Consider the following 57,671-nt stretch of genomic DNA (forward strand, 5'->3'; position numbering starts at 1 on the left):
CATATGGTGAATCTCATGGAATCGCTTTAGGATGTATTATAGATGGTTTTCCTCCAGGTATTCCATTAAGAGAAAATGACTTACAAAAAGATTTAGATAAAAGAAGACCAGGATATTCAAAATATACTTCTCAAAGAAGAGAATTAGATAAGATTAAAATTATGTCTGGAATATTTAATGGTTTAACTACAGGAACAAGTATTGGTCTTATGATAAAAAATATGGATCATAGATCACAAGATTATAATAATATTAAAAATCTTTTTCGTCCTGGACATGCTGATTATACATATGAAAAAAAATATGGTATACGAGATTATAGAGGTGGAGGACGTTCTTCTGCAAGAGAAACAACTATGCGTGTTGCTGCAGGCGCTATTGCAAAAAAATATTTATTTATAAAGTTTAATATTAAAATTAGAGGTTATTTATCACAAATGGGCAATATTATTTGTAATTTTGAAAGTTGGTCAGAAGTAAATAAAAATCCTTTTTTTTGCCCTAATATACATCAAGTACAAAATTTAAAAGATATGATAAATAATTTAAAAAAAATGGGGAATTCTATAGGAGCTAAAATTACTATTATTGTAGAAAATGTACCAATAGGATTAGGTGAACCAGTTTTTGATAAATTAGATGCAGATTTAGCTCATTCTTTAATGAGTATAAATGCTGTTAAAGGAGTAGAAATAGGTGATGGATTTAAGTCTGTAACTACACTTGGTAGTGATTATCGAGATGAAATTAGATCGAATGGTTTTCAAAGTAATCATTCTGGTGGAATTTTAGGAGGAATTAGTACAGGACAAAATATTATTATTAATTTTGCTATGAAACCTACCTCTAGTATTTCTATTTCAGGAAAAACAATAGATATAAATAATAATGAAGTACAATGTACAACACAAGGAAGACATGATCCCTGTGTTGGAATAAGAGCAGTACCTATAGGAGAAGCAATGGTAGCAATAACATTATTAGATCATTTATTACAATATCGTGCACAATGTGCAGATGTTTTATTACAAAATTAATATAGTTGATTTAAATTATTAGTTAAATAATCAGCAATACCAGTTGATGTAGGTATTATACTTTTTTTACCTTTTTCCCATTGAGCAGGACATACTTCACCATATTTTTCATAATGTTTTAAAGCATCAATCATTCTTATCATTTCGTTAATATTTCTACCAAATGGTAAATCATTTACTAATTGATGTCTTATAATACCATTTTTATCTATTAAAAATGAAGCTCTTAATGCAATTCCTAACTTAGGATGTTCAATACCATATTTTTGTTGAATTTCTTTTTTAAGATCAGATACTATTGTAAATTTAATTTTTCCAATTCCTCCTTTTTGAATTGGAGTATTACGCCATGCATTATGAGTAAATTGTGAATCACATGAAATACCTAATATTTTCACATTTCTTTCATTAAAATCATTATAATGATTATTAAATGATATTATTTCAGAAGGACAAACAAATGTAAAATCTAAAGGCCAAAAAAATATAACAGTAATTTTATTTTTAGAATATTCTGAAAAATTAAAATTATCAATTATTGAACCATTATTTAAAACAGCTGAAGCATTAAAATCAGGAGCTTTTTTTGTAACTAAAATCATAATAATTTCCTAAAATTTTATTTGATCAAATATAATTTTTTATGTTATTTTATACAATATTTAGTTATCATTCAATTAATTATTTTTAAATGTAAAAATAATTATAATTTTAATTATTAAGGAATAAAATAGATGAATTTTTTCATTTCTAATATAGAAGCAGCTACACGTAATGAAATACATTCTAAAGATAATATTATTTCTTTATTTATCATGATTTTAATTTTCAGTATAATATGTTATTTATTAATAATTAAACCTCAAAATAAACAAAATAAAGAAAAAAAAAAATTAATAGATTCTCTTTCTAATGGAGATGAAATATTAACAACTGGTGGAATTATTGGTAAAATAATTAAAATTTCAGATTATGGATATATTACTATTTTAATAAATAATAATAATCAAATTATTGTTAAAAAAGATTTTGTTGTTTCAATTATCCCTAAAGGTACTGTAAAAAAATTTTTTTCATAATTTATAATTATCAATAGGAATTTTATTATGTTAAATAAATATTATTGGTGGCAATATGTTCTAATAGTTTTATTTATTATAATTGGGATTATATATTCATTACCAAATATATATAGAGATATTCCTATTATACAAATTAATATTTCTAATAATAATTTTTTAAAAGTAAAAATTTTAGAAAATATTAAAAATCAATTAAATTTTAATAAAATTAATTATAAAAAATATTCGATAAAAAATAATAATATTATTATTGTTTTTAATGATATAGAAAATCAATTACAAGCATATAAAATAATTAAAGAAAATTCTAATAATAAATATATTGTAATAATAAAATTAATTTCCACCATACCAAAATGGTTGTCTTTTTTAAAAGCTAAACCAGTTAAATTAGGATTAGATTTAAAAGGTGGTATATATTTTTTATTGAGAACTAATAATGATTATATTTTTCAAAAATTAAGAGAACAAAATATTACAGATTTAAAATTAATATTAAATAATAAAAATATTCCATTCCAAGTAAAGAGATTAAATAATTTTAATTATAATATTATTTTTAAAAATAATATTATAAGAAATAAAATATTTAATTATTTAAAAAATAAAAATAATAATTTTATTAATTATACTATAATTAATAATGGTTTATTAATTTCTATGAAAAAAAAATGGTTTTTAGAATTAAAAAAATCTATTATAGAAAATAATATAGATGTATTACGTAAACGGGTTAATCAAATAGGTATTTCTGATTCAATAGTACAAAAAAAAGGAATAAATAATATTATTATAGAACTTCCTGGAATGCAAAACCTTTCAGAAGCAAAAGAAATGTTAGGTAGTACAGCAACATTAGAATTTCATTTAGTTAATAATAATATGAATAATATTCAAAGTAAAAATTTTTCTTATTATTTATGGAATAATAAAATTCCTCTTTTTTTAAATAAAAAAATAATAATAGATGGATCAAATATTATTCATTCAAATATTAGTAGAGATGAATATAATCAACCTCAAGTAAATATTTTTTTAGATAAAAAAGGTGGTAATATTCTATCAAAATTTTCTGAAAAACATATTGGAGATGCTCTTGCTACAGTATTAGTAAATTACATAAATAGTGATAAAAAAGATATAAAAGGTAATATTTTACAAAATAAAAAAGAAGAAATAATAAATATAGCTACTATAAAATCAAAATTAAATGATAGTTTTACTATAACTGGATTAAAAAATATAAAAGAAGCAAAAAAATTATCAATTTTATTAAGATCTGGTTCATTAAGTGCACCTATACAAATAATAGAAGAACAAAATATTGGTCCTTCAGTAGGAAAAGAAAATATCAAACAAGGAATAAAAGCTTGTATTATAGGTATTTTAATATGTATTATATTTATGATATGTTATTATAACATATTTGGTATAATTGCGATTATTGCTTTATTTATTAATTTAATTTTTACTATAAGTTTTCTTTCTCTTTTGCCTAGTGCTACTCTAACAATGTCAGGTATTGCAGGAATAGTTTTAACATTAGCTATTGCTATTGATGCAAATGTTTTAATTAATGAAAGAATAAAAGAAGAATTAAATAATAAAATATCTATTCAAAAAGCTATAGATTATGGTTATAAAAAAGCTTTTTCTAGTATTTTTGATGCTAATATAACTACATTAATTACTTCTAGTTTTTTATATAGTTTAGGTTCTAGAGAAATACAAGGATTTGCTATTACTACTTTTATTGGTATTTTAACATCCATGTTTACTTCTATTATTATTACTAGAGCTATAGTAAATATTATTTATGGTGGTAAAAAAATAAAAAAATTGCCTATTTAATAAATTAATAATTTCATTATATATGGAGAATATTAAATAATATGTATTTTTTTTTTTAATAAAATAAAAAAAATTAAACAAAATAAATTTTTATATTATGATTTTATGAAATGGAATAACTATGCTTTAGTTATTTCAACAATTTTAATTGTATCTTCTATAATTATTATATTATATAGAGGTTTAAATTGGGGAATAGATTTTACTGGTGGAACAATAATAGAATTACATTTTAAAAAAGAAATTAATAAATTAAATAATGCTAGATTATTAATTCAAAAATTATATTCTTCAAAAATTGAAATTAATTTAATAAATAACAATCATAATTTAACTATAAAATTACCAAAAAATAAATATATTATAAAAAATAATCAAATAGTTGACCCAAATCTAATACATTTAATTCAAAAATTATATAATCAAAAATGTATAATTAAAAAAACAGAATATATAGGTCCTAACGTAGGTAAAAATTTAATTTTTTCTGGTATTGCTACTATAATGGTTACATTAATAGGTATTTGGATTTATGTAGGTTTTCGTTTTGAATGGTATTTAGCATTTAGTACAGTAATATCTTTATTACATGATTTAATTATTACTATCGGTATAATTTCACTATTTTATATTGAGATAGATCTTTCTATTATTTCTTCGCTTATGTCAATAATTTGTTATTCACTTAATGATAGTATTGTAATTTCAGATAGAATACGTGAAAATTGCTATAAACTAAGGAACAACAAAAATATATATTATATTGTGAATATATCAATTAATCAAACTTTCAAAAGAAGTATTATTACTTCATTGACAATACTAACTATGATATTTATTTTATATATTTTTGGAGGTATTATATTAAGTAATTTTTCTTTAATTATGTTTATAGGTGTAATTTTTGGAACTATATCTTCTATATATATAGTATCATCTATAGCATTAAAAATGGGTATGAATATCAATTCAATGATTGATTATAATAAATAATAATTGTAATTATTATTTATTTAAAAAAATAAATTAACTTTTTTATTAATTATTTTAAAATTAGATAATAATTTAAAATTATTAATTTTTATAGTTTACTATTATTATAATAGCTTAATAATTGATTAAATATTCTTAATACTGTATACTGTAAAATTTTTATTTTTACATAAAATATGAATTTGTTTTTTTTTTTTAAATAATTTAAAATATGGTAAAAAATTATTTGCAACAAAACGAAGTTCTCCACCATATTTTAAATATTTTTTTACATTATAAATAATTTTATAAATTATATCTAAAGAATAATTTAATCCTACATGAAAAGGTGGATTAGATATAATTAAATCAAATTTTTCATTAATATTAGAATATACATCACTAGGAAATACATATGTATTTTTAATATTATTTACAAGTATTGTTTTTTTACTTGAAGTAATAGCATTAGAATTAATATCTATTGAAAATAATAAATATTTTTTATTTGTAGTACCTCCTATTATTGTAGAAATAATACCAGAACCACAACCAATTTCTAATATTTTACCTTTTATATTATTAGGTTTAATAGTAGAAATTAATAATTCACTACCATAATCTAATTTATTTGAACTAAATACACCAGGTAAACTATTAATAATATAATTTTTATAATAATAATTTATCCAATAAAAATTTTTATTAAAAAATATTTTTTTATTTAATAAACCATAATAAATACTACATTTTCTTGCGCTAATAATTTTATTAAAATTTATGTTATTAAATTTTTCTATATTTTTTATTTGATTAATTCCGCTATTATTTTCTCCTATTATATAAATATCGCTATTTATTGATAAAATAGATAATATATTTTCTAATAAAAAAATTGATTCACTTTTATTTTTTAACCAAAAAAATAAAAGTGTATTAAATTTATTTATTAGTAAATTATCAACTAAATCATAATGTACTTTATTTTTTAAAAATTTTTTTAACCATATATAATAATCATATTGATGAGTATTAACAAAACTAATATAAGTCTTTAAATAAATTGGTATCGAATCTCTAATATTACCAGAAAAAATTACATTACGATTTATAAATTTATTTTTAAATTTATATAAAATATACTTACTAATAGGTAATAATTTAAACATAAATTTATATTAAATTTTACACTTTTTTGTATAAAATTTTTTATCTTCCCAAGATAACATTGTTAATTTATTACCCCAACAACAACCAGTATCTAATCCCATTATATAAGATGGTGTATATCTACCATTTAAAGACGACCAATGTCCAAATAATATTGTATATTTTTTATATATGTCATTTGATATTAAAAACCATGGTTTTAATAATTTAGATACATTTTTAGGTTCTTCTTTTATCGTCATTTCTAGTGTTCCATCTGGATAACAATATCTCATTTTTGTTAATGAATTTATAATAAAATTAAAACGTTTAAATCCTGTAAGTTTATTATTATTCCAATCATTGGATTGATATTTTTTATTAGACATGTAAGAAAAGAAAATTTTATTATTTTTACTTATTAAAATATTTTCTACTTCACTTGAAACAGATTTTATTATATCAATATTATTCCATTGTGGAGTAATACCTGCATGTGTCATTATAATTTTTTTTTCTTCATCTATTTGAACTAAAGGTTGATATTTTAACCAATTGTCAATAATAATAGAAATTTTTTTATTTGATAATAATTCTAATATTTTTTTATCATATATAGTACCCGTATGTATTATACCTGAATATAAAGCTAATAAATATAAATCATGATTACCTAAAACTAACCTTATAGATTCTTGAAAATTATATAAATAAAATAACATTTTTTCAGAATCAGGACCACGAGCAATAATATCTCCAGTCAACCATAATTTATCTTTTTTATGATTAAAATTAACTTTGTTTAATAAAGATAAGAATTCATTATAATAACCATGAATATCTCCAATAATATAAGTAGTCATATAAGTTCTGTTGTATTTAAATTAATGAATATAAGTTTTAATTGCTAAACGAAATACAGGAATATCTACATAAAAAATATTACTATTTTCATCTATCATAATATAATGTCCTTGCATTGTACCAATAGGTGTTTCTAAAATAGTCCCACTAGTATATTTAAAATTATTTCCAGGTTTTATATAAGGTTTTTTACCTATAACTCCTTCACCATGTATTTGAATTTCTTTACCATTACCATTTGTTATTATCCAATAACGACTTATTAATTGTAATAATTTTTTTCCTAAATTATTAATAGTAATAGTATATGCAAAAACATAACGATTAGATTTAGGAATAGATTGTGATTCTATATAAATACTATTTACTTTTATATAAACTTGAGATAATGATTTCATAGTTTATATCCTTTATAAAGAATAGTTATTTAATTCTAAATATTGAGCTAATTGACAATATTCTGATATTGAAACATTTTCAGCCCGAATTTTATAGTCTATACCAAATAGATTTAATTCGTCTACAGAAAATAAATCTTTTAAACTATTACGTAATATTTTTCTTCTCATACTAAAAGCTTTTTGTACTACTTTTTTTAATAAATAAATATTATTTAATTGATAAGGTTTTTTTGTATAAGGTTTCATATATACCATATTAGAAAATACTTTAGGAATAGGATAAAAAGATTTTGGATGTATTTCGATTAGAGGTTTTATTTTACAATAAAATTGTGCCATAATACTTAAACATCCATAATCTTTTTCACTAGTATTAGCAGTTAAAGTATTTACAACTTCTTTTTGCATTATAAAATTCATATCTTTTATATTATTTATATAATTATTAAATAAATAAAAGATTAATTTAGTAGAAATATTATAAGGTAAACTACCAAAGATACGTAATTTTTCTTTATATTTTTTAATTAAAAGATTAAAATTAAATTTTAAAGCATTATCTAAATAAATTTTAACTTTAGATTCTATAATTTGTTTATTATACATTAAATAATGTACAAAATTTTTATCTATTTCAATAACAGAAATAAAATTATTATATTTTATCATAGGAATAGTTAATGCACCTAATCCTGGTCCTATTTCTACCATTAAATTAGAAAATTTAGGATTAATAATAGAAATAATTTTATTAATAATATCTTTATCCTTTAATAAATGCTGTCCATATTTTTTTTTAAGAAAAAATTTCATTTTATATTTTCTAATATATTTATATAAAATAAAATTTTAATAAATAATTTAGTTTTTATCAATTAACATTATTCAAATATATTTTTATTATTTAACATATTATTTATATATACTCCACTTAAATATGTAAAAAACCAATGATTTAATTCTAGAAAAAAATTTTTTTCCATAATTATCTCTTTTGCTTTTTGTTCAAAAAAAGATTCTTTTTTTGAACAATCTTTTATATTTATTAGTTTTAATAAATAAAAACCATCAGATTGTTCAATAACAGAACTAATTTCATTTATTTTTAAATTATTAATAATATTTTGTATATCAAAAGAAAAATTTTCTAAAGGAATCCATTTATTATTTATTTTAGATTGTATTAATTTATTTTCTGAAGAAAATAAATTAATTGCTTTCTCAAATTTTATTTTTTTTAAAATAATAAGATTACGAATATTATTGATTTTTTTTATTAATAATTTTTTAGTTAAATTATTTTTTTTTATAAAAATAAATTTTATTAAAACTTTTTTTTGTAAATTATTTTGAATTTTTAAATTATTAATTTTTAGTAAATAAAATCCTGAATCTAAATATATAGGACCTATTATATCTTTTATATTTACTGAATCTAAATAATTAATAAATTTATCTGGTAAAAGATCTTTTGATTTCCAACCTAACTCTTGTTTCTGAATATTGTTTCTATTGTAAAAATTTATATCTTTTTTATATAAAGTAAAATTAATATTTTTTAATTTATTAATGAGTACTTTAGCTAAAAATAATTTTTCATTAAAATTTTTTTTTATTGGTATATAAAAAATAGTAATATTATACTGTATTTTTTTTTTATTCTGAATATATAATAAATTTTTTAAATAATTTACTTCTTCATCAAAAATAATTGTTTTATTTTTTATTTCTTCAAATTTAATTAAATTAATAATTAATTCTTTTTTTATAAAATTATAATATTCTTCATAATTTATTTTATTATTTATAAGTTCTTTATTAAAAATATCTACATTAATATTAAAATTTTTTATTGTATTAATAATAATATTATCAATATTATTATCTGGTATATAAATATTATAATTATTACTTATTTGTAAAAAAATATTATTAAGAAATAAATTTTTAATACATTCTGTATTTATGATATTAAAATCAGTAAGTAGATATTTATTGTTTTGATTATTAAATAAATTCATTAAATTATAAATATCTTTTTTTGTAATCATGTCATCGTTAATAACAATTCCTATTTGATCAATATTTTTAAATGATGCATAAACATTATTATAATATACAAAAAAATATAAAATCATAATTAATATTAATTTTTTAATTCTCATTTTTTTTCCATTTTTAATAAAATTTTAATTAAAAAATTTTATTTTATATTATAATAAAATATTTAATTAAATAATATTATTTTAAATATTTATTATATAATATAATATAAAATATATTATAAATAGTAATATTTATCTATAATATATTTTTATTAAATAAAATTGTAATTTTTTCATATATTTATTGAGGAGTATATGTTTTATTGGGGTAGATTAATTGGTTTTTTTATTAGTATAATATTTGGACATAGTCTTTCTAACATATTACTTGCTATTTTTATTGGTTCTATAATAGATAGAATAAATGAAATGTATAGTAATAATCAATATTTTAATAATGAAAAAATAATAAAAAATTTATACTTCCAAACTACTTTTGAAGTTATGGGTTATGTAAGTAAATCTAAAGGTTTTATTAGTATAAAAGATATTAAAATGACTTTAAGTTTGATGAAAGAAATGAATTTAAATAAAAAAGATATTTTATTTGCACAAAATTCATTTAAAAAAGGAAAACAAAATGATTATCCTTTAATAAATAAATTAAATAATTTATATGAAATATCATTTGATAAAAATAATAATTTATTAGATAAATTTATAGAAGCTCAAATAAAAATAGCATTTATAAATGATTATCTAAATAATAAAACAAAAAAAATATTATTTACAATATTTAATGAATTAAATATACCTGAAGAAAAAATTAAATATTTTATAAATAAATTAATTATAAATCATTCAGTAAAAAAATTTTTTTTCAAAGATTTTTTTAAATATTATAAATATAATTATAATAACTATTATTATAATTATTTTGATAATTTTAATTTTTATAATAATGATGATTATTATCAAGATTATAATTATTTTAATCAAGATTATAATAATAATTATAAACAAGACGATAATAATCAATTAAATATTGATAAAGCATATATAATATTAGGAGTTAATAAAAATGATAGTATGTTAAAAATTAAAAGATCTTATAGAAAATTAATGAGTAAATATCATCCAGACAAATTAATATCAAAAGGATATTCTTCAGAAATTTTAGAAAAAGCTAAAGTAAAAACACAGAATATACAAGCAGCATATAATATTATAAAAAATAAAAAATTTCATTAAGTAAAAAGTTTAATATAATTAACCTTCAATTATAACAATTGCACAAACATATTTTTTTTCATCAGATAATGAAACATGAATGTTTTTATATTGCATTTTTTTTGCAATATTTAATGCTTGATGAAAGAATTTTAATTCTGGTTTACCATATTTATTATTATATAATTCAACTTGATTAAAAAATATACCATTAGTAAATCCAGTATGTAAAGCCTTTACAGCAGATTCTTTAATTGCAAATCTTTTTGCTAAATAATAAATATTATCTTTATCATTATTTTTAATATAAAAATTCCATTCATTAATAGAAAGAATTTTATGTGCAAAACGATTTTTAAATTTATAAAAAATCTTTTTAATTCTTTTAATTTCTACAATATCAATTCCTATTCCAATAATTTTCATATTAAATAAAATTTTTTATTAATTAATAAATTAAAATAAATATTTTAAATTATTTTAATTTAATTTTTATTTTTATAGAAATTTGTTTATTTAAAAAAATTTCTATATCATTTTTAGACTTACTTATAATAAATTTTAAAATTCTAGCATTTTTACCTATTAATATTTTTTTTTGACTTATTTTTTTAACATATAATAATATGTTTATATTATTTGTAAAAGTTTTTGAACTTATAATAAATGGCTCTACTTTTATTTTTATTATATAAGGAATTTCATTATGAATATATTTTAAAATATATTTTCTTATTATTTCAGAAATAATTAATTCTTTAGTTTGATTTGTAATATAATTTTTTGGAAAAAAATGATATTTATTAGGTAATATTTTAAATATAATTTTATGAATATTACTAATATATAATTTATTTTTTGCTGAAATCATAATTAAATCAATAAAAGATATTTTATTTTTAATAAAATTAATATGTGGTAATAATATTGTTTTATTAGAAATTTTATCTATTTTATTAATTATAATTATGATTGGAATAGAAAAATTATTAATAATTTTTATTATTTTTTCTTCTATATCATTCCATTTATTTCTATCTAAAACAAATAAAATTATATCAAAATTTTTATTTATGAATAAATTATGGGTAATATTATTTTTATTTATAAAACCAGGAGTATCAATATATTCAATTTGATAATTATTATAATTATATATTCCAGTAATATTAAAATAAGTAGTATTTATTTTATGAGATGTAATAGCAATTTTTTTTTCTACTAATTGATTTAATAAAGTAGATTTTCCTACATTAGTTCTACCTAATATTAGAACTCTACCAAAATAAAAAGATATTATTTTATCCAATTAAATTACCACCTATTTTATAAATTAAATTCCTAATTTTATTAATGCTTGTTCTGCTGCTGATTGTTCTGCTTTACGACGACTAGAACCTATTCCTGTTATTATTTCTGATATACCATTAATTTTACATTGAATAGTAAATTTTTGATTATGAACTTCACCATTAATTTGTAATATAAAGTAATATGGTAATGGAAGATGTGATCTTTGTAAATATTCTTGTAATTTTGTTTTAGGATCTTTTTGATTATTTCCTGGAATTATTTTTTTTAATCTTAATTTATACCATTTTAATATAATTTTTTCTACAATATTAATATTACTATCTATACAAATACTACCAATTAAAGCTTCCATAGTATCTGCTAAAATAGATTCTCTATTATATCCTCCATTTTTTAATTCTCCTGGTCCTAATAATAAATATTCACCTAATGTAAATTCTCTAGCAATACTAGCTAATGTATTACCTCTAACTAAAGTAGCTCTCATACGACTCATATTACCTTCATTTACATTAGGAAATTTATTATATAATTCTTTAGCAATAATATAACTAAGTATAGAATCACCTAAAAATTCTAATCTTTCATTATGTTTACTACTTGCACTACGATGAGTTAAAGCTTGATATAATAAATTTTGATGGTTAAAAATATAACCTAACTTTTGTTGTAATTTATTCATCATAATAAAATTCACATAATCATATTCTTAATTTTATATAAAAAATAATATTATTTAATTTTTTTAATTCTATAAAGACGCATTTTAGTTGGCAATTTATTTTCTTTTTTATCTAAACTCATCCAAATAAAAACAGCTTTACCTAATAAATATTTTTTATTTACAAATCCCCAATAACGACTATCATAACTATTATCACGATTATCTCCCATTACAAAATAACTATCTAAAGGTACTATCCATGTATAATTATTTTGATTTTTTTGATGATATATTTTTAAGGATTCTTCAATTATTTCAGGAGAAAATAAAACTTGATGAGATAGATTATTAATCTTTTCTGTATATTCAAATAATTTTAAACTTCCATAAATATATTGATTTAATTTTTTTTTCTTTAAATGTTTATTATTTTTAATAAAAATTTGAAAATAATTACTTCTTTTTAAATGATTATATTCAATAATAAAATTATTTTTTATATTATTGTTATTTGCAGGATATAAAATAATTTGTTTATTTTTTGTATTATATATAATTTTATCTCCTGGTAATCCTATAACTCTTTTAATATAATTTACTTTAGGATTTTTAGGAAATTTAAAAACAATAATATCTCCTCTTTGAGGGTTTTCATTATTTATAATGAAATTATTATTAAATGGATTTTTTATCCCATAAACAAATTTATTTACTAAAACAAAATCTCCTATAAGTAAAGTAGGCATCATTGATGATGAAGGTATATAAAATGGTTCATATAAAAAAGAACGAATTACAAATACTAATAATATAATAGGAAAAAAAGATCCTATTTCTTTTTTCCAAAATTCTTTTCGTGTATCAAGATTATAAAAACATAAATTTTTAGTATATTTTTTCATATAAAAATTATATAAGATTTTAATCTTATAGAAAAACCACATAAAACCTGTTATTAACATACTAAAGATTAGTATTGATTGAAATATATTATTGTTCATATTGTCCATAGTAATAATAGTAATAAATAATTTATTTTGTTATTTTTAATACAGCTAAAAAGACAGTAGCAGGTAATAAAACATTACCAATAATTTTCATCTTTTTTTTACCTTCTTTTTGTTTTTGAATTAATTTTTTTTTACGACTAATATCTCCTCCATAACATTTTGCTATAACATTTTTTCTAAGTTGCTTAATAATAGAACTAGCAATAATATTTTTTCCTATAGCTGCTTGTATTTTAATATCAAATTGTTGTCTAGGAATAAGCTTTTTTATTTTTTCTACTAATAAATTACAATAATAATAAATTTTATTTTTATAAGTAATAGTAGTTAAATCATCAACTCGTTTTTGATTAATTAATATATCAACTGATACTAAATTAGATTTTTTAAATTTAATAAAATGATAATTTAATGATGCATAACCACTAGATATTGACTTTAAATAATCAAAAAAATTAATTATAACTTCTAACATAGGTATTTCATATATTAATAATACTTGATTAGCATGATAAATCATATCAATTTGTATTCCATTTTTTTCTGAACACAATTTCATAATATTACCAATATATTTTATAGGAGATAAAATATTACATTTAGCTATTGGTTCTCTTAATTCTTTAATTTTATTTATATGAGGAAATTTAGATGGATTATCTGCATAAATAATATTATTATCTACAGTTTCTATTTGATATTTTACTGTAGGTATAGTAGTAATAATATTAATATTATATTCACGTTCTAATCTTTGTTGTATAATTTCCATATGTAATAAACCTAAAAAACCACATCGATATCCAAAACCTAATATATTAGAATTTTCTGGTTCAAAAAATAATGAAGCATCATTTAAACTTAATTTTTTTAATGCAGTACTAAATAAATTATAATTACTTGAAGTAGTAGGAAATAAACCGGCATATACTTGTGGTTTAATTTTTTTAAATCCTGATAATATACTTTGAGATGGATTAGAATCTAATGTTATTGTACTTCCTATTGGAAGTTCATTTATATTTTTTACACCACAAATTATCCAACCAACTTCTCCACAATTTAATTTTTGTAATTCTATTTGTTTAGGAGTAAAAATACCTAGTTTTTCTACAAAATATTTTTTTTTTGTATTCATAACTATGATTTTATTTCCTTTATTAATTTTCCCATTTTTAATTCTAATTAACGATACTACTCCTAAATAATTATTAAACCAAGAATCTATAATTAATGCTTGTAAAGGAAAAGAGGATTTTCCTAATGGAAATGGAATTTGTTTTACTAATTGTTCTATTATTTCTATAATACCAAATCCTGTTTTAGCAGAACATTGTAAATTTAATTCTGATTTAATTCCTATAATTTCTTCTATTTCTTTTCTAACTTTTTTTACATCAGCATTAAATAAATCAATTTTATTAATAACAGGTAAGACTTTTAAACCCATATTCATAGCAATATTACAATTAGATAAAGTTTGTGCTTCAACACCTTGTACTGCATCTACTAATAATAGAGCACCTTCACATGCAGACAAAGATCTAGATACTTCATAAGAAAAATCTACATGTCCAGGAGTATCAATAAAATTTAATTTATATATATTTTTATTTTTTGACTGATAATTTAAAGTTACACTTTGTGCTTTTATTGTAATACCTCTTTCTTTTTCTAATTCCATAGTGTCTAATACTTGAGACTTCATTTCTCTATTAGATAAACCACCACATAATTCTATTAAACGATCTGCAAATGTAGATTTACCATGATCTATATGAGCAATAATGGAAAAATTTCTTATATTTTTCATAAAATTTTTTTTGTATATTATTAATATATAAAATAATAATATAAAAATTATTATTTTTTAATTTTAATTCCTTTATATATAAGTAAAGCATTACTATCTAATTTTCTCTTTCTAAATTTTTCAAATAAAATTAAAGGATTTTTAATACTACATTGAGATAAAAAATTATCTAAAAATTTTTTTCCTATAATTTTATTAAATAAGTTATTTTCTTTAAAATATAAAAAAGAATCTGCAGCTAATTGTCCTGACCATAAATAACTATAATAACCAGCTGCATATTCTCCTGAAAATATATGATTAAAAATATTTATATATTTATTCCAAGATGGAATAGGTGTGATTGAAATTAAACTAGATCTAATTTCATACATTAAATCTAATATTTGATTATTATCTTTTTCTGGATTAAATTCATTATGTATTCTAATATCAAACAAACTTAATTCGATTTGTCGTATTATAGATAAAGCAGCATTATATTTTTTAGATTGAACTAATTTATCTATAATATTTTGTGGCATAATTTTATTAGTTTGATAATGACTAGAAATTAAAGAGATAACTTCTGGTTCCCAACACCAAGATTCCATAAATTGACTAGGAAATTCTGCTATATCAAAATTGATTCCATTTATACCAGAAATATTAGGTATATTAATTTTAGTTATAATATGATGTAATGCATGACCAAATTCATGAAATAACGTTATAACATCATTATGTGTTAATAAAGAAATATTATTAATTGGATGAGAAAAATTACAATTAATATAAGCTACTGGATATTGTAGTATATTATTAAATTTTATTATTCTAGATTGACAAATATCCATCCAAGCTCCATTTCTTTTATTTTTACGAATATATAAATCAAAATATATACTTCCATATAATTCATTTTTATCATTAAAAACATCAAAAAAATATACATTATTATTCCAAACATTAACTTTTCTTTTTTTAAAAATTAAACCAAAAACTTTATTTATAATTTTAAACATTCCATTCATAACATAAAGTAATGGAAAATAAGAACATATAATGTTATCGTTAATACCATATAAATAATGTTTATATTTTTCTATATAAAATGTTGTGTCCCATGGATTTATTTTAATTAAATTATATTTTTTTTGAATAAATTTTTTTAAATTATATATCTCTTTTTTTGCTTGGTCATAAGAACATTCGACTAAATTTTTAAGAAAAAATAAAATTTCATTTACATTTTTAGCTGATTTATTTATAAGAGATTTTTCTGCATAAGAATTATATCCTAATAAATTAGCTAATTTATAACGTAATTTTAATTCTTTAATTATAATAGGAAAATTATTCCAATTATTTTTTCCATCTTGATCTGATGCTCTAGTGTTGTAAGCATAATATAATGTTTTTCGAATTATTTTATTTTCACAAAATTTCATTATTGATGAATAAATTGGCATATCTAAAGATAATAAATATCCTTTTTTATTTTCTTTTTTAGCGTTATTTTTAATTAAATTAAGAATATTATTAGAAATCCCTTTTAATTCTATTTTAGAAACAATATTTAATTTCCAATTAACAATACTATCAAATATATTATTATCAAATTTAATGTTTAAATAAATTAACTCTTTTATAATTTTTGCATATTTTTGCTGATTGTTAAGAGGTAATAAAATACCTGATGATTCAAAATCACGTATAATATTATTAATAGATTTTTTTTCCATATTATTTAATAAATTAAATTTATTTTTTTTTATAAATATATAAGCATCATATAATTTTTTGTGCTGTTTTATCCATAAATGATATTTAGTAACAATTTTAATAAAAACATCATATATTTTTCGTAATTCAATATTATTAACTACATAATTTAAATGATTTATTAATGAACATATACGATTAAAATTTTCATCTAATTCTAAAATTGGTTGACAAAAATTTTTCCAATTATAATTTTTTTTATAATTTTTTAAGAATTTAGTTATTAATAATTTATTATCATCAATATTTTTTCGAATAGCAGGAATTATAAATTTATATTTAATTTTATTAAATGGAGGTAAAATAAAATTTTTAAGAAGAGGATTATTCATAATAAGATCTCTATTAAATACTAAATAGTAAAGTTATTTATTAAATAAATTATTAATATACTTTTAGTTAAATTATTTTAAATAATACATTATATCATCTATATTATTTTAAAATAAATTTTGTCTTATTATTTCAAATAAAAAAATTCCAGTAGCAACAGAAACATTTAAAGAATCAATATTATTAAATAATGGTATATTTAATAATATATCACAATTATTTTTTATAATAGGACGTATACCTTTATTTTCTGAACCCATAATTATACATATTGGAAAATATATTTTATTATTATAAATAGTATTTGTGCTTTTATTATCAGCACCTATTATAGTTATATTATTATTTTTTAATAGATTAATTATTTCAACTAAACTATTTACAAATATAATTGGTAATGTTTCTGATGTTCCACAAGATACTTTTTTAACTGTTGAATTTAATGTTGATGAATGATGTTTAGGTAAAATAATAATGTTAACTTTAGCTGCTACTGCAGTTCTTATACATGCTCCAAGATTATGTGGGTCTGTAATCCTATCTAATATTAAAATAAATGGTTTTTTAAATTTTTTAATAATTTTTATTATATCGTTTTTATGATATTTAATTGTTTTAAAAAAAATTATACCTAATATTCCCTGATGTACATGATTATTAGTTTTTTTATCTAACCACTGTCTTGTTGTTTTACAATATGGAATATTATATTTTTTAATATTAATAAGTATTTCTTTTAATTTATTATTAATTTTTTTATTATTTAAAATATAAATTTTTTTAAATAATTTTGGATTATTTTTCAAAAGGTTTATTATAGGATAAAATCCAAAAATAATATCTTCCATATAATATAATTTATTTTAATATTTTAAATTAATTATATCATTTTAAAAAATAAAAAAAAAGATATAGATTATATTAATTTCATATATAATTTATAATTATATATGAAAATAATAATAAAATTACTAACTATATTTTCATTTTAATAAACATAATTATAAAAAATTATCTAAAATAATGACATTATTTCGATCTGGTCCTGTAGAAATGATACTTATATTAATATTTGTTAATTCTTCTATTCTTTTAATATAATTAAAAGCTGCTTGAGGTAAATTTAATATATTTGTAATACCACATGTATTTTCTTTCCATCCTGGATGTGTTTCATAAACTGGTTTTATATAATTCCAATCTTCTTTTTTTATAGGTAAATTAAAAATTTTTTTACCTGAAGGAGTTATATAAGCAATACATAATTTAATAATATCTAAACCATCTAAAACATCTAATTTAGTTAAACAAAGACTACTTAAAGAATTAATGATTATAGCTTTTTTTAATAGATTTATATCTAACCAGCCAATACGACGTTTTCTTCCAGTTGTTGAACCAAATTCTTTTCCTTTATTACTTATATGTACTTTATATTTATCAAATATTTCTGTAGGAAAAGGACCTGAACCTACTCTAGTAGAATAAGATTTAACTACTCCTAAAATATAATCTATGTGTAAAGGACCTATTCCAGTACCAGTCATTACACCACCAGCTATAGTATTAGAACAAGTAACATAAGGATAAGTTCCATGATCAATATCTAAAAATGTACCTTGTGCTCCTTCAAAAATAATTTTTTTATTATTTTTTCTAGCTTTATATAAAAATTCACTAACATCTATAGAAATTTTTATAATATTTTCTGATATATCTAATGTATTTTCTAATATTTTTTTATAACTTACAGGATTATTTTTATAAAAATGAACTAATTGAAAATTATAATAATCAATAATTAACTTTAATTTTTTAGCAAAAATATCTTTATTAAATAAATCATCTATACGTAATGCATATCTAGATATTTTATCTGTATATGCAGGACCTATACCTTTTCCTGTTGTACCTATTAATTTTTTTTTGAGAAAATTTTCTTGCGCTAAATCCATAGCAATATGATATTCTAAAATTAATGGACACATAGCAGATAAAAATAATCTATTTTTAATTTTAATATTTAAATTTTCTAATTCTTTTATTTCTTTTAAAAGATTATTAGGAGATATAACTACCCCATTACCTATAATAGTTTTAACATTATTATGCATAATTCCAGAAGGAATTAAATGTAAAATAATTTTTTTTTTATTAATTATAATTGTATGTCCTGCATTATTTCCTCCTTGATAACGTACAACATAATTAACATTTTTACTAAGTAAATCTATAACTTTTCCTTTTCCTTCATCTCCCCACTGAACACCTAATATAATAATATTTTTATTCATAATAATAGAATTATTAATTAATAAATTATATTTTATCATTTTAAGTTTTAAAGTAAATCATTTACTGTAAAAAATGTATAATAATTATTATTAATTACGAATATTTTATATTAAAATTTTAAATTTTATTTAATAGATATTATATTTTTATTATTTATCTAATATTAATTTTTTTCATGATTATATGATAAAACATATTTTTTAATATCTTTAGATAAAGAAATTTTTTCAATTCTAACATCAACAATCTCTATTCCTATTTTACGCATATTATTAATAATAGTTTGATTATTATTTTGAAAAATTAAATTTGAAATAAAATTTTTTTTAAAATTTTTAATTTGATTATTATCATAACTTGATATTTTTTTTTTTAAAAAATTACCAGAATAATTAAAAATATTTTGAATATTATATTGATCAATATCTAATTGTAATTTATCACTTAATTGTTTTTTAAGTATAATTTCAGTATGAATTAAATTTCCTTTTGTTACTAAATAATAAAGTTTATAATTTATTATTTTCCATATGATATAAACATGAATTACTAAATCTTGTTTATCTTTTAAAATAAATCTTTCAACTATAAAATTAGTATTTATTAATCCAGAATTTAAAATTTTGATTGTATTTAATAATTGAATTTTAAAATGTAATCCTGGTTTATATACAGTAGTAATATTATTATATGAATTAATACCTACATATCCTTCATTAATAATGAATACAGATAAATATAAAAAATTTAATATAATAATTAATAAATAAATAAAACATTTACCCATTTTAATTTCTTTTAATAAAATTAGATTTATATAAAATATTTTAAATAAATTATTTTTTATTTAAAGTTTTATTTTTATTATTTTAATATTAAATGTTTTTTTATAATTTTAAATTATATAAAAATAATATTTTATTAAATTTTTCTTTTAATTTATTAATATAAATTAAATTTTATATAATTTAAAATAATCTATTATAAATTAAATTTATTTTTATATTTTAAAATATATTTTTATATAGAATTTTTATTCTATTCATATCTATTTCAATTTTTTTTAAAAAAATATTATTGAATAATTTTTAATCTTCTTTAGGAATATTAATGTTTTCAATATAAACATCTAAAATATTAATACCAAAATTATATTTTTTTATTATTAATTGTAATTTATTTTTAATTTCATTACTTATTATATTATTGTTTTTAGTTAAAATATAATTTATTGTTAAATTACCTATTACTTCATTTAAAACACTATTAATAGATTGTTTAAAACTATATAATAAATCATTATTAGAAAATGTGTATACTAATGGATCATAAATTTTATATTCTACCATTATTTTTATATTAACTAAATTTAAGTCTGCAGTTAACAATATACTATCTGTCATAATTTGCTTTACAGAAAATGTATCTACAAAATAGATTTTATCTAAAAAAGTATATTTCCAATGTAAACCTGGAGAAACTATATTATGTATTTTACCTAATCTAAGAATAATACCTTGACCTGTATTTTTAATTATGTAAAATCCATTAATAAAAAAATATAGACAAATTAATAATAAAGAAATTAAAAAATATTTTATTTTTTTTTTATCAGAATTATTTTTATTCATATTACTTTAATTGTTATTTAAAATAAAAATTATATTTTTTATATAATTCTATTAATTTATAGAAAATATATAATTGTTTATATCATAATTTTAATTAATTATAAAATTATTTTTATAAGAGTAAAATATTTATTTAATTATAATTAAATAAATATTTTATTTATAACTTTTGCTATAGAATTATATGCAAGATCTAAATCTTCACTATTTAACCAATGTATATTATTCCAATTTCTAAGCCATGTTAATTGTTTTTTAGCTAAATGACGTGTAGATAAAATTATTTGATTAATCATATCTGTATAATTTATTTGATTTTGTATATAAGAATACATTTGTTTATAACCAATACAACGCATTGAAGGAAAATTCATTTGTAATTTTTTATTATATAAAAGATTTCTTACCTCTAATTCGAATCCAAATTGAAACATTTTCATTAATCTCATATTTATAGCATCATATAATTTTGTACGGTTATAATAAGTTATTCCAAATTGATATATTTTATAAGGAATTTTATTCCTTTTAATTTTAATAAGTTTGCTTAACGGTTGTCCTGTTAAAAAAAATACTTCTAATGCTCTTAAATTTCTTTGTAAATCAGAAGGATGAATTTTATTTGCAGAACATAAATCTATTTTATTTAACATATCATGTAAAGATTTATATTTATTATTCTTAATTTTACTAATAATTCTATTACGTATTTGAATATTAGTAGATGGTAATGGAGAAATAGGATCAATTAATTTTTTATAATAAAACATACTTCCACCAACTAATAATGGTATTTTCCCTTTTTTTATAATTTTTTTAATAATTATTAAAGAATCATGATAAAAATCAAATACAGAGTAATATTCATATGGTTCTTTAATATCAATTAACCAATGTTTTGTATAAAAAAAATCTTTTTTATTTGGTTTAGCAGTACCTATGTCCATTCCTTTATATATTAAAGAAGAATCTACACTTATTAATTCAATGGGAAAATTTTTAGATAATTTCATTGCTAAATTAGTTTTACCTGAAGCTGTAGTACCCATTAAAAATATTACTGGTGGTAATTTATTATTCATATAATATATTATTAAAATTTATTGGATGAAATAATTTTGTAATTGAAACAATATTATTTTCAGAATTTAATAATTCAAATTCCATTAATAAATCAATTATGTTGAAATAACTCCATATTTTTTTTATATTTACTATATATTTAATAATCCATTTTAATAGTTCTTTTAAAGATAAATCATGTTTAATTAAATAATATTTAAATAAACATTTAAAAAAAATTTGCATTTCAATATTTAATAATAAAGATGGTATAGATATTAATTTAAATTTATATTTATCTAATTTATTTATAAAAAAATTAAACCCTAAAATTTTTAATGTTTTTTTTAACTTAATTAAAATATCTAATTCTTCTTTTATTAATTTTATTTGTATATTTAAATATATAATTTCAATGTTATTTTGATTCTTTAAATAAAATTTATATTTCATATTTAATAATAAAAATTCTATTTTTTTTACAGAAATATAAAATAAAATATTATTTTTTTCAATTATAATCCAAGTATTTTTTACTATTGTTCTTAATATACCAAAATTTTTAAAATAAAATAAAGGAATATTCTTTAATGAAATTAATTTTTTTTTTTTAATTTTATTAAATAAAATATCATTATAATGTATATCTAAATTTTTAAAAATTTCATTATTTAATTTATAATTTTTTTCATAATTATGATTTTTTTGATTTTTATCAATAAGACTATTTTTATAAAATGATGAGTAATTTAATATACTTTTATGAAAAAAATTATAAATTAATTCTACTTGATAAAAATTTACATCTTTTTTTTGAGGATGTATATTAAGATCAATATTTTTTGGTTCTATTTCTAAATAAATTAAAAATGATTGATTATAATAAAAACCAAATTTAATTTTACATATTTCTTTAATAATATGATTAATGAATTTATTATTAATAATACGATTATTAATATAAAAATATTTTTTTATATTATTTGAATAATATTTACTTTGAGGTAAAGTAATCCAACCAAACAAATTCATTGTATGATAATTTGAGTTTATTTTTAATGATTGTTTAATAAAATCTTTACCACATATATTTGTTATTCTATCAATATAAGAAATATTATTTTCTACTTTAGGAAAATTGTAAATAATTTTATTATTATATATAAACTTAATACCTATATTTAATCTCATTAAAATTACAGATTTAACAATATTTTTAATATGTAAAAATTCTATATTATTATTAAAGATAAATTTTCTTCTTACTGGAATATTATAAAAAAGATCTAATACTTCTATTGTTGTTCCTACAGAATTTGGTGATGGTTTTAAATAAATTATATTATTATCCATACCTTCTGTATATATTTCCCAAGCTATTTTTTGATATGTTGTTTTTGAAATAATTTTTATTCTAGATACATTTTTAATACTAGTTAATGCTTCTCCTCTAAAACCAAAACTTTTAAAACATTCTAAATCATCTAAATTTTTTATTTTACTTGTTGCATATTTTTTAAAACATAATAATAAATCATCTTTAGACATCCCAATTCCATTATCATTAATTTTAATTAATTTCATTCCTCCTTTTTCAACATATATATTGATTTGAGATGATAAAGCATCAATACTATTTTCAATCAGTTCTTTAACTACAGCTGATGGTTTATCAATAACTTCTCCAGCAGCTATTTGTTTTATAACTTGTTTAGGTAATATTTTAATAGACATTTGTTCTGTAAAATTATTTTTTGGAGCGGGAAACGAGATTCGAACTCGCGACCCCAACCATGGCAAGGTTGTACTCTACCAATCTGAGCTATTCCCGCATAATAAAATATATTTTAATATCATTTAAAAAATATTAATATTTATTATTAAATATTAAAAAAATTTTGTCTATAAAATTTTAATTCTTCTAATGATTGATATATATCTTTTATAGCACTATGTTTATTATTTTTTTTAAATTTAATTAAATTGTTTATTTTCCATCTTTTTACTAATTCTTTTATAGTACTTACATCAATATTACGATAATGAAAATATTTTTCTAAATTAGGCATATAATTATACATAAATCTTCTATCTTGACAAATACTATTTCCACACATAGGAGATGTGTGGGGGGTAACCCATAATTTTAAAAAATCTAAAATATATTGTTCAGTTTGTTTTTCATTAAATATACTTTGTATTACTCTATTAATTAATCCAGTTTTTTTATGTGTTTTTTTATTCCATTGATCCATATTATCTAATTCTTTTTTAGATTGATAAATTGCTATTATAGGACCTTCTTTTAATATATTTAAATTATTATCTGTAATTATAACAGCTATTTCAATAATACGATTTAAATTAGGATTTAATCCTGTCATTTCTAGATCTATCCATATTAAATTATTATTTTTTATCATAAGAAATACAATATATATAATTAAAAATTACTAAATTTTCAATTTTATAAAATTATAAGTTAAAATTATAAGTTTATTAATAAATAATGATTTTATCATATCACAATTGAATATTAATTCAATATCATTATATAAACGATATTTAAATAAATAATAATAATTTATTATTTTATATAAAAATTTTATATTTATAAAAAATATTAATTAATTTTATTTAATGATACCTAATTTTTATTTTTAAAACGAGAAACATAAGATTTATTCCTAATATCTATTTTAATTTTATCACCTATTTTAATAAACGAAGGAACTTTAATTATTTCTCCATTACTAAGAGTTGCTTGTTTGCTAACATTATTTATTGTTTCAGTTTTTAAATTCATACTTGTATTTATAATTGTTAATTTAATAAAATTTGGTAAAGTAATAAATATAGGAAATTGATTCCAAAAAGTTATGTTATAAAATGTATTAGGTATTAACCATTTATATTTATTTTTTATTATCAATTTATTAATTATTATTTGTTCAAAATTTTCTTTATACATAAAATGATAACAATTATTTTTTTCATTATATAAATAAATTAAATCATTTTCTTTTATATCTGCAGTATTTAAAGAATCAGTTGATTTAAAAGTTTTATCAATTAATTTTTCAGTAATTAAATTACGCATTTTAATTCTTACAAATGCTTGACCTTTTCCTGGTTTTACAAAATCACTTGATTCTATAGAATATGGTTTATTTAAAAATATAAATTTCATACCAATTTTAAAATTATTACTAGAATAATTAACCATTATTATATATATAACCTCAAAATAATAAATATAATAATGAATATTATATTATTAAAAATAATAAATATAATAATATATTATTATATAAATAATATTAGAAATAATTAAAAATATTTATTTTAAAATTCTTAATAATTAAGAATAGTATTATTTTACTCAAATAAAACAAATAAATGCTGTGCTTTTTTAAAAAAGCACAGCAAATTACTTAAGTATTTTATATCAATTTAAAAATATATTTATAAATATATTTTTATTATTACATCATACCACCCATTCCACCACCCATACCAGTTGGAGGTGTATTTATTTCAGATTTTTCATCTTTTGGTAAATCTGTTACCATACATTCTGTAGTAATCATAAGTCCTGCAACAGAAGATGAATATTGTAAAGCAGAACGTGTTACTTTTGTTGGATCTAAAATACCAAATTTGATCATATCTCCATATTCTTCACTAGCTGCATTATAACCATAATTACCATGACCATCTTTAACATTATTTGCTACAACAGATGGTTCTTCTCCAGAATTAGAAACTATTTGACGTAATGGTGCTTCCATAGCTCTTAATGCAACTTTAATACCCATATTTTGGTCTTCATTTTGACCTGTTAAATTTATTAATTTTGCTGCTACACGAACTAATGCTACACCACCACCTGCAACAACTCCTTCTTCTACAGCTGCTCTAGTAGCATGTAATGCATCTTCTACTCTAGCTTTCTTTTCTTTCATTTCTACTTCAGTAGCTGCTCCAACTTTTAATACAGCAACACCTCCTGCTAATTTTGCTACTCGTTCTTGTAATTTTTCACGATCATAATCAGAAGTAGCTTCATCTATTTGTTGTCTTATTTGTATTACACGACCAGAAATATCGTTTTGTTTACCCATACCATCTATTATGGTAGTTGTATCTTTGTTTATTACAATACGTTTTGCTTGTCCTAAATCATTTAATTTAGTTTTTTCTAATTCTAAACCAATTTCTTCAGAAATAACATTACCACCTGTTAAAATTGCAATATCTTGTAACATTGCCTTACGACGATCTCCAAAACCAGGAGCTTTAACTGCAGCTACTTTTACTACACCACGCATAGTATTTACTACTAAAGTAGCTAATGCTTCTCCATCAACATCTTCTGCTATTATTAATAATGATTTATTTGCTTTAGCTACCATTTCTAAAATAGGTAACATTTCACGTATATTAGATAATTTTTTATCAACTAATAATATAAAAGGATTTTCAAGTTCTACTGTTCCAGATTCTGATTTATTAATAAAATAGGGAGATAAATATCCTCTATCAAATTGCATTCCTTCAACAACATCTAATTCATCTTGTAATCCATTTCCTTCTTCAACCGTAATAACACCTTCTTTTCCTACTTTTTCCATAGCTTGAGCAATTAAATCACCAACTGCCTCATCTGCATTAGCAGAAATAGTTCCTACTTGAGCTATAGCTTTAGAATCAGAGCATGGAACAGAAAGAATTTTTAATTCTTCTACAGCTGCTATAACTGCTTTATCTATCCCTCTTTTTAAATCCATTGGATTCATTCCAGCGGCAACAGCTTTTAATCCTTCACTAACAATAGCTTGTGCTAAAACACTAGCTGTTGTTGTACCATCACCTGCTACATCATTAGCTTTAGAAGCAACTTCTTTTACCATTTGTGCTCCCATATTTTCAAACTTATCTTCTAGCTCAATTTCTCTAGCTACTGTTACACCATCTTTAGTAATAGCTGGAGCACCAAATGATTTATCTAAAACTACATTTCTACCTTTTGGTCCAAGAGTAATTTTTACTGCATCTGCTAATACATTAACACCTCTTAACATTTTAACACGAGCATCATTACCAAATTTTACATCTTTAGCTGCCATTTTAAATATCCTAAAATTTATTTAAATTAAATTAATATTTCTATGAATAACAATTTGTATCTAAAAATATTTTTTATTCTTTTACAATAGCTAAAATATCACTTTCTGACATAATTAATACTTCTTTATCGTCAATTTTTTCTGTTTTAACATTATAACCATCATTAAATATTACTATATCTCCTTTTTTTACATCTAATGATTTTACTTGACCATTATCTAGTATACGACCTTTACCTACAGCTAAAACTTCTCCACGTGTAGATTTTCCAACAGCAGAACCTGTTAATACAATACCACCTGAAGATTTAGTTTCAATTTTTTTACGTTTAACAATTACACGATCATGTAATGGACGAATGTTCATTAAATAATTTTCCTTATAATTAAGTATAGTTAATCAACTTTTTAATTAAAATTAATTTATTTTATTAAGTAAGGTGACCTGAAACATAAGGACATATTTTATCGGTTTCAAGGCCTATCTTTTAAAAAAAATTAAATATAATTAATTATATAATAATTTAATAAAAAATTAATGAGAAATAGAATTTTTTTTATAAAAAGTGTAGGTTATAAAATATATTGTTTTATTTTTTAGATTATAAATAAAACTAAAATTAAAGGCAGATTATGATTTGTATACAATTAGTTATTATTTTATTACTTATATATATAGGTTCTAAATCAGGTGGTATGGCATTAGGTTTATTTGGAACTTTTGGAGTATTAATTTTAACATTATTATTTCATAATACAATTGGTAATATTCCATTTGATGTTATAGAAATTATCTTATCTGTTATTATTGCAATTTCTGTTGTTGATTTATCTGGGGGAATGGAATATTTAGTATTATATATGAATAAATTTTTGTCTAAAAGGAAAAAATATATTATTATTGTTTCTCCTTTAATAACATATTTTATTACTTTATTATCAGGAACCGGACATACTGCACTTTCAATTTTTCCTGTTATTATTAATATATCGAAAAAAAATGGTATAAAACCAGTATATCCATTATCAATATCAGTAGTTGCTTCCCAAATTGCAGTTACAGCATCACCTATATCTGCATCAGTAATTTATTTATCAAAAATATTAGATCCATTAGGAATTAGTTATAATCAATTATTAATAATTTTGATTCCATCAACATTTATATCAATTTTAATTACTTCGATAATAATTAATTTTTTTAAAACTAATAAAAAACAAAATTTCTTAAATACTAATAATATTTTTTTTGAAAAAAAAATATTAAATAAAAAAAGTGGTAAATATTCAATTTTATTATTTTTAATGGGAATTATAATAACTCTTACATATAATATTTTATGTGATTATGTTTTTTCTAATAAAATAAAAATTTTATCAAGAACAGAATCAACAATAATATTTATGTTAACCACTGCATTAATAATATCTATTATATGTAAAATTAAAATAAAAAAAATTACTGATACTAATATTTTTAAATCAGGTATTAATGCTTGTATTTGTGTAATGGGAGTATCTTGGTTAGGAGATACTTTTATAAAATCACATTTTCATGAAATCAAATTTATGATTTTAAATATAGTACAACAACATCCTTGGATGTTATCTATTATCTTATTTTTTATAACATCTTTATTTTATTCCCAAGCAGCAACAACAAAAGCAATAATACCAAGTTTAATTACTTTAGGAATTTCTCCTAAAATTATAATAGGATCATTTACAGCAGTTTCTGCTCTTTTTTTATTTCCAATATATCCAACTTTATTAACTGCAGTAGAAATGGATGATACTGGTTCAACTAAAATAGGTAATTATATTTTTAATCATTCTTTTTTAATACCAGGAATTATAATTACTAGTTTATCAATTATATTAAGTTTTTTTATAGAAAGAATGATATTATAAAAATTATTTTTAATAAATAATTTTTATAATTAATAATAAACTATTGACGTTAGATAGTAATTATTGTCATAATAGAATTGCTTTTTTTATATGCCCGGATAGCTCAGTTGGTAGAGCAGTGGACTGAAAATCCCCGTGTCGGTGGTTCAATTCCACCTTCGGGCATTTAATTTTTTTTTATTAATCCTACTTTTAAATTATTAGCTTTATATATTAATTTACTATCAATTATTGCTGTTCCTGTAGCAATACCAATAATCATATAATTTTTATTAATAATACGTTTTAAATTAATATAATAAGTTAATTTTTTAGATTCAGGTAATACTTCTCTAATAAATTTAACATTTCGTACTCCTAAAGCTCTTCCTTTGCCTTCAAAACCTAACCAACCTAAATAAAACCCAACTAACTGAAACATTGAATCTAATCCCAAACATCCTGGCATGATAGGATCATTAAAAAAATGATAAGAGAAAAACCATATTTTAGGATGAATATATAAATTTGCTTCTACATATCCCTTATTGTATTCTCCTCCATCTTTTGTAATCTTAACTATGTTATCTATTAATAATAATTTACCAGAAGATAATTTTGGATTTTTATTATTAAATAATTTTCCATAACTAGCAATAATTAATTCTTTTTTAGAAAAAAAATTTTTTTTATGTGTCATCATATTAATATTACTTATAAAAATTTATATTATTAATTTTTATAAAAATAATGATTAAAAATTTTAATAAAATTAAATTTTTTATAATACTGAATACTTAAATAAGTAATACAGAAATATAAATTTCTGTATTACTTATTTATTAAAATTAAAATATAAAATAATTAACTTTTTAAAAAAAAAATTTCATAGGATAAAATCCTGAAATATCTATTTCTACCATACGATCTGATTCTAAACAATTTTTTAATAATTGATAATTATTAAATTTTTTACAATCTGTATTGTCTTCTGATCTAATACTTCCTAATCCTTGTATAAAAAGATATTTTTTTAATATACCTTTTGAAACTAAATATTCAGATACTATGTTTGCTCTTTTTTTAGAAAGAGATAAATTATATTTTTTTTTACCAATAAAATCAGTGAAACCTACAATATGTATAGCATTATTTTGATAATTAATAGTTTTTAATCTTTTAATAATTGAATCTAATGTTCTTTTAGATTGTTCTTGTAAAGTAGAATCATTAAATTTAAAAAAGATATTAGATTTTATATTAAAACGATTATTACTTAATCTTTTATATAAAATTGTATTAATTATTTTAGCAGGTTTATGTTTATTAAAAAAATATGATAAGCCAAAAACTAACATTGAGTTATTAGTTTCTTGACCAACCATATCATTGTCTCCAATTTTTCTTGTAAATTGATATTCTAATCTAGAAGACCAATTATTATTTATTTTATATTCACCACCTAAGGACATTAATGGAGTAGCATTATAAAAATAATCATAAAAATTATAATTATTTTTAACATCTATACGTGTAATAATAGCACCTAAACGACTATATAAATCTAAATTTCCAAAAATTGGATAAGAAATTTTTGTAGATAATTGTATACCTTGTGCCTTAAATGAATTAGTTGTATTTTTATAATGATGAGAAATTAATCCTAACCAATCATAACCTAATTCAAAATTTAAGTAACGATTTTCTTTATATCCTAAAAATAATCCACTACCTAATTTATTTATCTTTGAAAAATCTTTTGGATTAATACTACTAAAACCTAAAAGATTATCATATTGTGACCATCCAATTTTTGATCCTAAATACCAATTATTTTTATTATTTTTAACAGTATCAGCTATGACATTATTAATATTATAGAAAAAACTAATAAATATTGTTGCAATTACAATAACTATTTTTTTCATTTTTAATACCTATTATTATAATAATAAAACTATATAATAAAAATTAATAACATATAAATATTTTATTCCTTACAAATTCATTAGTATTATATGAAATAAAAATTAATTTTTTTAATCATATAATTTAAAATTATTTAACTAATTAAACTTTTTAATCAAAAAATTACTATGTTTATCTTTTGTCAATCTTATTGAAGAAGATAATATAAATTCTTTTTTTAATATTGCTTGTATCCAAATAGTATTATTTGTAAATTTTATTGAAGACAATATTCTTCCTCCTCTTGAACCCACTTTCCAAATATCTTTTTTATTATTATTTGTAAATTCTAATTGATCATCAAATAAAGGTAAAAAATTTGCAGTACCTTCTAATAAAAATAATAATTTATTATTTTTTTTTTTAATTGCTGAAATACTAATTATTTCTTGTCCTAAATAACATCCTTTATTAAAATCAATAGCATTAAAAAATTCCATATTAGATTCCTGAAAAAGAAATTTAATACTATTATTTATATCAAAAATAGGATAACCAATTTCCATATTAAATTTAATCCATTGATTATTATCATATATTAATATCCCTTTATTTATTATATTTTTTATTAAAAATTTTGCATGTTCTTTATCTAAAATCATTAAATATCTTTTTATAGGATGTATAAATTTTAAAAAAATATTATTATTATAAATAAATAAATTTTTTTTATTAGAATAAAAATTATAAGAATTAAAAATTTGAGATAAAATTTTATCAGAATTTATTCCTGATAAACCTAAAATGATTTGTGATGTTTGTAATATAAAATTTATTTTATATAAAAATATATATTTCTTAATTTGATCTAAATAATATTTTATAATATTTTTTCTTACTATATAACAATAACCATTTTTATATTTAAATATATACATATTTGTTAATATTTTTCCTTTAGCATTACAATGTAATGCATGAAAAAAACATAATGGATTATTATCTAATTTATTAATATCTATTGTAAGTTGATTTTGTAAAAAAATTTTACTATCTAATCCTTGTATAATTATAAAACTCCATGTATCTAATAAAATTAATTTTATTAAATCATTAGAAAAATCAACACAATTCTTATAAAAAAAATATTTTTTTATATTAAACATATATTATTAAAAATTTTTAATTTACTAATTATAATATAATTTACAAAAGAATAAAAATATATTTCATTAAATATTACTAAAATATTTAAAATTTATTTTTTATAAATTTTTAACTAATTTTTTATGAATTTCCTGTAAAGAAAATATTCTTTTTTTAGGATTAATATTCATAGCTAATATTGTAGCAATTGAACCATTAATTGTTGTATCACAATGAATACCATGTTCTAAAGCAGAAATTCTAATAAGTTTAGATTTTTCAATAGAACTTTTATTTGATGTAGTATTAATAATATAATTATACTGCTTATTTTTTATAAAATCTATAATATTAGGTGATTTTTCTGTTATTTTTCTTACAATATTAACTTTAATATTTTTACTTTTTAAAAACTTAGCTGTACCTTTTGTAGCATCAATATTTAAACCATATTTTACTAATTGTTTTGCTAATGGAAAAATTAAAATTTTATCTTGATCTCTAACAGAAATTAATACTGATCCAATTTTTTTTATATTAATATTTATTCCTAACATAGCTTTAGCAAAAGCTTCTGCAAAAGAATATCCAATACCCATTACTTCTCCTGTTGAATGCATTTCAGGTCCTAAAATTGGATCTACACCATAAAATTTATTAAATGGTAATACTACTTCTTTAACAGAAAAATAATAAGGAATTATTTCTTTATTAATTTTTAAATCAATTAAAGATTTTCCTACCATTACTAATGTACTTATTTTTGCTAAAGGTATTCCTATAGCTTTTGATATAAATGGAATAGTACGTGAAGCTCTAGGATTTACTTCTATTAAATAAATTTCATTATCTTTAATAGCAAATTGTACATTTAATAAACCACAAATATTAATTTCTATAGCTAATTTTTTTACTTGAGACCTAATTTCATTTAGAATAATATTACTAATATTTTTTGTTGGTAAAGAACAAGCAGAATCACCAGAATGTATACCAGCTTGTTCTACATGTTCCATTATACCACCAATAAAAACATTCTTTCCATCACAAATTGCATCTACATCAACTTCTATTGCATTATCTAAAAATTTATCTAATAATACAGTAGTATTATTTTGATTAAAGTATTCTTTTAAATCATTAATATTATATATTAATTCCATTGCTCTGCCTCCTAATACATAGGAAGGTCTAATAACTATAGGATATCCAATTATTTTAGATTTTTCTATTGCTTCATTTAAATTATAAACTATAAAATTTTCTGGTTGTTTTAATTTTAAAAAATTAACTATATTCTGAAATTTTTTCCTATTTTCAGCTTTATCAATAGAAGATGGACTTGTTCCTATAATTTTTACTCCTTGTTTTTCTAATAACTTAGCTAAATTTAATGGAGTTTGTCCTCCATATTGGACAATAACACCTTGAGGTTTTTCTATTCTAATAATTTCTAATATATCTTCTAAAGTAATTGGTTCAAAATATAAACGATCTGAAATATCATAATCAGTAGAAACTGTTTCAGGATTACAATTGACCATTATGGTTTCAAAATTATTTTCACGTAATGCCATAGCAGCATGAACACAACAATAATCAAATTCTATTCCTTGACCAATTCTATTAGGACCACTTCCTAAAATTATAATTTTTTTCTTATTATTACTAGGATTAGATTCACATTCTATTGCATATGTAGAATATATATATGCAGTATTAGTTTCAAATTCTGCTGCACATGTATCAACTCTTTTATATACTGGATGTAAATTATGATTATAACGTAAATTACGTACTTTTATTTCAGAAATTTGTAATAAATCAGCTATTCTAGAATCTGAAAAACCCATTTTTTTTAAATTAAAAAAATATTTTTTATTTTTTAAACAATTTATACCTAAATTTTTTATTTCATTTTCAATAATAATTATTTCTTTAATTTGAGATAAAAACCAAGGATCTATTTTTGAATAATAAGAAATATCATTTATTGACATCTTTAATCTAAAAGCATCAGCTATGAATCTAATTCTGTCTGGTCCTGCTTTTTTTAATTCTTTTATAAGATATTTTAAACTGTTTTTATTTAAAATTTTTATTTTAGGTGTAAAACCATTAATTCCTATTTCTAAACTACGTAAAGCTTTTTGAATAGATTCTTGAAAAGTTCTTCCTATAGACATAACTTCTCCTACAGATTTCATTTGTGTAGATAATCTATCACTAGCTTTAATAAATTTTTCAAAATTAAATCTTGGTATTTTTGTAACTACATAATCAATAGTAGGTTCAAAAGAAGCTGAAATTTTTTTATTAGTTATGTCATTCATTAATTCATCTAAAGTATATCCTACAGATAATTTTGCTGATATTTTTGCTATAGGAAAACCAGTTGCTTTAGAAGCTAAAGCTGATGATCTTGATACACGAGGATTCATTTCAATTACTACTAATTTACCATTTTTAGGATTAATAGCAAATTGTACATTAGAACCACCTGATTCTATTCCTATTTCTTGCATAATTAATATAGAAGCATTTCTCATTATCTGATATTCTTTATCAGATAAAGTTTGTGCTGGTGCTACAGTAATAGAATCTCCAGTATGAATACCCATAGAATCAATATTTTCAATTGAACATATAATAATACAATTTCCATTTTTATCTCTTATTACTTCCATTTCATATTCTTTCCAACCTATTAAAGATTCATCAATTAATAATTCTTTATTAGGAGACAAATTTATTCCTATTTTACAAATATTTATAAATTCTTTTAAATTATTTGCTATACCTCCACCACTTCCACCCATAGTAAAAGATGGTCTAATAATACATGGGAATCCAATTTTATTTGCAAAATTAATAGCTTCATTAATATTATTTACAATTTTAGAAACAGTTGTATTTAAACCTAATTTTTTTATAATTTTTGAAAAATAATAACGATTTTCAGCTTTATGTATTGATTCTATTGTTACTCCAATAATTTTTACATTAAATTTATTTAAAATATTATTTTTATTTAAATCTAATATACAATTTAAAGCCGTTTGTCCTCCCATAGTAGGTAAAATAGCATCAGGTTTTTCTTTTTTTATAATTTTAGTTATAATTTCCCATTGTATGGGTTCTATATAAGTAATATCAGCAATATCAGGATCAGTCATAATTGTAGCTGGATTTGAATTAATTAAAATTAATTTATATCCTTCTTCCTTTAAAGCTTTACATGCTTGAGTTCCTGAATAATCAAATTCACAAGCTTGACCTATAACTATAGGACCTGCTCCTAAAATCATAATACTTTTTATATCGGTATTTTTAGGCATTATTATAATCTCTTGTATTTTTTTAAACAATATTTTTGAATTAATTCTATAAAGTAATCAAATAATATAGAAGCATCATGAGGTCCTGGACTAGCTTCAGGATGTCCTTGAAAACCAAAAGCAGGTTTATCAATACGATGAATTCCCTGTATAGTATTATCAAATAATGATTTATGTGTTATGATTAAATTTTTAGGCATGTTATTTATATCTACTGTAAATCCATGATTTTGTGTTGTTATAAATACTTTATTAGTTTTTATATCTTTTACAGGATGATTACTTCCATGATGTCCTAAAATCATTTTTTTTGTTTTAGCACCACTAGCAAGAGCAAGAATTTGATGTCCAAGACATATTCCAAAAATTGGTATATTTGTTTTTAATATTTGTTTTACAGAAGAAATGGCATAAAAACATGGTTCAGGATCTCCTGGACCATTAGATAAAAAAATACCATCTGGATTTATACTTATAAGTTCTTTAAAATTTGTATAAGCAGAAACAACAGTTACATAACATCCACGATCTACTAACATTTTTAAAATATTTTTTTTTACACCAAAATCATACGCTATTATATGCATAGGAAATAAAAATTTTTTCTTAATATTTTTTTTAATTGTGTGATAACTTTTATTTCCTTTTATCCAAGAATAATTTTTACTAGTTGTTATTTCTTTAACTAAATCTAATCCTTGTAATCCCGAAAATTGTTTAATTTTATTTAAAATATAATTAAAATTGATATTTTTTATACCAGTAATAATACAACCTATATTAATCTTTTTATTACGTAATAAACGTGTTAATTGTCTAGTATCAATATCTGTGATAGTAATCACATTATTTTTTTTTAAATAATAACTTAAAGTATTTTGACTTCTATGATTACTTGATATTATAGATAAATTATGAATAATTAATCCTTTAAGATAAATTTTAGATGATTCTTCATCTTCTTTATTAACACCAACATTACCAATATGAGGATATGTAAGAGTAAGAATTTGTTTATAATAAGATGGATCTGTAATTATTTCTTGATATCCTGTCATAGATGTATTAAAAACAATTTCTCCTATAACTATTCCATTAATACCAATAGATTTACCAAAAAATTTAGTTCCATCTTCCATTATTAAAATTGCTGTATTATTCAAATAAACCTCCAAAATATTTATTTTTTAAATAAAAATTATAATATACATATAAAAATATATATTTTATTAATAATTAATATTGTTAATTTATATTATATAAGTTAAAATTAATTTTTAAAAATAAATTATTTAAATTAAAATAATTTTTAATAAAGAAATATATAATGTATAATAAAATAATTTATTCTGAATTATTATCAGCATCTGATGTTTTAAGTAATTTTATAAAAAATAATAAAAATATTAATAATATTCAATTAGCTGCTAATCTTATTGTAAAATCTTTTTTAAATAATAATAAAGTTATTTCTTGTGGTAATGGTGGTTCACATTGTGATGCTATGCATTTTGCAGAAGAATTAACTGGAAAATATAGAAATACAAGATCTGCTTATCCTGCATTATGTATATCTGATGTATCTCATTTTTCTTGTGTTAGTAATGATTATGGTTATGAATATGTTTTTTCTCGTTATATAGAAGCATTAGGACAACCTAATGATATTTTATTTGCTTTAACTACTTCTGGAAAATCTATTAATATCATTAATGCATTATATGCTGCACAAAAAAAAAATATGAAAATAATATTATTAAGTGGAAATTATTCTTCAGAAAAAATAAAAAATTTAATAGATATAGAAATATCAGTAATTCATAATGGTTATTCAGATAGAATACAAGAAATACATATTAAAATTATTCATATATTAATATTGCTAATTGAAAAATTAATGAGTAAAAATATAATATGTAAGAAAATTTAAATATTTTTTAATAAATAAATTATTATATTATTTTACTCTCTTAAATTATATAATTTAAGAGAGTAAATATTTTAATGTTTTGAAAGATATTTCATATCAGTCATATATTTACGTAACAAACAACCAATTTTTTCAATTGGATGATTTCTAATCATAAAATTAATCTTTAATAAATTTTCATTTTTTATAGATATATTTTTAATATTAACAATTCCTAAATCTTGATCTTTTAAATTATAGATAAAATCTTTTAGTAAAGGTATAGCTTGATTAGAAAATAAGTAATTACCATATTCTGCTGTATCAGATATTACTTTATTCATTTCATATAATTTTTTTCTTGCAATAGTATTAGCAATTAAAGGTAATTCATGTAATGATTCATAATAAGCTGATTTAGGTGAAATTCCTGTTTCTATCATAATATCATATGATAATTCGACGCTGGCTTTAACTATAGCAATCATAAAAAGACCATGATCAAAAATTTCTTGTTCATTAATGATAATATTATTTTTAACTAATGTATTTTCAAAATTATTATTTTTTATATTTTCTCTCCAACATAATAAATTTTTATTATTATTATTCCAATCTTTTATTATATCTTGAGAAAATTTTCCAGAAATAATGTTATCCATATGTAATTGAAATAATGGTTTTAAAATTTTTTTTAAAATTAAAGATAATTCATAAGCTCTAATTTTATTTTTATTATTTAATCTATCCATCATTAAAGTAATACCTCCTTGTTTTAAAGATTCTGTAATATATTCCCATCCAAATTGAATAAATTGTGATGCATATTCCTTATTTACTTTATGTTTAATTAATTGATCAAATAATAATATTGAAGTAGTTTGTAACATACCACATAAAACAGTTTGTTCTCCCATTAAATCAGATTTTACTTCTGCAATAAAAGAAGATTCTAATACACCTGCTTTATGACTTCCTATAGCAACAGCCCAAGATTTTGCTATTTCTAATCCATTATTAATGGTACTATAATTATTTTGTTGATGTACAGCTATTAATGATGGAACTCCAAAACCTCTTTTAAATTCTTCTCTTACTTCTGTTCCTGGGCATTTTGGAGCAACCATAATAACATTAATATTTTTAGAAATATATTCTCCTTCTTCTATAATATTAAATCCATGAGAATATCCTAATGTAGCACCAGGTTTTATTAAATGTTTTATATTTTGTAAAAGTTGATGATGATTTCTATCAGGTGTTAAATTAATTATTAAATCAGCATTAGGAATTAATTCATTATATGAACCAATAATAAATTTATTTGTATAAGCTCTTACCCATGATGAATTTTTATTTTTTATAGAATTTTCTTTTAAAGCATAAGATATATTTAAACCTGAATCCCTCATATTTAATCCTTGGTTTAATCCTTGTGCTCCACATCCTATAATAACTATATTTTTATTTTTTAAATAACTAATTCCATTAGAAAATTCTTCAAATTTCATTAATCTACATTTTTGTAAATTTTTTAATTTTTCACGAAAATTTAATTTATTAAAATAATTATTCATTTTCATACCTTACATAAATAAAATTACAATTATTTAATTTATAAATATATTTTTAAATAAAATTATTAATATTTTTATTATATAATTTTAACTATTAAAAATAATATTAATTAATAAATTATAAAAAATATGATTTTTAAATCAATATTAAAATTTAATATATAACAAAGATATTTTATAAAATATTTAATTTTATTATTTATAATATTAAATATTTTATAAAAATTAAAAATAATTTTTAATTTTTAAGAAAGGATAAATTCTATAAATATTATATTAACTAGTGATTATAATAAATAAAATTTTAAATCACTAGTATAAATAAATTATTTAAAATATTTTAATTTATTTTTATCTCTTATTGCTCCTTTATCAGCACTTGTTGCTAGTGCAGCATAAATTCTTAATGCAAAAGATATTTTTCGTTTACGATGATAATTAGGAGTATAAGATAATTTACCTCTATTTTCTTCTTCTTTAATTCTTTTTTTTATTATTTTTTGAGAAATAAGAAGATTAATATATCTATTAGGTATATTAATTTCAATAATATCTCCATTTCTTATTAAAGCAATATATCCTTTATTTGCAGCTTCTGGAGAAATATGTCCAATTGATAAACCTGAAGTGCCTCCAGAAAATCTTCCATCTGTAATTAAAGCACAATTTTGATCTAATTTCATTGATTTTAAATAAGATGTTGGATATAACATTTCTTGCATACCAGGACCACCTTTAGGACCTTCATAACGAATAACAATAACATCTCCTGAAATAATTTGATTATTTAAAATCGCATATACTGCTGATTCTTGACTATCATATACTTTAGCTGGACCTTTAAATATCATTAAATTTCTATTTACACTTGCAGTTTTAACTACACATCCATCTTTAGCTATATTACCATATAAAACTGCTAATCCACCATCTTTACTATAAGAATATTTATATGATCTAATACAACCAATTTTTCTATTATTATCTAAATATTGCCATTTATTTTTTTGTGAAAAAGGTTTTATAGTTCTAATATTTCCTGGTGCAGCTAAAAAAAAATTTTTAATATTAGTATTTTTAATATTAAAAATATCATATTTATGAATCATTTGTTTTACTGTCAAACCTAATATATTTTTTATATTAGAATTTATTAATCCTATTTTATCTAATTCATTTAATAAACCAAATACACCACCTGCTCTATGAAAATCTTCAATATAAAATTTTTTTGTACTAGGAGATACCATACATAACCATGGTACTTTTTTTGATAAATTATCTATATAAGATAAATTTAATTTTATTTTTGCTTCTTGTACTAAAGCTAATATATGTAAAATTGTATTAGTAGATCCACCCATTGCAATATCAGTTATTATAGCATTTTCAAAAGCTTTTTTATTAGCAATATTTCTAGGTAAAACACTTTGATCATTATCATGATAATATTTTTTTGTAATATCTACGATTGTTTTTGCTGATTGTATACATAATTCTTTACGATATATATGTGTTGATAATAAAGATCCATTACCAGGTAATGCTAAACCTAAAACTTCTACCAAACAATTCATTGAATTTGCAGTAAACATTCCGGAACAAGAACCACATGTTGGACATGCGTTATTTTCAATTTCCTTAACATATTGATCTGATTTATCTAAACTAGCTGAATTTATCATTGCATCTACTAAATCAATTCTTATTTGTTTTGAAGCAATATTTATTTTACCAGCTTCCATTGGTCCACCAGAAACCATTACAGTAGGTATATTTAAACGTAAACTAGCCATTAACATCCCAGGTGTAATTTTATCACAATTAGAAATACAAATCATTGAATCTACACAATGAGCATTAATAACATATTCTATTGAATCTGCAATTAGTTCTCTAGAAGGAAGAGAATATAACATTCCATCATGACCCATAGCAATACCATCATCAATAGCTATTGTATTAAATTCTTTTGGAACTCCACCCATATTTTTTATTTCTTTTGAAATTATTTTACTTAATTCTTTTAAATGAATATGACCTGGAACAAATTGTGAAAATGAATTAACTATAGCAATAATTGGTTTTTCAAAATCAGAATCATCCATTCCAGTTGCTCTCCAAAGAGCACGAGCTCCTGCCATACTACGACCTTTTGTAGTAATAGATGAACGATAATTAGACATTATTTTTCTCTTAGTTTATAAAAATGAATTATTATTTAATAAATATAATCTAACCAATTCCATTTATCTTTTATTACACCATCAAATAAATTAAAAAACTCTTGTTGAATTATTTGTGTAATTTTACCTCTTTTTCCATAACCAATTTTAATACCATCTATACTTCTTACTGGAGTAATTTCTGCAGCAGTTCCTGTCATAAATATTTCATCAGCTAAGTATAATGATTCTCTTAATATTAAAGATTCTTTAGTTTTAATTCCAATTTTTTTAGCTATTTTTAAAACTGAGTCTCTAGTTATACCTGGTAATATTGAAGAATTTAAAGGTGGAGTAAATAAAATATTATTTTTTATTTTAAATATATTTTCTCCTGCTCCTTCTGATACAAATCCTAAACTATCTAATGATATACCTTCATGATATCCGTTACGTCTTGCTTCACTACCAATAAGATAAGAAGATAAATAATTACCTCCAGCTTTTGCTATACTAGGAATAGTATTTGGTCTTATTTTATTCCATGATGATATCATAGTATCAATACCGTCAATCATAGCTTTTTTACCAAGATAATTTCCCCATGAAAAAGAACTAATCATTACATCTGTATAATATTTTTCAGGAGGATTAACTCCTAATCCAACATCTCCTATAAATATTAAAATTCTTATATAAGCTTCTTCTAATTTATTATATTTAAGTATAATACGTACTGCATTCATTAAATCTTGCATTGTAAATTTTAATGGGAAACGATAAATTTTTGCAGAATTATATAAGCGTTCAATATGATCTTTATGACGAAAGATAGCGGGACCTTTATATGACTTATAGCATCTTATTCCTTCAAAAACAGAAGTTCCATAATGTAATGCATGTGTCATTACACTTATTGTTGCATTTTCCCATTTAACTATATCTCCATTAAACCAAATAAAATCTGCTTTTTTCGTTTTCATTATGATATTTCCTTATTTAATCAAATTAGCAGTATTATTATGACATTCATTAGATTACTTTAATATCAAATACATCTATTAATTTATAAAGTTGTTTTACAAGAAATTCTATAGGTTTTGTACTTTCTACAATCATTTCAATAATTATATTTCCTATTTCTATAATTGTATTAGCCTTCATAAAACAAACTTTAAATCCTCTATGACGAATAATACGTAAAATACGTTCCATAATTTCAGGACTAATATATGTATGAATATGTATTTTATACTGATTCATTCAATTCCCTCTATCATATTTTCATTACTATAACCAGGAGGAACTAATGGCCAAACATTATCACATTCATTTATAGAAACATGTAATATATATGATTTTTTTTCATTAAACATATTTTGTAAACTTAAATCTATTTGATTAATATTATTTATACTTTCTCCAGATATTCCAAAAGCCCTAGCCAATAATAAAAAATTAGGATTATCCCATAATATTGTTTCACTATATCTCTTAGAGAAAAATAATTGTTGCCATTGTTTAACCATACCTAATCTTTTATTATCTAATAATATAATTTTTATAGGTAAGTTTTTCCTTTTAATTGTACTTAATTCTTGAATATTCATCATAAATGATCCATCTCCTGTAATACATATTACTGTATCATTTGGACGTCCTATTTGTGCTCCAATAGCTGCAGGTAAACCAAAACCCATAGTTCCTAAACCACTAGAAGTAATAAAATTTTTTGGAGAAGAAAAACTAACATGTTGTGCAGTCCACATTTGATGTTGTCCTACATCTGTAGTAATAATAGTATTATTATTTTTAAGATCTGATAATCTTTTTAAAAGAATCGGTGCATAAATTTTATTTTTATTCAAACTATTAATTTTATAATTCCAAGAATATTTTATTTTAATTTTTTTTATATAATTTTGCCATAAAAAAATATTATTTGGTTTTATTAATAATGGAATTATATAATTTAAATTTCCTAATAAATTAAAATCTGTTTGACATATTTTATTAATTTCAGATGAATCTATATCTAAATGAATAATATATGCATTAGGAGCAAATTTTTTTGGATCACCTGTAACACGATCATCAAATCTTGCACCAATAGCTATTAGTAAATCACATTTTTGTACAGCATAATTTGCTGCTTTATTACCATGCATTCCTAACATGCCAAGATAATAAGGATATTTATTATTTACAGTACCTAAACCTTTTAATGTTACTACTATAGGTATTTGAGTTTTATTAATAAAATTTTTTAATGTAAGAGTAGCATTACCCATACCAACACCACCACCTATATATAATATAGGCATATTCGATTTTTTTAAAAAATTATTAATTTTATCTATATTTTTTTTTGAAATACTTATTTTTTTTTCTAAATTTTTTAAATGAAATTTAGTTTTTATTATTTTAGAAATATTACTAGATAATTGTATATCTTTTGGTATATCTATTAAAACAGGTCCAGGTCTATTAGATAATGCTATTAAAAAAGCTTTATTAAAAATATCATTTATTGATTCTATTGAATTTATTAAAAAACTATGTTTTGTACATGATAAAGACATACCTATAATATCAATTTCTTGAAAAGCATCTGTTCCAATTAATGAAGAAGATACTTGTCCTGTTATAGCTATAATAGGTATAGAATCTACCATAGCATCTGCAATTCCCGTAATTAAATTAGTTGCTCCAGGACCTGATGTAGCTAAACAAACTCCTATATTACCAGTAGATCTTGCATAACCTATAGCAGCAATAGCAGCTGCTTGTTCATGTCTACATAATATATGTTCAATTTCTCCTTTATATAATGCATCATAAAGTGGCATAATAGCTCCACCAGGATGTCCAAATACTATTTTTACTTTTTGTTTTTTTAATGCTTGAATTATACATTCTGCTCCATTCATACTCATTATTACCTCTTATATTTATAAAAAAATATATGTATAATTCAATATTAATTTTTAGTTAATATTTATACAAAACTCCCGAGATTAAATATGTGGGGTTTAATTTTGATATTATTAAATTATTTTAATAATTATGAAATAAATTAATATTTATTATTTTTATATTATTTAGTAATAAAATTACATTTAAATAGAATTTAAATATAACTTTAAATTTTTAATAAATATTAAATAATAATTTTATTAAATATTATTTTTAATAAAAACTTTACTTTAAGTCAAATTAAAATTTAATTTTTTTAATAAATAAATTATTAATTATTCATATATAATTAATAATTCAGGGGTGGAGGGATTTGAACCCCCAACTATCGGTTTTGGAGACCGATGCTCTACCAGTTTGAACTACACCCCTTAGAATTTATTAAATTAATATATTAATAGATTTAATATATGGAAGTAATTAATAATATATTATTAATTATGATGATTCAATATAAAAAATATAAATAGTTATTTAAAATAATTTTATTTGACAATTTATTTAATAAATATAATCATAAATAATTATAATTATTCAAATATTATTACAAAATAATAAAATTATGACAAAAAAAAATAATAAATATGCATTAATTAGTGTTTCAAATAAATCTAATATTCTTTTTTTATCTCAAAAATTAATAGAATATAATTATAATTTAATATCTACAAAAGGAACGTATCTTTTTTTAAAATCTCAAGGATTTAATAATATAATTGAAATATCAGAATATCTTAATTATTCTAAACTAATGGATGAAAAAGTAAAAACCTTACATCCTAAATTATATAGGGGAATATTAAGTGATAGAAGTATTAATGATATTATTTTTATGCATATAAATAATATTAAACTTATTGATATAGTAGTAATTAATTTTTATCCTTTTAAACAAAGTTCTATACAAAAAAAAATAAACGACAATATTATTTCTAGTAATATTGATATTGGAGGACCATGTATTGTTCGAGCAGCAGCTAAAAATTATAAACATGTTACAGTAGTAATTGATAATAAAGATTATTTATTAATTATTAATGAATTAAAAAAAAATAATAGTATACTACTAGATACTAGAATTAAATTAGCACAAAAAGCTTTTAATTATGTTTCATTATATGATAAAAAAATATCAGAATATTTTAATATAAAAGAGCAAGAGATAAAATCTTTTAAAAATAATGAAAAAAATTTTATTTTTCCTAATAAAATAACATTAAATTTATTTAAAAAAGAAGATTTAAGATATGGTGAAAATCATCATCAAAAAAGTGCTTTATATTATACAAATGATAATAAATATGTAAAAAATAATAATTTTAAACAAATACAAGGTAAAAAACTTTCATATAATAATATTATTGATGCTAATGTTGCTTTAGAATGTGTTCAAGAATTTTCAAATCCATCTTGTGTTATTATTAAACATGCTAATCCATGTGGGGTTTCAAGTAGTCATACACTTAAAGAAGCATATATTAATGCATATAATACTGATCCAATTTCATATTTTGGTAGTGTAATAGCTTTTAATAAACAATTAAATTTAGAAACTGTAAATGTTATTTTAAAAAATAATTTTATTGAATTAATCATAATTCCATCAATTACTAATGAAGCTAAAATTTTAATTTCTAAAAAAAATAATATACGTATATTACTATATAATTTTAATAGTAAAATATTATTTGAAATGAAATGTGTTAGTAATGGTATACTTATACAAAATACTAATTTAAATTATATTAATAAAAATAATATTAATATTGTTAGTAAAAGAATACCTAAAAACAATGAAATAGAAGATATTATTTTTGGATGGAAAATAGTAAAATTTGTTAAATCGAATGCTATTATTTATTGTAAAAATAATATGACTTTAGGTATAGGAGCAGGACAAATGAGTAGAATTGATTCTGTAAAATTAGCTATTACTAAAGCTAAAGAGAGAAAATTTAATTTACAAGGATCATCAATGATTTCTGATGCATTTTTTCCTTTTAGAGATAGTATTGATTTTATTTCAAATTTAGGTATAAAATGTATTATTCAACCAGGAGGATCTTTAAGAGATCAAGAAATTATTGATGCTGTTAATCAACATAATTTATCTATGGTATTTACTAATATACGTTCTTTTCGTCATTAAATATTAGTTTTATTATGGTTTAATAAAATTATTTAATTAATTTAAAATTTTAATTTGTAAATTAAATAATTTAAATTATAATATAAATAGATTTTAATGATTTTTAAAATAATATTTAAGGTTTAAAACATGACTGATTGGGTTATAGGAAAAATAAAAAAAATAAATTATTGGACGAAAAATTTATTTTCTATTATTTTAAATGCAAAAGTAAATCATTTTATTCCAGGTCAATTTACAAAATTATCTTTAATTATAGATGGAAAACGAATACATAGAGCATATTCTTATATAAATTCTCCTGAAAATATTAATCATGAATTTTATATAAAAAATATAGAAACAAAAGGTCATTTAACACCTTATTTATATAAGTTAAATAATAATGATGAAATTATGATTTCTAAAAATGCTTCAGGAATTTTTACTATTAATAATATTAATTCTTGTAAAAATTTATGGATGATATCTACTGGAACAGGTATTGGACCATATTTATCAATATTACAAAATGGAAGTTATTTAGAAAAATTTAAAAATATTATTTTAATACATGCTGTAAAATATATAACAGATCTTAGTTATATTAATTTAATAGATAAGCTTAAAATTAAATTTCAAAATAAATTAATTATTCAAATTATTACTAGTAGAGAAAAAAAACAAAATCATTTATTATTAAAAGGACATATTCCTGAATTGATTAAAAATGGTGTTTTAGAAAAAAAGATAGGTATTATTATTAATAAAAATAATAGTCATATAATGTTATGTGGTAATCCTCAAATGGTTTATGATACACAAAAATTATTAGAGGAAAATTATGGTTTGTCTAAAAATTTAAAAAATAAGAAAGGAAATATTACTGTTGAAAAATATTGGTAATATTCATATTAAATGAAGAAAAAAAAAATAATAAATATTAAACCATTTTTCATTATTGGTAATTGGAAACTTAATGGTAATACTATATTTGTAAAAAATTATATAAATAAAATAAAAAATTTTTTAAATAAAAAAAAATTAAATTATTGTAAAATATCTATTGCACCTTCTTATACTTATTTATATTTATCTAATATTTATTTAAATAATACTAAAATTGCCCTAACAGCACAAAATGTAGATATTAATCTTTCTGGATCTTTTACAGGTGAAATATCAATAAATATGTTAAAAGATATAGGAGTAAAATATGTTATTATTGGTCATTCAGAAAGAAGAATTTTTCATAAAGAAACTAACGAATATATATCTAAAAAATTTCATATAATTAAATCTAATGATTTAATACCAATTTTATGTATAGGAGAAACTAAATTAGAAAAAGATATGAATCAAACAAAAGATATTTGTGCAAAACAGATAGATGTCATACTAAATGATCAAGGAGTTCAAGCTTTTAATAATACAATTATAGCTTACGAACCTATTTGGGCTATTGGTTCAGGTAAATCAGCTAATCCAATAGAAGTTCAAAATATTCATAAATTTATTAGAGACTATATTGCTCAAAAAGATTTAAATATATCTAAAAATATTATTATACAATATGGAGGATCAATTAATGAAAATAATATAGATATGTTTATTAAACAAAAAGATATAAATGGTTTTTTAATAGGAAAAGCTTCTTTAACAGCAGAAAATTTTATATCTATCGTTAAAAAAGCTGAAAAAATTATAAGTTCTATTCATTAGGTCTTAAAGTAGGAAATAAAATTACATCTCTAATAGATTGAGAATTTGTAAATAACATTACTAATCTATCTATTCCAATACCTAATCCTGCAGTTGGTGGTAATCCATGTTCTAATGCTTCTATATAATCTTTATCATAAAAATGATGTTGTGTGTTATTATTGTCTTCATTTTTAAGAATCATTTGTTGTTTAAATCTTATTTTTTGATCTTCAGGATCATTTAATTCAGAAAAACCATTAGCTATTTCCATACCACATACAAAAAATTCAAATCTATCAGTTATAGAAATATCTAATTCATTTCTACGTGCTAATGGTGATATTTCAGTAGGATATTCTGTAATAAATGTAGGTGTAATTAATTTATTTATTATTTTTTCTTCGAATATAGAAGAAATTATTTTACCTATACTCCAATTATAATTAATTTTAACTTTTAACATATTACTTATATCTATTAATTTATTAAAGTTATTAAGATCTCTATAATTAATATTAGGATAATAGTAAATTATAGATTCTTTCATAGTTAATTTATTAAATGGTTTACTAAGATTAAATTCATTATTATTAAAAAATAATTGATTAGACTTTAATATTTTTTGACCTATATACAATAACATTTTTTCAAAAAATATTATTAAATCATTATAATTAGCATATGCTATATATAATTCCATCATTGTAAATTCAGGATTATGTTGTGTAGAAATACCTTCATTACGAAAATTTCTATTAATTTCAAAAATTTTATTAAATCCTCCAATAATTAATCTTTTTAAATATAATTCTGGAGCTATACGTAGATACATATTACGATTAAAAGTATTATGATGAGTTATAAATGGTCTAGCTGTTGCCCCTCCAGGAATAATTTGCATCATTGGTGTTTCTACTTCAATAAAATTCATTTTATTCATAAAATTACGTATAGTAAATATTATTTTTGATCTTTGTTCAAAAATTTTTTTTGATTTATCATTTACAATAAGATCTAAATATCTCTTTCTATATTTAATTTCTTGATTTTTTAAACCATGAAATTTATTAGGTAATGGTCGAATAGATTTTGTTAATAAATAACATTTATTAGAATATATTGATAAAATTCCAGTTTTAGTTTTAAAAACATTACCAATAATACCTATTATATCTCCAAGATCATATTGATGTATAATTTTTTTATATTCTTTTAAAGATAAACTATCAGCAGATAAATATATTTGGATATATCCTTTTTCATCTTTTATTTTAATAAAAGATGCTTTACCCATAATACGAAAATTAATAATACGCCCAGCAATATGACATACTAAATTTTTATCTAAAATAGAATTAATATTATTAAATTTTTTATATAAAACATCAGATGTAATATTAATTTTAAAATTATTAGGAAATGCATTATTATTTTTTCTTAATTCTGTTAATTTTTTTATACGTGATGTTCTTTCATTATTAATTACTTTAATAAAATTATTATTTTTAATATGTTTGTTTTTGTTTTCAGACATAATAAATATTTTCCTATGTGTTATAATCCTATTTTTAAACTAGCTTTAATAAATATATCTATATTACCGTCTAAAACAGATTGAACATTATTAGTTTCTACTCCTGTACGTATATCTTTAATTCTAGAATTATCTAATATATAAGATCTTATTTGGTAACCCCAACTTATATCTAATTTACTATTTTCTATTTTTTGTTTTTCTATATTTTTCTTTTTAAAATCTAATTCATATAATTTTTTTTCTAATTGTTTCATAGCTTGATTTTTATTTTTATGTTGAGATCTATTATTTTGACATTGAGTTACTATTCCTGTAGGTATATGAGTAATTCTTACAGCTGATTCTGTACGGTTAACATGTTGTCCTCCTGCACCAGAAGATCTATACACATCAATTCGTAAATCATCTGCTTTTATTATTATATTAGAATTATAATTATTTATTTCAGGATATATAAATGTTGAACTAAATGAAGTATGACGTCTTCCATATGTATTAAAAGGACTCTTTCTTACTAAACGATGTATACCACTTTCTGTTCGTAACCAACCAAAAGCATAATTTCCTATTATTTTTATCGTTGCTGATTTTATACCTACTTTTTCTCCTGGAGATTTTTCTATTATATATATTTTAAATTTTTTATTTTCAGCCCATTTTAAATACATTCTCATAATCATTTGTGCCCAATCTTGAGATTCAATACCTCCTGATCCTGCTTTTATATCAATAAAACAATTCTTATTATCATTTTTTTTAATAAAAATTTTTTGAAATTCTAATTCATCTAATTTATTTTTTAAAATATATAATGTTTGAACAGATTCTTGTAATATATCATTATCATTAGAATCAATAGCTAACTTAATTAATTCATCAATATCTACTATTTCTTGATTAATCATATTTAAAGTAAATAAAATATTTTCTATATAAAATTTTTCTTTACTTAATTTTTGTCCATAACTAATATCATTCCAAATATCTAAATTTTTAAATTGATTATTAATTTTTAATAATTTTTTTTTTAATTCTGAATAATCAAAGAAACCTCCTAATAAAATTATTTTTTTCTTTAATTTTATATAAACTATTTTTTATTAAATTAATTTCAAACATAATAAATAATTTTCCTTAAAATAAATTAAAATAAAAATTTTATAATTTAATATAAAATTAATCCTTAAAATTAATTTTTAATAAAAATTTTAATTTTAAATTTAAAAATAAATTATATCAAAGAAAATAAATGATAAGGAAAAAAATTTTAATTAACATAAATTATATGGCCCTTGTTGGATTTGAACCAACGACCTAACGATTATGAGTCGCTTGCTCTAACCACTGAGCTAAAGGGCCAAATATTAATTATATTAGTAAATAATTAATATTATTGCAATAATATATTTAAATAAATTATTTAAATAACATTATTCAGATAATTTTGTTAATAAATACATATTAGTATTTTCTCTTAAAATATGTATTAAAATAATTGATGGTTTTTTATTAGTAATTTTTTTTACATCTTTTATTGTATGAACTGGAATTTTATTAATATCTAATATAATATCATCAGGTTCTAAACCCATATCATCAGCTCTAGAATCTTCGGTTACATCTATAACTTTAACATATCTTTTTGTTCTTGATTTTTGTTTTCTTTTACTTCCTTTATTTACTACTACTACATCTTGTAATTGAGCACCTTCTATTCCAACATAATGTTGAGATGAAGTTAAACTATCTGGATCTTCTTGTAAAATAAGCATTATATTTTTTATTTTACCGTTACGTATAACAGTAAGTTTTATTTTAGTACCAACAGATAATACACTTATTCGTGATCTTAATTCATAAAAACTATCAAATTTTTTATTATTCATTGCAAGTATTATATCACCTGCTTTAATTCCACCATTATATGCAGTAGAATTTTTTAAAACATTACTAACAAAAGTTCCTCCTTTTATATTTTTAGTAGGAGCTTTCATGATATTAGCTAATGTTTTATTAATGCCTATACCTACAATACCAAAATAAACATGTCTTATTCTACCAAACTTAATTATTTCATGACTTAAACTAGCAACTGCATTACTAGGAATAGCAAAACCTACTCCTACATTTCCTCCATCAGGAGATAAAATAGCAGTGTTAAGGCCAATTAATTCACCATTTAAATTTATTAATGCACCACCAGAATTACCACGATTCATAGCAGCATCTGTTTGAATAAAATTTTCGTAAGTACTTGTACTAACTCCACCACGTCCTAAACCAGAGATAATACCTGTTGTTACAGTATTTCCTAATCCAAAAGGGTTACCTATTGCAATAGTATAATCTCCAATTTTTAATTTGTCAGAATTAGCTATTTTAAAAGCAACAAGATTTTTAGCATGATTGATTTTAATTAATGCTACATCTATTTTAGGATCTGAACCTATTACAAAACCTTCATAATAACTACCATCATTTAATTCAACTTCTATTTTTTTAGCGTTTTCTATAACATGATTATTAGTTAGAATATATCCATTTTTAGCATCTATTATAACTCCAGATGCTAATGAACGAAATTTAGTTTCTAAATTAGCATCAGCATCACTACCTGATGGACAAAGTGGTGTATCTCTAAATATAGATTCTTCTTGACAAAATTCAGGATGATCTCCCATTAATTCTTGTAATTGAGGAGGTAAAGTAAAATTATTTATCATATTACTACCATCTACTGTTATGCTTACAACAGAAGGCATTGCTTTATCTAATATTTTAGATAAACTAGGTAATTTTTGATCAAATAATTGATGAGGTGGTAATGATTTTGCATGAATTTTTACTAAAGATTGTGTTGAAATAATAATACAAAATATAAAATATACAATTAATTTTAATTTTTTCATTCTATTGTCTCATCATAAAATTCAATAGTTTTCTTCATATTTATATAAATATAAAGAAAAAAGATAGTTAAAAATTAATAACTTTATATATAAGAATAATATAAAATGATATATATAAAATTTTTTTCAAATAATATAAATTATTAAATACTTTTAAAATACGTTTTTTAATATATAAGTATAAATTATAAATTTTATTTTTTTAAGATTAAAAATTTTTACAAATTTATATACTTAATATAATATGTAGAATACTCTTATATTTGGTAATAATAAATACATATGTTAGATAAATTTAAAAAAATTGCTGCTCAAGCTGCTATAAATTATATAAATAATAAGAATATTAATATTGTTGGTATTGGAACAGGTACTACAATAAAATATTTTATAAATATGTTATCTGATATTAAAAATAACATTAATGGTTTTGTTTCTACTTCTATTTCATCTACAATTGAATTAAAAAAATATGATTTTCATATTTATGATAGTAACGAAGTAGATTCAATTGATATATATTTTGATAGTGCTGATGAAATTAATAACAAAATGGAAATGATAAAAGGTGGAGGAGCTGCATTAACAAATGAAAAAATAGTTTCTAGTATTGCTAATAAATTTATATGTATTGTAGATCAATCTAAACATGTAAACATTTTGGGTAAAAAATATCCTTTGCCTATTGAAGTTATACCTATTGCTAAATCATATGTTTTTAAAGAATTATCTAAATTAGGAGGTTATCCAAAACATAGAAAAGGAATTATTACAGAACATGGAAATATAATATTAGATATATATAATTTAAATATTAGTAAACCAAAAAAATTAGAAAAATATATTAATTCTATTACTGGAGTAGTAACAGTCGGTTTATTTGCTAATAGATGTGCTGATATAGTTATAACAGGAAATTATGATTATACTGTATCAATTATAAATAATACAAAATAATTAGTAAAAATGAATAATATTTTAAATAATATTATTAAAAAATTAATTTATTAATTAATATATTCATATTAATTAAATTTAAAATATCTACTTAAAATATAATATATCATGAAAATAAAATTTTCTAAAATGCATGCTTTAAGTAACGATTTTGTTGTTATTAATAACATAAAACAAAATCATTATTTAGATAAAAATATTATTAAAAAATTATCAAATAGATATACAAGTATAGGATTTGATCAATTATTATTAATAGAATTATCAAATAATAAAAATATTGATTTTCATTATCGTATATTTAATTCAGATGGAAATGAAGTTAATCAATGTGGTAATGGAGCAAGATGTTTTGCTAAATATGTAAATATTAAAAAATTAACTTTAAAAAAAAATATATGTATTAGTACTAATACTAATATTATATATTTAAAAATTTTGGAAAATAATAAAGTTTGTGTAAATATGGGTATCCCTTTATTTGATCCTAAATCTCTACCTTTTTTAGGAAAATTAAAGAATAATAATTATTCATTATTTTTTAATAAAAAAATTATTAAATTTGATATTGTTTCTTTAGGTAATCCTCATTGTATTATTCAAGTAAATAATATATTTACTACCCCTGTAAAATTAATAGGTTCTTTTATCCAAAATCATAAATTATTTCCTAATAAAGTAAATGTAGGTTTTATGGAATATATTAATTCTAATAATATTAAATTACGTGTTTTTGAACGTGGTGTAGGTGAAACTAATGCTTGTGGTACAGGAGCTTGTGCTGCTGTAGCTGTAGGTATAAATAAAAAATTATTATCTAATAAAGTGAAAGTTAATTTAATAGGTGGATCTTTAAATATAAAATGGAAAGGTGATAATAGTAATATATTTATGAAAGGTGATGCTCACTATATTTATGATGGAGAAATAGATTTATAATAATATAATTATATAAAATTAATTTTAAAAACTTTTATTATAATGGTATATAAAAATAAATGCATATTATAAAATTATTAAATAATTTAAATGATAAACAAAAAAAAGTTGTATCTTCAATTCGTAAAAATTTATTAGTATTAGCAGGAGCAGGAAGTGGAAAAACACTTGTATTAGTTCGTAGAATAGCATGGTTAATATCAATAGAACATTGTTCACCAAAATCTATTTTAGCTATGACTTTTACTAATAAAGCTGCTAAAGAAATTAAAATGAGAGTATCAAAATTTATTAATAATAAAAAACAGCAAGATATTTGGATAGGAACTTTTCATAGTTTTGCTTATTATTTACTTAGAATACACTATTTAGAAGCAAAATTACCTAAAAATTTTCAAATAATAGATAACGAAGATCAAAAACGTTTAATAAAACGTATTATTAATATAATGAATTTAAATATAAATGAACAAAAATATTCAATTAATTATATTATTAAATTTATTAATCAAATTAAAAATAATTGCTTAAAATATAATAAAAATAATAGAATTAATATTCTAATTTATCAAATATATGATAAATATCAAAATTTATGTAAAATTAATGGTGTTGTAGATTTTAATGAATTAATATTTAAATTATATAATTTATTTTTATATAATAAAAATATATTAAAAATATATCAGAAACGTTTTCAAAATATTTTAATTGATGAATTTCAAGATACTAATAGTATACAATATAATTGTATTTATTTATTATATAAAAAAAATCATAAAGCAAAAGTTACTATAGTAGGAGATGATGATCAATCTATTTATGGTTGGAGAGGTGCAAAAATAGAAAATATTAATCTTTTTTTAAAAGATTTTCATAATGTTGAAACTATTTTATTAGAACAAAATTATCGTTCAACTAGTAATATTCTTAATGCAGCAAATAAATTAATATCCAATAATAATTCTACTAGATTAGAAAAAAATTTATGGACTAATACTAATAATGGAAAATTAATATCAATATATTTTGCATTAAATGAATTTGATGAAGCTGAATATATTATACATTATATAAAAAATAATTTAATAAAAAAAAATATACAATTAAATGATTGTGTAGTTTTATATAGAAATAATTCTCAATCACGAATTATAGAAGAAAATATGTTAAAACATAATATTCCATATAAAATAACTGGAGGACTAAGATTTTGTGAAAGACAAGAAATAAAAAATACATTATCATATTTAAGATTAATATCTAATTATAATGATGATAGTTCTTTTGAAAGAATTATTAATATTCCAAAAAGAGGTATTGGAATTATTACCATAAATATTATAAAATCTATAGCAAAAAAATTTCATTTTTCATTATGGAAAGCAAGTAATTTTATTATTAATGAAAAAAAAAATTATTTAAATAAAATAACATATAAAGCATTAAAAAAATTTATTTATTTAATAATAATGTTAAAAGAAAATACTATTAATTATACATTACCAATAAAAATTGAAGAAATTATGAAATCTTCAGGATTATGGAATTTATATTTACAAAATAATTATGAACAAAATAATACTAGAATAAATAATTTAAAAGAATTAATTAATGCAGCAGTTCATTTTATGAAATTTAAAAATATTAATAATAATGATAGCATAAATAAAAATAATGATTTAATAGAATTTTTATCTCAAACTATATTAGAATATGAAAATAAAAACGAACAAGAAGAAGATAAAAATAATAATTTTATACAAATGATGACTATTCATGCTTCTAAAGGATTAGAATTTTCTCAAGTTTTTATTATTGGTATGGAAGAAGGTATTTTCCCAAGTAAAGCATCATTAAATAATAATGAATATCTTTATGAAGAAAGACGTTTAGCATATGTAGGAATTACGAGAGCTAAAAAAAAATTAATATTAACTTATGCAAAACAACGTTATTTTTATGGAAAAGAAATTAATTCATTACCATCTAGATTTATAGATGAATTACCATATAATTGTATTAAAAAAATTAATTATTTAGAATATAAAAAAAATCTCACAAATATTATTAATAATAAAAATTATTATTTAGGACAAGTAATTTATCATAATACCTTTGGTAAAGGAATTATTTTAAAAATTGAACAAATAAATAATACTAAAAAAATAAAAATATTATTTGATAATATAGGTATTAAATGGATAATGTCTAATTATATTCAATTATATAATCAATAATCTTATTATAAAATTAATAAAATATTTAAACATAAATATATAATGCTTTAATAGAATAATCTAAAAAATTTTATATTTTTTATAATTTTTAATTATAATAAAAATATTTTTTATTCCTTATTATGGGAGTAAATGTAATGCTAAGTGTTTTTAAAGTATATAAAAGTCGTTTAACACGCTTAGAATTAAATAATAGCGATTTTTCAGATTCCATCTGGATTGATTTAATTAAACCTGATAATAATGAAAGAAAGAAAATATATTTTTTTCTAGGACAAAATTTAGCTACTAGACCTGAATTAGAAGATATAGAAGCATCAGCAAGATTTTTTGAAAATGAAGAAGGATTACATATTCATTCATTCTTTTTTTATGAAGATATGGATGATCATGCAGGAATTTCAACAGTAGCATTTACTATTAAAAATGGACGTTTATATACATTAAGAGAACGTGAATTACCTGCTTTTCGTTTATATAGAATGCGGACTCGTAATCAAAAATTAGCAGATGGCAATCCTTATGAATTATTACTGGATTTATTTGAAACAAAAATAGAACAATTAGCAGATGAAATTGAAAATATATATAGTGATTTAGAACATTTAAGTAGAATAATTATGAAAGGACATCAAGATGATAAATTTGATAATGCTCTTTCAACTTTAGCAGAATTAGAAGATATTGGATGGAAAGTTAGAT

General features: G+C 19.8%; 49 protein-coding genes and 4 tRNA genes (1 of these 53 running past the window's edge). 15 read left to right on the plus strand and 38 right to left on the minus strand.

Features of this window, described 5'->3' with window-relative positions; translation table 11 throughout:
• Nucleotides 1-1,037 (plus strand): chorismate synthase (aroC, locus tag GJT84_RS00835; protein ID WP_168867046.1); only part of this gene is annotated, 1,037 nt, incomplete at its 5' end.
• On the opposite strand, the gene GJT84_RS00840 is transcribed toward aroC, so the two are convergent.
• Nucleotides 1,034-1,639: a peroxiredoxin gene (locus GJT84_RS00840; RefSeq protein ID WP_168867048.1), complete on the minus strand. Its 606-nt coding sequence runs from the start codon at nt 1,637-1,639 to the stop codon at nt 1,034-1,036. The genes aroC and GJT84_RS00840 overlap by 4 nt on opposite strands.
• Nucleotides 1,640-1,771: 132 nt before the next feature.
• On the opposite strand from GJT84_RS00840, the gene yajC reads away from it, so the two are divergent.
• From yajC to secF, 3 genes are all read left to right on the plus strand, one after another.
• Nucleotides 1,772-2,116, plus strand: coding sequence for a preprotein translocase subunit YajC (gene yajC / locus GJT84_RS00845; protein ID WP_168867050.1), 345 nt, complete (start codon nt 1,772-1,774; stop codon nt 2,114-2,116).
• Nucleotides 2,117-2,143: 27 nt separating this feature from the next.
• The gene (gene secD / locus GJT84_RS00850) at nt 2,144-3,970 is read left to right on the plus strand and encodes a protein translocase subunit SecD (protein WP_168867052.1); all 1,827 of its coding nucleotides are present in this window, start codon (nt 2,144-2,146) and stop codon (nt 3,968-3,970) included.
• 105 nt (nt 3,971-4,075) lie between these two features.
• Nucleotides 4,076-4,963: a protein translocase subunit SecF gene (gene secF / locus GJT84_RS00855; RefSeq protein ID WP_168867053.1), complete on the plus strand. Its 888-nt coding sequence runs from the start codon at nt 4,076-4,078 to the stop codon at nt 4,961-4,963.
• Nucleotides 4,964-5,088: 125 nt separating this feature from the next.
• On the opposite strand, the gene rsmC is transcribed toward secF, so the two are convergent.
• From rsmC to GJT84_RS00880, 5 genes are all read right to left on the minus strand, one after another.
• Entirely contained in the window at nt 5,089-6,111 is a 1,023-nt protein-coding gene (gene rsmC / locus GJT84_RS00860) for a 16S rRNA (guanine(1207)-N(2))-methyltransferase RsmC (protein WP_168867054.1), read from the minus strand.
• A 9-nt stretch (nt 6,112-6,120) separates the two neighbouring features.
• Entirely contained in the window at nt 6,121-6,954 is an 834-nt protein-coding gene (gene apaH, locus GJT84_RS00865; RefSeq protein ID WP_168867055.1) for a bis(5'-nucleosyl)-tetraphosphatase (symmetrical) ApaH, read from the minus strand.
• Between the two features lie 21 nt (nt 6,955-6,975).
• Complete coding sequence (gene apaG, locus GJT84_RS00870) at nt 6,976-7,353, minus strand: Co2+/Mg2+ efflux protein ApaG (protein WP_168867056.1); 378 nt, start codon at nt 7,351-7,353, stop codon at nt 6,976-6,978.
• 12 nt (nt 7,354-7,365) lie between these two features.
• Nucleotides 7,366-8,169 (minus strand): 16S rRNA (adenine(1518)-N(6)/adenine(1519)-N(6))-dimethyltransferase RsmA, encoded by an 804-nt coding sequence (rsmA, locus tag GJT84_RS00875; protein WP_168867058.1) that lies wholly within the window; start codon nt 8,167-8,169, stop codon nt 7,366-7,368.
• Between the two features lie 68 nt (nt 8,170-8,237).
• A complete protein-coding gene (locus GJT84_RS00880; protein WP_211080603.1) occupies nt 8,238-9,521 on the minus strand; it encodes a peptidylprolyl isomerase in 1,284 nt (427 codons plus the stop codon).
• Between the two features lie 195 nt (nt 9,522-9,716).
• Here GJT84_RS00880 and djlA point away from each other — a divergent pair, with 195 nt between their 5' ends.
• Nucleotides 9,717-10,652, plus strand: a complete 936-nt coding sequence (djlA, locus tag GJT84_RS00885) for a co-chaperone DjlA (protein ID WP_168867067.1) — start codon at nt 9,717-9,719, stop codon at nt 10,650-10,652.
• 18 nt (nt 10,653-10,670) lie between these two features.
• Here the strand turns inward: djlA and acpS are convergent, their stop codons facing one another.
• From acpS to GJT84_RS00970, 17 genes are all read right to left on the minus strand, one after another.
• Entirely contained in the window at nt 10,671-11,057 is a 387-nt protein-coding gene (acpS, locus tag GJT84_RS00890; protein WP_168867068.1) for a holo-ACP synthase, read from the minus strand.
• Nucleotides 11,058-11,106: 49 nt separating this feature from the next.
• Nucleotides 11,107-11,940 carry a GTPase Era gene (gene era / locus GJT84_RS00895; protein ID WP_168867070.1) on the minus strand — a complete coding sequence of 278 codons (834 nt, stop codon included), beginning with the start codon at nt 11,938-11,940 and terminating at the stop codon, nt 11,107-11,109.
• Nucleotides 11,941-11,964: 24 nt separating this feature from the next.
• Entirely contained in the window at nt 11,965-12,642 is a 678-nt protein-coding gene (rnc, locus tag GJT84_RS00900) for a ribonuclease III (RefSeq protein WP_168867071.1), read from the minus strand.
• A 35-nt stretch (nt 12,643-12,677) separates the two neighbouring features.
• Nucleotides 12,678-13,619 carry a signal peptidase I gene (lepB, locus tag GJT84_RS00905; RefSeq protein WP_343033624.1) on the minus strand — a complete coding sequence of 314 codons (942 nt, stop codon included), beginning with the start codon at nt 13,617-13,619 and terminating at the stop codon, nt 12,678-12,680.
• Nucleotides 13,620-13,641: 22 nt separating this feature from the next.
• Entirely contained in the window at nt 13,642-15,432 is a 1,791-nt protein-coding gene (gene lepA / locus GJT84_RS00910; protein WP_168867073.1) for a translation elongation factor 4, read from the minus strand.
• Between the two features lie 50 nt (nt 15,433-15,482).
• Nucleotides 15,483-17,528 carry a M3 family metallopeptidase gene (locus GJT84_RS00915; RefSeq protein ID WP_168867075.1) on the minus strand — a complete coding sequence of 682 codons (2,046 nt, stop codon included), beginning with the start codon at nt 17,526-17,528 and terminating at the stop codon, nt 15,483-15,485.
• Between the two features lie 108 nt (nt 17,529-17,636).
• Nucleotides 17,637-18,377, minus strand: coding sequence for a 23S rRNA (guanosine(2251)-2'-O)-methyltransferase RlmB (gene rlmB / locus GJT84_RS00920; RefSeq protein WP_168867077.1), 741 nt, complete (start codon nt 18,375-18,377; stop codon nt 17,637-17,639).
• Between the two features lie 153 nt (nt 18,378-18,530).
• Nucleotides 18,531-19,823, minus strand: coding sequence for an adenylosuccinate synthase (locus GJT84_RS00925; RefSeq protein WP_168867355.1), 1,293 nt, complete (start codon nt 19,821-19,823; stop codon nt 18,531-18,533).
• Nucleotides 19,824-19,987: 164 nt separating this feature from the next.
• Entirely contained in the window at nt 19,988-20,611 is a 624-nt protein-coding gene (locus GJT84_RS00930; RefSeq protein ID WP_168867078.1) for an SPFH domain-containing protein, read from the minus strand.
• A 301-nt stretch (nt 20,612-20,912) separates the two neighbouring features.
• Nucleotides 20,913-21,455, minus strand: coding sequence for an SPFH domain-containing protein (locus tag GJT84_RS00935; RefSeq protein WP_168867080.1), 543 nt, complete (start codon nt 21,453-21,455; stop codon nt 20,913-20,915).
• Nucleotides 21,456-21,598: 143 nt separating this feature from the next.
• Nucleotides 21,599-22,537 carry a tRNA (adenosine(37)-N6)-dimethylallyltransferase MiaA gene (gene miaA, locus GJT84_RS00940; protein ID WP_168867082.1) on the minus strand — a complete coding sequence of 313 codons (939 nt, stop codon included), beginning with the start codon at nt 22,535-22,537 and terminating at the stop codon, nt 21,599-21,601.
• Nucleotides 22,530-24,251, minus strand: coding sequence for a DNA mismatch repair endonuclease MutL (mutL, locus tag GJT84_RS00945; RefSeq protein ID WP_168867083.1), 1,722 nt, complete (start codon nt 24,249-24,251; stop codon nt 22,530-22,532). The genes miaA and mutL overlap by 8 nt, the downstream gene beginning before the upstream one ends.
• Nucleotides 24,252-24,272: 21 nt before the next feature.
• Nucleotides 24,273-24,349 (minus strand) — tRNA-Gly (locus tag GJT84_RS00950).
• 48 nt (nt 24,350-24,397) lie between these two features.
• Nucleotides 24,398-24,940 (minus strand): oligoribonuclease, encoded by a 543-nt coding sequence (orn, locus tag GJT84_RS00955; protein ID WP_168867084.1) that lies wholly within the window; start codon nt 24,938-24,940, stop codon nt 24,398-24,400.
• Between the two features lie 224 nt (nt 24,941-25,164).
• A complete protein-coding gene (gene efp, locus GJT84_RS00960) occupies nt 25,165-25,743 on the minus strand; it encodes an elongation factor P (RefSeq protein WP_168867085.1) in 579 nt (192 codons plus the stop codon).
• Nucleotides 25,744-26,002: 259 nt separating this feature from the next.
• A complete protein-coding gene (groL, locus tag GJT84_RS00965; RefSeq protein WP_168867086.1) occupies nt 26,003-27,646 on the minus strand; it encodes a chaperonin GroEL in 1,644 nt (547 codons plus the stop codon).
• A 73-nt stretch (nt 27,647-27,719) separates the two neighbouring features.
• Complete coding sequence (locus GJT84_RS00970; protein WP_168867087.1) at nt 27,720-28,013, minus strand: co-chaperone GroES; 294 nt, start codon at nt 28,011-28,013, stop codon at nt 27,720-27,722.
• A 266-nt stretch (nt 28,014-28,279) separates the two neighbouring features.
• Between GJT84_RS00970 and GJT84_RS00975 the strand changes: the two genes are divergently transcribed.
• Nucleotides 28,280-29,557 (plus strand): anaerobic C4-dicarboxylate transporter family protein, encoded by a 1,278-nt coding sequence (locus GJT84_RS00975; RefSeq protein WP_168867088.1) that lies wholly within the window; start codon nt 28,280-28,282, stop codon nt 29,555-29,557.
• A gap of 92 nt (nt 29,558-29,649) precedes the next feature.
• A tRNA-Phe gene (locus tag GJT84_RS00980) sits at nt 29,650-29,722 on the plus strand.
• 1 nt (nt 29,723) lies between these two features.
• Here the strand turns inward: GJT84_RS00980 and fabA are convergent.
• The 5 genes from fabA to carA form a co-directional block, all read right to left on the minus strand.
• Nucleotides 29,724-30,236 (minus strand): bifunctional 3-hydroxydecanoyl-ACP dehydratase/trans-2-decenoyl-ACP isomerase, encoded by a 513-nt coding sequence (fabA, locus tag GJT84_RS00985; protein WP_168867356.1) that lies wholly within the window; start codon nt 30,234-30,236, stop codon nt 29,724-29,726.
• 172 nt (nt 30,237-30,408) lie between these two features.
• Nucleotides 30,409-31,464, minus strand: a complete 1,056-nt coding sequence (gene ompA, locus GJT84_RS00990; protein ID WP_168867089.1) for a porin OmpA — start codon at nt 31,462-31,464, stop codon at nt 30,409-30,411.
• Between the two features lie 138 nt (nt 31,465-31,602).
• Nucleotides 31,603-32,610: a tRNA-modifying protein YgfZ gene (ygfZ, locus tag GJT84_RS00995; protein ID WP_168867090.1), complete on the minus strand. Its 1,008-nt coding sequence runs from the start codon at nt 32,608-32,610 to the stop codon at nt 31,603-31,605.
• A 99-nt stretch (nt 32,611-32,709) separates the two neighbouring features.
• Nucleotides 32,710-35,928: a carbamoyl-phosphate synthase large subunit gene (carB, locus tag GJT84_RS01000; RefSeq protein ID WP_168867091.1), complete on the minus strand. Its 3,219-nt coding sequence runs from the start codon at nt 35,926-35,928 to the stop codon at nt 32,710-32,712.
• 2 nt (nt 35,929-35,930) lie between these two features.
• Nucleotides 35,931-37,091 (minus strand): glutamine-hydrolyzing carbamoyl-phosphate synthase small subunit, encoded by a 1,161-nt coding sequence (gene carA, locus GJT84_RS01005; protein WP_168867092.1) that lies wholly within the window; start codon nt 37,089-37,091, stop codon nt 35,931-35,933.
• Nucleotides 37,092-37,255: 164 nt separating this feature from the next.
• On the opposite strand from carA, the gene lpcA reads away from it, so the two are divergent.
• Nucleotides 37,256-37,858: a D-sedoheptulose 7-phosphate isomerase gene (gene lpcA, locus GJT84_RS01010; RefSeq protein ID WP_168867093.1), complete on the plus strand. Its 603-nt coding sequence runs from the start codon at nt 37,256-37,258 to the stop codon at nt 37,856-37,858.
• Nucleotides 37,859-37,929: 71 nt separating this feature from the next.
• Here the strand turns inward: lpcA and ilvC are convergent, their stop codons facing one another.
• From ilvC to GJT84_RS01040, 6 genes are all read right to left on the minus strand, one after another.
• Nucleotides 37,930-39,414, minus strand: a complete 1,485-nt coding sequence (gene ilvC / locus GJT84_RS01015; protein ID WP_168867094.1) for a ketol-acid reductoisomerase — start codon at nt 39,412-39,414, stop codon at nt 37,930-37,932.
• A gap of 326 nt (nt 39,415-39,740) precedes the next feature.
• Complete coding sequence (ilvD, locus tag GJT84_RS01020) at nt 39,741-41,600, minus strand: dihydroxy-acid dehydratase (protein ID WP_168867095.1); 1,860 nt, start codon at nt 41,598-41,600, stop codon at nt 39,741-39,743.
• Between the two features lie 35 nt (nt 41,601-41,635).
• Nucleotides 41,636-42,562 (minus strand): branched-chain amino acid transaminase, encoded by a 927-nt coding sequence (locus GJT84_RS01025; RefSeq protein WP_168867096.1) that lies wholly within the window; start codon nt 42,560-42,562, stop codon nt 41,636-41,638.
• A 49-nt stretch (nt 42,563-42,611) separates the two neighbouring features.
• Complete coding sequence (ilvM, locus tag GJT84_RS01030) at nt 42,612-42,842, minus strand: acetolactate synthase 2 small subunit (RefSeq protein WP_168867097.1); 231 nt, start codon at nt 42,840-42,842, stop codon at nt 42,612-42,614.
• A complete protein-coding gene (gene ilvG / locus GJT84_RS01035; protein ID WP_168867098.1) occupies nt 42,839-44,509 on the minus strand; it encodes an acetolactate synthase 2 catalytic subunit in 1,671 nt (556 codons plus the stop codon). Before ilvG ends, ilvM begins: the two co-directional genes overlap by 4 nt.
• A gap of 344 nt (nt 44,510-44,853) precedes the next feature.
• Nucleotides 44,854-44,927, minus strand: a tRNA-Trp gene (locus GJT84_RS01040).
• A gap of 190 nt (nt 44,928-45,117) precedes the next feature.
• Here GJT84_RS01040 and purH point away from each other — a divergent pair.
• The 3 genes from purH (at nt 45,118) to tpiA (ending at nt 48,405) form a co-directional block, all read left to right on the plus strand.
• On the plus strand, nt 45,118-46,704 hold the full coding sequence (gene purH / locus GJT84_RS01045; protein ID WP_168867099.1) for a bifunctional phosphoribosylaminoimidazolecarboxamide formyltransferase/IMP cyclohydrolase: 1,587 nt from the start codon (nt 45,118-45,120) through the stop codon (nt 46,702-46,704).
• Between the two features lie 129 nt (nt 46,705-46,833).
• Nucleotides 46,834-47,589: an FAD-binding oxidoreductase gene (locus GJT84_RS01050; RefSeq protein ID WP_168867100.1), complete on the plus strand. Its 756-nt coding sequence runs from the start codon at nt 46,834-46,836 to the stop codon at nt 47,587-47,589.
• Between the two features lie 36 nt (nt 47,590-47,625).
• Complete coding sequence (tpiA, locus tag GJT84_RS01055; RefSeq protein ID WP_168867357.1) at nt 47,626-48,405, plus strand: triose-phosphate isomerase; 780 nt, start codon at nt 47,626-47,628, stop codon at nt 48,403-48,405.
• On the opposite strand, the gene lysS is transcribed toward tpiA, so the two are convergent.
• The 4 genes from lysS to GJT84_RS01075 all read right to left on the minus strand — a co-directional run bounded on the left by lysS (nt 48,395) and on the right by GJT84_RS01075 (nt 52,833).
• Nucleotides 48,395-49,921, minus strand: coding sequence for a lysine--tRNA ligase (lysS, locus tag GJT84_RS01060; RefSeq protein ID WP_168867101.1), 1,527 nt, complete (start codon nt 49,919-49,921; stop codon nt 48,395-48,397). The genes tpiA and lysS overlap by 11 nt on opposite strands.
• Before the next feature lie 20 nt (nt 49,922-49,941).
• Nucleotides 49,942-51,043 (minus strand): peptide chain release factor 2 gene (gene prfB / locus GJT84_RS01065; RefSeq protein WP_343033627.1). Its coding sequence is split into 2 segments (ribosomal slippage): nt 49,942-50,967 and nt 50,969-51,043, totalling 1,101 coding nucleotides; the frame shifts between segments, so codons are not numbered across the junction.
• A 167-nt stretch (nt 51,044-51,210) separates the two neighbouring features.
• Nucleotides 51,211-51,283, minus strand: a tRNA-Ile gene (locus tag GJT84_RS01070).
• 71 nt (nt 51,284-51,354) lie between these two features.
• Nucleotides 51,355-52,833: a Do family serine endopeptidase gene (locus GJT84_RS01075; RefSeq protein ID WP_168867103.1), complete on the minus strand. Its 1,479-nt coding sequence runs from the start codon at nt 52,831-52,833 to the stop codon at nt 51,355-51,357.
• A 282-nt stretch (nt 52,834-53,115) separates the two neighbouring features.
• Here GJT84_RS01075 and rpiA point away from each other — a divergent pair, with 282 nt between their 5' ends.
• The 4 genes from rpiA to corA all read left to right on the plus strand — a co-directional run.
• The gene (gene rpiA, locus GJT84_RS01080; RefSeq protein ID WP_168867104.1) at nt 53,116-53,790 is read left to right on the plus strand and encodes a ribose-5-phosphate isomerase RpiA; all 675 of its coding nucleotides are present in this window, start codon (nt 53,116-53,118) and stop codon (nt 53,788-53,790) included.
• 114 nt (nt 53,791-53,904) lie between these two features.
• Nucleotides 53,905-54,729: a diaminopimelate epimerase gene (dapF, locus tag GJT84_RS01085; RefSeq protein ID WP_168867358.1), complete on the plus strand. Its 825-nt coding sequence runs from the start codon at nt 53,905-53,907 to the stop codon at nt 54,727-54,729.
• A 59-nt stretch (nt 54,730-54,788) separates the two neighbouring features.
• Nucleotides 54,789-56,969 carry a UvrD-helicase domain-containing protein gene (locus GJT84_RS01090; protein ID WP_168867105.1) on the plus strand — a complete coding sequence of 727 codons (2,181 nt, stop codon included), beginning with the start codon at nt 54,789-54,791 and terminating at the stop codon, nt 56,967-56,969.
• Between the two features lie 137 nt (nt 56,970-57,106).
• A protein-coding gene (corA, locus tag GJT84_RS01095) for a magnesium/cobalt transporter CorA (RefSeq protein WP_168867359.1) crosses the window boundary here: on the plus strand, nt 57,107-57,671 show its 5' portion. Its footprint extends 383 nt past the window's final position; the window shows 565 of its 948 coding nt (coding positions 1-565); it begins with the start codon at nt 57,107-57,109; its stop codon lies off the right edge, out of view.

Origin of the sequence: Enterobacteriaceae endosymbiont of Plateumaris sericea, assembly GCF_012562605.1 — a bacterium.
GTDB lineage: Bacteria > Pseudomonadota > Gammaproteobacteria > Enterobacterales > Enterobacteriaceae.

What these genes read in the sequence shown, in the direction of transcription:
- acpS (WP_168867068.1), bottom strand. Translation starts at nt 11,057, where the DNA reads ATGAAAATTATTGGAATAGGAATTGATATTGTAGAAATTAAAAGAATT.
- orn (WP_168867084.1), bottom strand. Translation starts at nt 24,940, where the DNA reads ATGATAAAAAATAATAATTTAATATGGATAGATCTAGAAATGACAGGA.
- fabA (WP_168867356.1), bottom strand. Translation starts at nt 30,236, where the DNA reads ATGACACATAAAAAAAATTTTTTTTCTAAAAAAGAATTAATTATTGCT.
- GJT84_RS01075 (WP_168867103.1), bottom strand. Translation starts at nt 52,833, where the DNA reads ATGAAAAAATTAAAATTAATTGTATATTTTATATTTTGTATTATTATT.
- secF (WP_168867053.1), top strand. Translation starts at nt 4,076, where the DNA reads ATGAAATGGAATAACTATGCTTTAGTTATTTCAACAATTTTAATTGTA.
- lpcA (WP_168867093.1), top strand. Translation starts at nt 37,256, where the DNA reads ATGTATAATAAAATAATTTATTCTGAATTATTATCAGCATCTGATGTT.
- GJT84_RS00975 (WP_168867088.1), top strand. Translation starts at nt 28,280, where the DNA reads ATGATTTGTATACAATTAGTTATTATTTTATTACTTATATATATAGGT.
- efp (WP_168867085.1), bottom strand. Translation starts at nt 25,743, where the DNA reads ATGGTTAATTATTCTAGTAATAATTTTAAAATTGGTATGAAATTTATA.
- ygfZ (WP_168867090.1), bottom strand. Translation starts at nt 32,610, where the DNA reads ATGTTTAATATAAAAAAATATTTTTTTTATAAGAATTGTGTTGATTTT.
- mutL (WP_168867083.1), bottom strand. Translation starts at nt 24,251, where the DNA reads ATGTCTATTAAAATATTACCTAAACAAGTTATAAAACAAATAGCTGCT.
- GJT84_RS00840 (WP_168867048.1), bottom strand. Translation starts at nt 1,639, where the DNA reads ATGATTTTAGTTACAAAAAAAGCTCCTGATTTTAATGCTTCAGCTGTT.
- ompA (WP_168867089.1), bottom strand. Translation starts at nt 31,464, where the DNA reads ATGAAAAAAATAGTTATTGTAATTGCAACAATATTTATTAGTTTTTTC.
- GJT84_RS00880 (WP_211080603.1), bottom strand. Translation starts at nt 9,521, where the DNA reads ATGAGAATTAAAAAATTAATATTAATTATGATTTTATATTTTTTTGTA.
- ilvM (WP_168867097.1), bottom strand. Translation starts at nt 42,842, where the DNA reads ATGAATCAGTATAAAATACATATTCATACATATATTAGTCCTGAAATT.
- ilvG (WP_168867098.1), bottom strand. Translation starts at nt 44,509, where the DNA reads ATGAATGGAGCAGAATGTATAATTCAAGCATTAAAAAAACAAAAAGTA.
- rlmB (WP_168867077.1), bottom strand. Translation starts at nt 18,377, where the DNA reads ATGGAAGATATTATTTTTGGATTTTATCCTATAATAAACCTTTTGAAA.
- rsmC (WP_168867054.1), bottom strand. Translation starts at nt 6,111, where the DNA reads ATGTTTAAATTATTACCTATTAGTAAGTATATTTTATATAAATTTAAA.
- carB (WP_168867091.1), bottom strand. Translation starts at nt 35,928, where the DNA reads ATGCCTAAAAATACCGATATAAAAAGTATTATGATTTTAGGAGCAGGT.
- yajC (WP_168867050.1), top strand. Translation starts at nt 1,772, where the DNA reads ATGAATTTTTTCATTTCTAATATAGAAGCAGCTACACGTAATGAAATA.
- GJT84_RS00915 (WP_168867075.1), bottom strand. Translation starts at nt 17,528, where the DNA reads ATGAATAATCCTCTTCTTAAAAATTTTATTTTACCTCCATTTAATAAA.
- GJT84_RS00930 (WP_168867078.1), bottom strand. Translation starts at nt 20,611, where the DNA reads ATGGGTAAATGTTTTATTTATTTATTAATTATTATATTAAATTTTTTA.
- apaG (WP_168867056.1), bottom strand. Translation starts at nt 7,353, where the DNA reads ATGAAATCATTATCTCAAGTTTATATAAAAGTAAATAGTATTTATATA.
- GJT84_RS01025 (WP_168867096.1), bottom strand. Translation starts at nt 42,562, where the DNA reads ATGAAAACGAAAAAAGCAGATTTTATTTGGTTTAATGGAGATATAGTT.
- rsmA (WP_168867058.1), bottom strand. Translation starts at nt 8,169, where the DNA reads ATGAAATTTTTTCTTAAAAAAAAATATGGACAGCATTTATTAAAGGAT.
- rpiA (WP_168867104.1), top strand. Translation starts at nt 53,116, where the DNA reads ATGTTAGATAAATTTAAAAAAATTGCTGCTCAAGCTGCTATAAATTAT.
- GJT84_RS00935 (WP_168867080.1), bottom strand. Translation starts at nt 21,455, where the DNA reads ATGAATAAAAATAATTCTGATAAAAAAAAAATAAAATATTTTTTAATT.
- apaH (WP_168867055.1), bottom strand. Translation starts at nt 6,954, where the DNA reads ATGACTACTTATATTATTGGAGATATTCATGGTTATTATAATGAATTC.
- GJT84_RS01090 (WP_168867105.1), top strand. Translation starts at nt 54,789, where the DNA reads ATGCATATTATAAAATTATTAAATAATTTAAATGATAAACAAAAAAAA.
- groL (WP_168867086.1), bottom strand. Translation starts at nt 27,646, where the DNA reads ATGGCAGCTAAAGATGTAAAATTTGGTAATGATGCTCGTGTTAAAATG.
- djlA (WP_168867067.1), top strand. Translation starts at nt 9,717, where the DNA reads ATGTTTTATTGGGGTAGATTAATTGGTTTTTTTATTAGTATAATATTT.
- lepA (WP_168867073.1), bottom strand. Translation starts at nt 15,432, where the DNA reads ATGAAAAATATAAGAAATTTTTCCATTATTGCTCATATAGATCATGGT.
- lysS (WP_168867101.1), bottom strand. Translation starts at nt 49,921, where the DNA reads ATGTCTGAAAACAAAAACAAACATATTAAAAATAATAATTTTATTAAA.
- ilvC (WP_168867094.1), bottom strand. Translation starts at nt 39,414, where the DNA reads ATGAATAATTATTTTAATAAATTAAATTTTCGTGAAAAATTAAAAAAT.
- miaA (WP_168867082.1), bottom strand. Translation starts at nt 22,537, where the DNA reads ATGAATAATAAATTACCACCAGTAATATTTTTAATGGGTACTACAGCT.
- GJT84_RS01050 (WP_168867100.1), top strand. Translation starts at nt 46,834, where the DNA reads ATGACTGATTGGGTTATAGGAAAAATAAAAAAAATAAATTATTGGACG.
- GJT84_RS00925 (WP_168867355.1), bottom strand. Translation starts at nt 19,823, where the DNA reads ATGAATAAAAATATTATTATATTAGGTGTTCAGTGGGGAGATGAAGGA.
- purH (WP_168867099.1), top strand. Translation starts at nt 45,118, where the DNA reads ATGACAAAAAAAAATAATAAATATGCATTAATTAGTGTTTCAAATAAA.
- GJT84_RS00970 (WP_168867087.1), bottom strand. Translation starts at nt 28,013, where the DNA reads ATGAACATTCGTCCATTACATGATCGTGTAATTGTTAAACGTAAAAAA.
- secD (WP_168867052.1), top strand. Translation starts at nt 2,144, where the DNA reads ATGTTAAATAAATATTATTGGTGGCAATATGTTCTAATAGTTTTATTT.
- lepB (WP_343033624.1), bottom strand. Translation starts at nt 13,619, where the DNA reads ATGGACAATATGAACAATAATATATTTCAATCAATACTAATCTTTAGT.
- ilvD (WP_168867095.1), bottom strand. Translation starts at nt 41,600, where the DNA reads ATGTCTAATTATCGTTCATCTATTACTACAAAAGGTCGTAGTATGGCA.